This is a genomic window from Streptomyces venezuelae (assembly GCF_008642275.1).
GTDB classification, from domain to species: Bacteria; Actinomycetota; Actinomycetes; order Streptomycetales; family Streptomycetaceae; genus Streptomyces; species Streptomyces venezuelae_E.
Window position 1 is genome coordinate 4700910 of sequence record NZ_CP029189.1, and the last position, 54479, is coordinate 4755388.

Consider the following 54479-nt stretch of genomic DNA (forward strand, 5'->3'; position numbering starts at 1 on the left):
CTCCTGCGGTGCGGGGCAGAGCTGGGGGAGGGAGGCACGTGCGGGAGCTCGATGGGAGCCACGAGCAGCCGCAGCCGAAGGAGTCCGTTCAACTACGTCTGCAACGGGGCCGCCGGACGTGGCTGCGGTCGTTGTGCCATCAGCGGGCCGCTCGTGGAAGAGGCCGTCGAACGGCTCCTCTTCCCGGAGGACGGGCGGGGCCGGGTCAGGCTTCCGGAGCCCATACGGCTGCGGTGGCTGTCGGGCGGGATGGCTTTGGAAGAGAAGCGCAAGGTGATCACTTCGGTCTTCGCGGGTCTGGTGATCAGGCCCGGGCGCAAGGGCTGCGGCACTTGGGATCATTCGCGTGTGATCCCGGTGTGGAAGTGGGCCGATCGTGTCCAACCCGTGGATTCGGCGACCTGAGGGCGCCGCCACGAGTCCGCGTCGTGCGCGGTGCGGCAGGATGATCCCATGCCGAACCGCCTCGCGAACGAGACCTCTCCCTACCTCCTCCAGCACAGCGACAACCCCGTCGACTGGTGGCCGTGGTCGCCGGAGGCGTTCGCAGAGGCGCGCAGGCGGGGCGTACCCGTCTTCCTGAGCGTCGGGTACAGCTCCTGTCACTGGTGCCACCAGCTCCGGTCCGAGTCCTTCGAGGACGAACCGACCGCCGCCTACATGAACGAGCACTTCGTCAACATCAAGGTGGACCGCGAGGAGCGTCCCGACGTGGACGCCGTCTACATGGAGGCCGTGCAGGCCGCCACCGGGCAGGGCGGCTGGCCCATGTCGGTGTTCATGACCGCGGACGCCGAGCCCTTCTACTTCGGCACCTACTTCCCGCCCGAGCCCCGGCAGGGCATGCCCTCCTTCATGCAGGTGCTCGAAGGGGTGCAGGCCGCCTGGACGGGACGGCCCGAGGAGGTCGCCGAGGTCGCGCGGCGGATCGTACGGGACCTGGCCGGGCGGGAGTTGGACTACGGCAAGGCCGGAACGCCGGGCCCCGAGGAGCTCGCGCAGGCGCTGCTCGGGCTGACCCGCGACTACGACGCCGCACGCGGCGGATTCGGCGGGGCTCCGAAGTTCCCGCCGTCCATGGTGCTGGAGTTCCTGCTGCGCCACCACGCGCGCACCGGATCCGAGGGCGCGCTCCAGATGGTCACGGACACGTGCGAGGCGATGGCACGCGGCGGGATCTACGACCAGCTCGCGGGCGGGTTCGCGCGGTACTCCGTGGACCGCGAGTGGGTGGTCCCGCACTTCGAGAAGATGCTCTACGACAACGCGCTGCTCTGCCGGGTCTACGCCCACCTGTGGCGCGCCACCGGGTCCGCTCTCGCGCGCCGGATCGCCCTGGAGACCGCCGATTTCATGGTCCGGGAGCTCCGCACCGACCAGGGCGGCTTCGCCTCCGCGCTCGACGCCGACAGCGAGGACCCGCTGACCGGCGAGCACGTCGAGGGGGCCTACTACGCCTGGACGCCGGCCCAGCTGCGCGAGGTGCTGGGGGAGGACGACGGGGCGCTCGCCGCCGGGTACTTCGGGGTGACCGAGGAGGGGACCTTCGAGCACGGGTCGTCCGTGCTGCAACTGCCCCAGGACGGGCCCGCGGTGGAGGCGGGCAGGCTCGCCGGGATCAGGGAGCGGCTGCTGGCCGTGCGGGGGCGGCGGCCCGCGCCCGGGCGGGACGACAAGGTCGTCGCCGCGTGGAACGGGCTGGCGATCGCCGCGCTCGCCGAGTGCGGGGCGTACTTCGAACGGCCCGACCTGGTGGAGCGGGCGACCGAGGCCGCCGATCTGCTGGTGCGCGTGCACATGGACGGCCGGGCCCGGCTCTCGCGCACCAGCAAGGACGGGCAGGTCGGCACCAACGACGGGGTGCTGGAGGACTACGGCGACGTGGCGGAGGGCTTCCTCACGCTCGCGTCCGTGACCGGCGAGGGGGTCTGGCTGGAGTTCGCCGGGTTCCTCGTCGACCTGGTCATGGACCGGTTCACCGCCGAGGACGGGTCGCTGTACGACACGGCGCACGACGCGGAGCAGCTCATCCGCAGGCCGCAGGATCCGACGGACACGGCCGCCCCGTCGGGCTGGACGGCCGCCGCGGGCGCGTTGCTCTCGTACGCCGCGCACACCGGATCGGCGGCCCACCGTACGGCGGCGGAACGGGCGCTCGGGGTGGTGCACGCGCTCGGGCCCCGGGTGCCGCGCTTCATCGGGCACGGGCTGTCGGTGGCCGAGGCGCTCCTGGACGGTCCGCGTGAAGTGGCGGTCGTCGGGCATCCGGAAGACCCGGCGCTGGCGCTGCTGCACCGGACCGCGTTGCTGGGTACGGCTCCTGGGGCGGTGGTGGCGGCCGGTCTTCCGGTGGCGGCGGACGGCGGTGGCGGCGAGTTCCCCCTGCTGGCCGAGCGCACCCTCGTGCAGGGCCTTCCGACGGCGTACGTGTGCCGGCACTTCGTCTGCGCGCGGCCCACGACGGAACCGGGCGAGCTGGCCGAGCAGTTGGGCGGGACCCGCCCCTGAGGGTTCCCCGGCGCTCCTGCGGGCGCGGCGGCGGGCCGGGACCCCGCCGCCCTCCGGACGGTCGGGGCCCTGGTCGCGGGCCCTGGTTGCGGTCCTTCTTGATCCGCGCACACTGGGAGGGGTGTGGCTGCCGTCACCCGAGCAGGGAGGCCGAACCATGGCGAGTCCGATCAGCGCATCGCAGACCGCGCGCATCGTGCGGCTGGCGGCCCGTGTCAGGCCCGAGATGTGGGATGCGATCAATCCGCACGGGCCGGTGTTCGCGGCCGGCGTGGCCGGCGTGGCAGGGGTCCGGTCCCTCGACGGTGGCTCGGCCGTCGCGCTCAACCCCCAGCCGCTCCCGCCGCGCGAACAGCTGCGGATCGCCGTCCTGCAGACGGTGAAAGGGGTCGCCGAGACGGCGATCGGGGCGCATCAAGGGGGCCGTGACGCCCGGGAGATCCTGCAGGCGGTCGGTGACGACATGTGTCCCACGCCGCCGCATGTGAAGATCCCCTGGCCCAAGAACTGGCCGGGACCCTGGCCGCCCGGGGAGCCGTTCCCCATCGACCTCGTCGGCCCGCAGTACGTGACGCCCGCCGTCCAGGCGGTGGCGGGGCTGGCGTTCCAGGGGTACGCCGACAACATCGCCGACGGGAAGCTGAGCGCCGTGTTCGGCGAGCTGGCCGACCGGCTGTTCGGTGCGGCCCTGCACGAGTCCGGCTCCGACTCCGGCTGAGCGCGCGGGCCGCGGCCACCGGCCGCCGCCGCTCCCGGATCAGTCGGACCAGTCGGATCAGTCGGATCAGTGCTGGTACGCGGCGAGCGAGATGCCGACGTAGTGGGCGACGAAGGCCGCGAGGGTCAGCGAGTGGAAGACCTCGTGGAAGCCGAAGAAGCGGGGGGAGGGGTTCGGCCGCTTCATGCCGTAGATGACCCCGCCCACGCTGTAGAGGAGCCCGCCGACGATCACCAGGACCAGGACGGCGATCCCACCGGTGCGCATGAAGTCGGGCAGGAAGAAGACCGCCGCCCAGCCCATGGCGATGTAGCAGGGCGTGTACAGCCAGCGCGGCGCGCCGACCCAGAAGACCCGGAAGGCGATGCCGGCGGCCGCCGCGATCCACACCGCCCACAGCAGGGTCCGCCCGGTGGACGGCGGCAACAGCAGGACGGTCAGCGGGGTGTAGGTGCCCGCGATGATCAGGAAGATGTTGGCGTGGTCGAGCCGCCGCAGGATGGCCTCGCCGCGCGGCCCCCACGTGCCGCGGTGGTAGACCGCGCTGACCCCGAAGAGCAGGCAGGCCGTGAGGATGTACACCCCGCAGGCGACGCGGGCCCGGGTGGAGTCGGTGAAGGCCATCAGCACGAGGCCGGCGACGATCACGGCGGGGAACATCCCGAGGTGCAGCCAGCCGCGCAGCAGCGGCTTCTCCTCCAGGGCGGTCTCGGCCGCCTCCAGGGCCTCGACTACCGGTGTGGCCTCGGCGGCCGGGACGGCGGCGGGGTCAGAAGTCATGCGCGCCATGCTACCTACGGGTCCGTAGGTTTCCGTTAGTGGTCTTTACGGAAGATTGACGGACGTGGCAATGCTCACGTGAGAGGCCCTCTGGACATATGCGCACATCCACCGGATGATCAGATGAGTGCGGTCGGCACCGGATGAGCGGAGCGCGAAGCGTCCGGGTCGCAGCCCCCACGGGGCAAACACCAAACCACCCCTCAACAAGGAGCAATCGTGGCGCGCGACAACGCGGCTCCCACCATCCCGACGACTCACCAGGACCTGATCTCCTGGGTGGACGAGATCGCAGCCCTCACCCAGCCGGACCGCGTCGTCTGGTGCGACGGCTCCGAGGCCGAGTACGAGCGCCTGTGCGAGGAGCTCGTCACCAAGGGCACGTTCAAGAAGCTCGACGAGACGAAGCGCCCGAACTCGTACTACGCCGCCTCCGACCCGTCCGACGTCGCGCGCGTCGAGGACCGGACCTTCATCTGCTCCGAGAAGGAGGAGGACGCGGGCCCGACCAACCACTGGAAGGCCCCCGCCGAGATGAAGGAGATCTTCGCCGGCGGCGAAGGCATCTTCCGCGGCTCCATGAAGGGCCGGACGATGTACGTCGTCCCGTTCTGCATGGGCCCGCTCGGCTCCGAGCTCTCCGCGATCGGCGTCGAGATCACCGACTCCGCCTACGTCGCGGTCGCCATGCGCACCATGACCCGCATGGGCAAGGCCGTCCTCGACGAGCTCGGCACCGACGGGTTCTTCGTCAAGGCCGTCCACACCCTCGGCGCTCCGCTCGCCGAGGGCCAGGCCGACGTGCCGTGGCCCTGCAACACCACCAAGTACATCTCGCACTTCCCCGAGACCCGCGAGATCTGGTCCTACGGATCCGGCTACGGCGGCAACGCCCTCCTCGGCAAGAAGTGCTACGCCCTGCGCATCGCGTCCGTCATGGCCCGCGACGAGGGCTGGCTCGCCGAGCACATGCTCATCCTCAAGCTCACCCCGCCGGCCGGCGAGGGCGAGGCGAAGTACATCGCCGCCGCCTTCCCCTCCGCCTGCGGCAAGACGAACCTCGCCATGCTGGAGCCCACGATCCCCGGCTGGACCGTCGAGACCGTCGGTGACGACATCGCCTGGATGCGCTTCGGCGAGGACGGCCGCCTCTACGCGATCAACCCCGAGGCCGGCTTCTTCGGCGTCGCCCCCGGCACCGGCGCGCACACCAACGCCAACGCCATGAAGACCATGTACGCCAACACCGTCTTCACCAACGTCGCGCTCACCCCCGACGGCTCCGACGTGTGGTGGGAGGGCATGACCGAAGAGGCGCCCGCCCAGCTCATCGACTGGAAGGGCAACGCCTGGACCCCGGAGTCCGAGACCCCGGCCGCCCACCCCAACGCCCGCTTCGCCGTCCCCGCCGCCCAGTGCCCGACGATCGCCCCCGAGTGGGAAGACCCCAAGGGCGTCCCGGTCTCCGCGATCCTCTTCGGCGGCCGCCGCGCCTCCGCCGTCCCGCTGGTCACCGAGTCCTTCGACTGGAACCACGGCGTCTTCATCGGCTCGAACATCGCCTCCGAGAAGACCGCCGCCGCCGAGGGCAAGGTCGGCGAACTGCGCCGCGACCCCTTCGCCATGCTGCCGTTCTGCGGCTACAACATGGGCGACTACATGGGCCACTGGGTCGACGTCGCCAAGGGCAAGGACCAGTCCAAGCTCCCGAAGATCTACTACGTGAACTGGTTCCGCAAGAACGACGCGGGCAAGTTCGTGTGGCCCGGCTTCGGCGAGAACAGCCGTGTCCTCAAGTGGATCGTCGGCCGCCTCGACGGCACCGCCGAAGGCGTCGACACCCCCATCGGCATCCTGCCGACCAAGGACGCCCTCGACCTCGACGGCCTGGACCTCCCGGCCGAGGACCTCGACTTCCTCCTCACCGTCGACAAGGAGGTCTGGCGCGACGAGGCCTCCCTGGTCCCCGAGCACCTCAACACCTACGGCGACCACACCCCCAAGGAGCTGTGGGACCAGTACCACGCACTCGTGGAGCGCCTGGGCTGAGCCAGGACGCGCCCTGAAGAAGGGCCGATGAACGTGGGAGCCCCCGACCAAGCGGCGTCCCACCGCTGTGGGAGCCCCCGACCAAGCGGCGCCCACCGCAGCACCGACCCGTCCGGTCAGGAGCGTCCGCGCTCCTCCAGATAGGTCGTGTGCGTCTGCTGACGGCGGGCCTCCACCTCGTGGAGGCCCGCCGTTACGCGTTGCGCCTCCTCGCGCAGGAGCCCCAGCTGCCGCTCCAGATGCCGCTCCGGCGACTCACCGCCCGGCGTCATCCGGCTCCACCAGCGGGTCCGGTTGTACGCGTCCACGCTCTCCGGCACGTCCTGTCGCACCGCCCGCGACACGGCGTGCACCGCCTCCGGGTCGGTGACCAGCACATCCGCCACCCACCCCGGCTCCAGCAGCGCCCCGTACAGCTCCAGCAGAGCCGCGAGGGCCTCCGCGGCCCCCGTCGGCAGCTCCACCCCGGCGACGTACTCCCGCAGCCGCCCGAAGTCCTCGCGCAGGACACCGAGCTCCTCACGCGGATCGAACGGCGGCGGCGCCGTCCGCTCCGGCGGTGCGATCAGCGCGCCCGCCCCGTACAGCCCGCCGACCACCAGCGGCCAGTACGCACCCGCCACCCCGGCGAGGGTGAGGCCCAGGCCGGCCACGCCGCAGGCGGAGCCGGCCAGGTTCTTCTTCGACTCCAGGTACTCAAGGACCCGGCCCGCCCTACTGGTAGCCACGGATCTCCTCGAATGCTCCGGCCAGCGAACCGGTCCCCCCGGTGGCGTCGAAGAGCCGCCCGCCGGTCAGTTCGGTGATGTGGGTGAGCTCCTTGCGGTCCGAGTCGCCGAACAGCACCGCGAAGACCGGCGTCCGCTTCTGCGCCTCGGGCAGGGCCGCGTAGAAGGAGTCGAAGTGCTTCGCCCCGACCCCCTCGGTGTTCTCGCCGTCCGTCATCAGCACGATCGAGGTGAACGCGTCCGTGCCGCCCTTGCCCAGCTGCTGGTACGCCGCCTCCAGGCTGCCGTAGACCGCCGTCCCGCCGTCCGGCTCCAACGACCTCACGTCCCTGCGGATCGCGTCCAGGGCCGGCCCCGGATTGCCCGGCTCCACCACGTGCGTGTCCACCCCCTTCACCTTCGACCCGAAGGGCAGCAGCGTCACCTCCTCCCGGTCCCGGAACCGCTGCCCGGTCCCCGAACTCCCCGAACCCGTCAGCTCGGTGAGCGCCGACTTCAGCCGCCCGATCCGGTCCTCCTCGCTCATCGAACCCGAGGTGTCCAGCACGTACACCGTCCGCGAGGGCCTGCGCAGCTCGTTCTCGTAGCTGGCCAGCAGCCCGTCCGCGACCGACCGCGAACCGGGGAACGGCAGCTCGCGCCGCTTCTCGGCGTCCAGCCCCGCGGCCGGCACCACCCCGGCCGCGACCGGACGGCGGAAGGTCTGCTCGGTGATCGCCTTCTGCGCCTCCGGCCCCCGCAGGTACTCCGTCAGCGCACGCCCGGAATCACGGGCCCCGGCCGGGGCCGAAGTCAGCAGTGTCAGCGGATAGTGGGCGGTGACCACGCCGTCGCGCGGCCGGACCACCGTCAGCGGAGCCCCGGCGCCCTTCGCGTCCCGGTTCATGGACAGCAGCACCGACTCGTAGTTCACCAGCGCGTCCACGTCACCGCGCTTGCCGTACGCCGTGACGAGCCAGCCCGAGGAACCCGAGGTCAGCTTCTGCCCGGCGAAGAACTCCTTCAGCCGGGGGGTGGCCGCCCGCACGTCCGCGTCGCTCAGCGCCGCCTGCGCGCCCGACAGCCCCGAGGCCACCGAGACCAGCGCCGAAAAACCGGAGTTGGATCGCACCGGGTCGGTCATCCCGTACGTCAGCTTCCCGGCGACGACCGCCTCGTGCACCGCCGGCCAGGTCACCTCCGCGGGCTTCCAGCCGAGCCGGGCCAGCGCCTCCGGCTTCACGCCGAGGGCGACGGGCGAGGACATCACCGGCGTCTCGCTGGACAGCTTCCCGGCAGCCTCGGGCCGCAGCCTCAGATAGTCGTTGGAGGAGAGCCAGATCGCGTCGTACTTGCCGTCGGCCTGCCCGGAAGCGACCTGCTCGGCGGCGTCCAGCGTCCCGGACCACGTGAGCTTCACGGTGACCCCGGTCGCCTTCCGGGCCTGCTCCAGCACCGGCTCCATGTCCGCGAGCTCGCTGGAGGCCAGCACCCGCAGGGTGCCCTCCTTGTAGGCCGTCTCCTCGGGCCCGGCGGGCTCGCCGGAGGTGCAGGCCGTCGCCGCCGTGAGCACGGCGAGGACGAGCGCGAAGCCCGTCCGGGCCAGCCGGCGCCCCGGCCGCGGGGGCCGGGGCACAACCCCTGCCGCGCCCGGGACGGACCGCCCGGCCGCCCTCACAGGGCACCGCCCTCAAGGGCACCGGCGGTGCGGGTGCGGGCCAGGTACGCCGAGGCGGTCTGCAGCTCCCCGGCCAGCGACTCCACCGTCGCCGCCATGTTCTCCGTCGCCTGCACCTTGAACGTGTCGATCGCGTCCAGCGTCTTGTAGATCTGCGCGAACGCCGTCCGCAGGGTCTCCGCGCCCACCGCCGGATCGGCCGCGATCCGCTGGATCTCGCCGCTCTGCGTGGACAGCATCTGCGCGTTGCCCCGGATCAGCTCCTCGGTCGTTCCCCGCAGGGCGTCGACCTGCTCGATCACCTTGCGCTGGTTGTCGAGGGCCGAGGCCAGCATCACGGCGATCCGCAGCGCGGACACCGTGGTGGTCGCCGCCCGGTCGACACCCTTGATCAGCTCGTCGTTGCTGCGCCGGACCACGTCCATCGCCAGGTAGCCCTGCGCGCAGACGGCCAGCTGCGTCAGCAGGTCCTGGTGCTTCTGCCGGACCGGGAACAGCACGTCCGCGCGCATCGCGTCGGCCGCACCCGGATCGGCCTGCTCCACCTCGGCGACCCGCTGCTCGACGGCGCCGTCCAGGGCCTCGGTCAGGACGGCGTACTCCTGGAGCTTGCCCATCGTCTCCCACAGGCGCGAGCGCTCGGTGTGCAGGGCCGCGTTGTCACGGCGCAGTTCGTCCTGGCCGCTGCGCAGCGAGCCCACGATCTTGTTGAGGGTGGCCTGAGAGGAGGCGTACTTCGCCACGTGGTCGCGGAACCGGTTGCCGCCCGGCAGCTTCGCGAGCAGCTTGCGGGCCCCTTTGGCGGGCGTGTCCCGCGGGTCGAGGTCCTCTACCGTGCGCCGCAGCTCCACCAGCGAGCCGGCGACCCGGGCCTGGGCGTCGCCACCGCCGTCCGGCCCCAGCGAGCGCACGGCCCGCTCCAGCATCCGGTTGGATTGCTGCGCGGCGCTGCGGATGTCGGCCTGGCCGAGGCCGGCTATCTCCCCGATGCGCTGGGCGAACTCCGGGGAGCGGGAATCGATCGCGGCCAGCGAGCCGACGTACTCCCCGGCCCGGCGGGCCATCTCCTCGCGCACGCCGTCCTGCAGCGGGACCAGCCCGGCGGCCTGCTCCTTGCGCACCGGGGCGACGGGCTCCGGAGGGCTCAGGCGGAAGGACGTGTCCTCGGGTGGTGTCAGTGTCATGGCGTGTCCCCCTGGCCCTTGGCGCGCTGGGCCAGCGCCATCAGGATCTTGACGGTGGGTGTGCCGACCTGGCGGATGCCGGTCAGCCCCGTGTTGAGGTAGTCGGTGTGCGGGGCCGTCGCTGCGGCGAACTCGGCCACACCCTCCTGCGGGCGGAAGCCGCGGAGCACGGCCAGTTCGCGCAGTTTCGGATCGGTGGCGAGGAGCGTGCCCAGCTCCCGCGCCTTCTCGGTCAGCGGCACGAAGGTGTGCGCCGAGTTGACGGTGGTGTCCGGGTAGAGCACGACCATGTCGCCCGGATCCTGCTTCTGCATCAGCAGCGAAGCCACCTGGGACTCGTACACCAGGATCAGCGGTTCGCCGCTGCCGCTGATGAAGGCCCGGAAGGGGTCGTCGGTGCTGGGCTCCAGCGCGCCCTGGACGGAGATCAGCTTGCGCATCAGCGGCGCGGTCCGGTCGATGCCCGCGTCGTCCGCGACCACCGTGTTGCCGTTCGCCACGTTGGACGTGGCGGCCAGGAAGAGGGCGCCGGAGTTGGAGGAGGACGGGTCGGTGGTCTTGACGAACACCGTCCCGGTCAGCTCGGCGTGGGCCGCGGAGCCGGGCAGCTGCTGCCAGGTGCGGTCCTCGCCCGAGGCCTTGAGGAAGGGGCCCATGAGCAGGGTCCCGGAGTTCTTGCCGGTCATCCTGGCGAGGCCGTTGCCGGCCAGCACCTGGGCGGCGCCCTGGCGGGCGATGACGACGAGGGGGGAGAAGAACGGCTTGGTCTCCTGGGCCCCCTTGAGTCCGGCGGCGGCCGCGACCTCCCTGGCGGGTTCACTGCTGCTGGGGAAGGCGAAGTCGAAGTCCTTGAGGGCGAGTTGGTCCATCGCCCAGGATCCCGAGGTCTCCGTCTTCACGGTGTAGCCCTTGGCGGCAAGGGCCTTGACGACGTCGGGGTCGCGGAAGAATTCGGACTTCTCCGAGCCGATGACGCCACGCACGGTCTTCGTTGCCGTGCCTTCTGGGTGATCCTGCCCCTGGACCGCGACGACGTAGAGCACGCCGCCGATCAGGAGCAGACCCAGGACGATTCCTAGGATGCGTCTCACGGGTGCAGCGTGCTCGCGGAAACCCACATTCCACGCCAAGTTGAATGAACGTCAGGTGTCCAGGCGGTCCCACTTCGAAATGCTGTGTGAGCCCTCGGGTGCTGGTGGGAGGGGCGGCGGCCCGGGAGGATCGGAGCATGGGCGTGAGCACGTTGAAATGGCAGGGCTGGCTGGTCGGCCTGGTGACGGTGGCCGGGCTGCTGGTGTTCGCCCCGCTGGGTCTGTACGTGTGGGCGAGCGGCGGAGATCCGCCGCAGGCGCCACCGCGGGCGGCGGTGGAGGACGTACGGGTCACCGGGTGCCGAATCGATCCGGCCAGCCGCCGGGTGGTGGCCGCGGTGGAGGCGACGGGGCGGGCCGAGGGCCCCGGTGCGTACGTCGTCACCGTGGAGTTCCGCGACAGCGCCGAAGCGGACCCGCAGCGGCGGGCCGCGCAGGCGCTGGTGAAGATCCCGGGTGTGGCCCCGGGCGCGACCGAGTACGGGGAGGCGGTCGGCCCGGTGTGGCCGGTGGCGACGGTGCCCTGGTGCGGGGTGGCCGGCGCGGAGTTCACACCGACTGCCTAGGACACGTCCCGGGTCGGGACGTCGCCACCGGACCTCACCGTGTGGCGATCAGCCGTTCTTGTTCACCTTGATGACGACGGTGCTGCACACCTTGTCGGCGAAGGTCTGCTTCTTCTCGTCCCACAGCGGCCACAGGTAGCCGATGTAGCAGGCGGCGCCGTCGAGGATGTGGGCCAGCTTGCGGACGAACGCCATGCCGAAGCCGAGCGTGGCCCCGTCGAGCTCGCGGTGCACGCTGATGCCGACGATCTTCTTGCCGAACGTCTGGCCGGTGGTGCCTTCCTTGTACAGCTGGAAGAACAGCATGCCGAGGAAGTACAGCATGCCGATCAGGCTGAGGATGCCGGCGATCGTGTCGCCCGACTCGTCGCCGGAGACCGCCACGCCGATACCGGTCAGCGCGTACATCGGGCCCGCCATGATCAGACCGTCGAGCAGGGTCGCGCCCACGCGCAGACCCCAGTGCGCCAGCGGCGGCATCCCACTGCCCGGCATGCCCGGCATGCCCGGCGCGTGCATCCCCGGCGGCGGGTACGCGCCGTACGGGGGCGGCGTCTGCTGCGGGTAGCCGTACTGCGGGACGGCACCCGGCTGTTGCGGCTGCTGCGGGTAGCCGTACTGCGGGGGCACACCCTGCGGGGCCTGCTGCGGGTAGCCGGGCTGACCCTGCGGGGGCTGCTGGCCGTAGGGGTTGTTCGGATCGCCGAAGCTCATGGGCGAATCTCTCCAGAATGCTCGAACGGGGACGAAGCGGAGTGGAGGAGATCGACCCTGTGGAGCGGCCTCCCCCCGTGCTGCCGCGGTGTTGCAGCCCTCATCGTGTTCGGAGCACCGGATTCTGTCCAATTTTCGCCCCTGCCGCAGGTGTCCGGGCAAGGGCGTGGCGCCCGGTCCGGAGCCTCCGCGGCCCCGGACCGGGGCCGTCTAGAGGGCGCCGGCCAGGTCCGAGGACTTCAGGGCGGCGGCGTGTGCGTCCATGCGCTCGGCGGCGAGGATCGCGACGGTGGTGTCGGCGCGGGACGCGGCGACGAGGAGCGCGCGGGCGGCCAGGTCGTGGGCGCGCTGGTGCAGCGCGGCGGTGTCTGCGGCGTCGTGGCGCGGCGCACGGGTGGGCCGGGCGCCCCGCAGCCGTGCGACCTGGGCGGCGATCTCGGCGGCGCCCTCGTCGAGCCCGAGCTCGTCGGTGACGGCGAGCAGGGCCGAGAGGTGGCCGGCGAGCTGGATGTCCAGTGCTTCGCCGCGGCTGCTGTGCGGGTAGTCGTCCGGGGTGGCGCCCGTGGCGCGGACGACGGGCTTGGTGCGGAGCGGCTCGTACATGAGGTGGCCTCCTGCGTGGTCAGGAAACCATCTTACATTGGATCGGTTCTAAGGTTGAGCTGTGTCCTGTTGTCGGGAGGCGACCCGTTGGCTGGATTCCGACGGGTCGCACCGTGTGCCGCTACAGCTGGCTGTAGCCGTCGAGGAAGTTCCCGATCCGTGTCACCGCGTCGGCCAGATCCTTCGCGTTCGGCAGGGTCACGATCCGGAAGTGGTCGGGCTCGGGCCAGTTGAAGCCCGTGCCGTGCACCACCATGATCTTCTCGGCTCGCAGCAGGTCCAGGACCATCTGCCGGTCGTCCTTGATCTTGTAGACCGACGGGTCCAGCCGCGGGAAGGCGTACAGCGCACCCTTCGGCTTCACGCAGGTGACGCCCGGGATCTGCGTGAGCAGGTCGTACGCGACGTTGCGCTGCTCCAGGATCCGCCCGCCGGGCAGTACCAGGTCCTCGATCGACTGCCGGCCGCCGAGCGCGGTGGCCACAGCGTACTGCGACGGCATGTTCGCGCACAGACGCATATTGGCCAGGATCGTCAGGCCCTCGATGTAGCAGGTGGCGTGCTTCTTGGGGCCGCAGACCGCCATCCAGCCGGCCCGGTAGCCGGCGACGCGGTAGTTCTTCGAGAGCCCGTTGAACGTCAGCGTCAGCAGGTCGGGGGCGATGGCGGCGGTGTTGTGGTGCACGGCGCCGTCGTAGAGGATCCGGTCGTAGATCTCGTCCGAGCAGACGACCAGGTTGTGGCGGCGCGCGATGTCCGTGAGCCCGCGCAGCATCTCCTCGTCGTAGACGGCGCCGGTCGGGTTGTTCGGGTTGATGATGACGATCGCCTTGGTGCGATCGGTGACCTTGCGCTCGATGTCGGCGAGGTCGGGCATCCAGTCCGACTGCTCGTCGCAGCGGTAGTGCACGGCCGTACCGCCGGCGAGGGACACGGAGGCGGTCCACAGCGGGTAGTCCGGCGCGGGGACCAGGACCTCGTCGCCGTCGTCGAGCAGCGCCTGCATCGACATCTGGATCAGCTCGGAGACGCCGTTGCCGAGGTAGATGTCCTCGACGTCCAGGTCGATGCCCTTGGTCTGGTAGTGCTGCATGACCGCGCGGCGCGCGGAGAGCAGCCCCTTCGCGTCACCGTAACCGTGGGCGGTACCCAGGTTGCGGAGCATGTCCTCAAGGATCTCCGGAGGGCACTCGAAGCCGAAGGCCGCGGGGTTGCCCGTGTTGAGCTTGAGGATGCGATGACCTGCTGCTTCGAGCCGCATCGCCTCTTCGAGCACGGGGCCGCGGATCTCGTAACAGACATTGGCGAGTTTGGTTGACTGGATCACCTGCATGACGGGAGCTTACGGGCCCGGGTGCGGGCTTGACGTGTCTTTTCGAAGAGAGGTCCAGGGGTAATTTGTCCCACTTCGGGCAATGAGTGGGTAGGGGAGTGGTCCCCCCTTGGAATCCCGGGCCGTGTCCCCGTTCCGACCTGCGGAATGAGTGGGTCGCCGGCCTGCGCGAGCACCTGGTGTTGCGCTCGTCACCCCAGGTGGTCGGCTGGATCGGGGGTGACGGGGTAGGCCGCATGAGTACCCCACATGAGTACGCGCACTCATGTGGACGCCGGTGGCGCGGCGGAGGCTGGGCTGCATGAACCAGGGCGAGTGGAAACCGGCGGACTACCGCCGCCGCACGGAACGGGTCGGCACGGTCGTCGTCGCTGTGGCGGGCGCCCTCATGGCGGCAGGGGCGATGGGCATCGCGTCCGTCCTGCTGGTGTGCGTGTGCAGCGGCAACTGAGGAGCGCGGGACAGTGGTTTTCGTAGTCGGTGACATGGAGATCGCCACGGTCGGCACGGATGGCGACGACCGGGCGATCGAGTTCCGGGTCAGGCCGGAAGGAGCCCTGGAAGAGGCCTGCTTCGCGATCTTCCGCGAACACGACCAGGACTGGGAATCGGCCCGCCTCACCATCGACCCCCACTCGGGCAGCGTCCCCCTGGCGGCGGTGGAGTGGGCGGTGGAGTTCGCCCGCGAGTACCTCTGAGGGCGGCGCGGCGGGGGCGGCCGCCCTCCGGAACCTGGGGCGGCGGCTCCGGAGGGCGGCTGCCCCTCGGCCGGGGTGGGGTGGTGTGGCGGCTGCGGCGGGCGGGGACCGGGCGGGCGGGGACCGGGCGGGCGGAGATCGGGCGGGCGGGGTCGGAATCTCGGGCGGCGGCTTCGGGAGGGCTGATCCCCTCGGGCGGGATCGGTGACGCGGGTGGGGTTTCCCGTCAGTCTCATCGTCTCTCCGTGTCGGGCCGGTCCCTCAAGGGCGCTCCCTTCGGTCGCGTCGCTTCGCGATGTCGCTGCGCTCCACCCTTGACCGACCGACCCGCCCCGGAAATCCGAAGACTGGCGGGAAACCCCCAAAAGAACGAGCCGGACCATCAAGCCAGGGACGGGCAGGTCGGAGAACCCGGGCCGGGTCGGGCCTGGGGCCGACCGAGAGACGAGCCCACCCAGACCACAGCCCGGGTCGGGGGAGGCGCGCCAAATCGCTACGCGCTCCTCACGTCTCAGCGTCGGACGCCCGTCTTGGGCTGGGCATAGGCCGCCCACGGCTTCCTCAATCCGGTCCTCGACCTGCGTCCGACGACCGGCCGGGGCTGGGCATAGGCCGCCCACCCCCGTGGGGGTTCTTCATCTCTGGGCGTCCGGCGACTGTCTGTGGCTGGTCATGGGCCGCCCCTACCCAGGGGGCGCTCTTCTTTGACGGCGGCTGGCGGCCGGTCCGTCTGCCCGGACGCGTCGTGGGTTCGTGTCGGGTGGGTCTTGGTTGTTGGCTGGGGTGGAAGGGCGTGGGATTGCGGCTATTTCGTCGTGGATACGGGTCAGTGCACGAGGGTGGTCTGGAAGGCCGACAGCTTGCACCAATTGCCCCTGTTTGACAGTTGGTTTGTGGTGTCGTGTTGGTGCTGACCCGGTTCCACTACGGATTAGCCGAGGTATGGGCCGGCAGCCCCCTTTGGCAGCCCCATCAACCCTCAACCGGCCGCTTGTCGCGGTCTTGGAGAAGCGCGTAGTGATCTGAGGCGGCTTATGACCGGCCCAGGACGGTCGTCGGACGCGTGAGGGAGAAGGCCCACGAGGGTGGGCGGCCTATGTCCAGCCCAGGACGGTCGTCGGACGCTGAGGGATGAGGAGCGCGTAGCGATTTGCTGCGCCCACCGCCCAGGGCTCGGGTCTGGATGGGCTCGTCTCTCGGTCGTGCCCGCCCGGATCCGGTCAGGCAGCTGTGATCGCCCCGTCCCTGGAAGTGTCGTCCGGCTCGTTCTTTTGGGGGTTTCCCGCCAGTCTTCGGATGTCCGGGGCGGGCCGGTCGGTCAAGGGTGGCCGGAGGCCATCGCGTAGCGACGCGACGACGTAGGAGGAGCGCCCTTGAGGGACCGGCCCGACCCGGAGAGACGATGAGACTGACGGGAAACCCCACCCGCATCACCGATCCCGCCCGAGTGGATCGGCCCTCCCGAAGCCGCCGCGCGAGATTCCGACCCCGCCCGTCTCGTTCTCCCCTTCCCGGAGCGGCCGCCGCGGATTTCCGGCGCCGGCGCGCCGGCTCGCGTCTGCGGGGTCGCGCTCTCGGTTGAGGCGCCGTCCGGTCGGCTCCCGTCGCCATGGCCGCCGTGGTGGTTCCGGCCTCGCTTCGCCCGGTTGTTCTGCCTTGTGCGGCCGCGGCCCCCGGTGCCGACCCCGCCCGGTGGGCCGGACCGTAAATTCGTTCTGCGTAGCCTTCGGGCATGAAACCGATAAGGATCATCGCCGGGGACGCGACGAATCCCCAGGCCAAGGGGCCCAAGGTCATCGCGCACGTCTGCAATGACATCGGGGGATGGGGGAAGGGCTTCGTGCTGGCCGTTTCGAAGCGGTGGGCCGAGCCCGAGGCCGCGTTCCGGGCCTGGCATCGGGGGCGCAGCGGGAACGACTTCGGGCTGGGCGCGGTGCAACTGGTGCGGGTGAAGCCCGACGTGTGGGTGGCCAACATGATCGGTCAGCGCGGCGTACGGACGGGGAGCGGGGGGCCGCCCATTCGTTACGACGCCGTGGAGCGGTGCCTCAGCGCGCTCGCCGGCCATGCCGTCGAGCTCGGGGCGAGTGTGCACATGCCGCGCATCGGGTGTGGGCTCGCGGGGGGCAAGTGGTCGCGTGTCGAGCCGCTGATCACCGCGGCGTTGTGCGCCGGGGACGTGGAAGTGACCGTTTACGACCACGGGTGAGCCGTGAGCCGTGAGCCGCGCGTCGCGCGTCGTCAGCGACCGGCGGCCGGTGCGTGGCGGACCGGCCATGCCCGCGCCGGGGTCCCGGGCGCACGGCGCTTGTGGGCTTCGAAGGCGAACACGGCGGCTCCTGCCGCGACCGTCGCGAGGAACGGCGGCGCCGAAGCGCCCAGCTGCCAGGCGGCCCAGGATCCGAGGCTGCTCGCCAGCGTTACCGCCGGAGCGGCGGCAGCGGTCAGCAGCAGCGTGATCCTTGCCCAGAGCGGCAGTTTGCGGCTCACCGCGACGGTCCCGACGCCCATGACCGCGCTCGCCGTGAGGATCATGGCCAGGCCCACGAAGGCGAGGGCGAGGCCGAGTACGAGAGCGATGAGCAGCAAGATCAGGCCCATGTGGTGTCCACCTCCGGTCGCGTGTCAACCCGTCGCGCGAGCAGGCGGATTCGCACCCCGCTGCTCCGGCAGGTTCACCGGAAGCCATGGTGCCAGAGGTGTTGAACATGTTCAATACTGCCTCGGCGTCACCCGTAGGCCCGGTGTCGGCGGCGGGGTCCGGCCGTGGGGGCGTGGCACGATCGCGGGATGGAGTACCGGTACGCCGCCGAGGCCGATGCGCCCGCCATGGCTGAGCTGTTCGCCGCCGACCACCACGACGCGCTGACGGAACGGCGGCGGGCGGAACACGGTTCGGTGCGGGGCCGCTTCGACGCCGGCGTGCTGGGGCGGATGGCCGGCGCGCGGGAGCTGCTGGTCGCGGACGACGGGGGCCGGATCGTGGGGCTGCTCGCACTGTCGGCGCCCGCGGCTCTGGCGGACGCGTCGCCACCGGTCACGGGTCTGCTCCGGGCGCAGGAGGTCCTGGAGTGGGAGGGGCGGCCGCTGGCCGAGTCGCGGTGGCTGCTCTACGGGCCGGTCGTGGTCGGCGCCGCGTACCGGGGGCGTGGTGTGGCGCGGGCGCTGTTCACCATGGCCCTGGCGGCGGCTTCGGAACGTGCCGAAGCCGTGGTCGCCCTGATCGAAGCCGGGGACGCGCCGTCCTGGAAGGTGCACGTCGACGGCTTCGGCATGGTCCCGCTGGGCGACTTCCGCGCGGACGGGCGCACGTACGCCGTGGTCGCCGCGCCCACCTGTTAGGCCTCGCGCTCCAGGATCACCAGCGGGATCTCGCGGGGCCGGGCAGCGGCGCGGTCGTCCTCGAACGGGGGCCACAGGGCCGTCATCATCTCCCAGTACACCTCCCGTTCCTGGGGCGTGGCGGTGCGCGCCCGTGCCGTGAAGGCGGCGGCGCCGACCTGGAGGCGGACCTCCGGGTGGGTGGCGAGGTTCCGGTACCAGCGGGGGTGCTCCCGGGCGCCGTAGGCCGAGGCCAGGACGATGTGGCGGTCGGCGTCCCGGCCGTAGATCAGCGGGGTGCGGACGGTGCGGCCGGTGGCGCGGTCGAGGGTGGTCAGCAGGAGGGTGGGGACTCCGTGCCAGAGGTGCCCGTCGGCTCCCGCGGTGCTCACGTAGGCGCGTACGTGGTCCAGCCGTGGGCCGGGCCGCGGGTCGGTGGGGTGGTCCCAGTCGACATCGAGTGCGTGCATTTTCTTGTCCTTAGGGTCGTGTCCCCCTTGCGGCTAACGAGCATTAACGATTCTGGATGCGCCCGACCCGTAGCGCATGCGCGCAGGTCTGGACCAAGCTCGTCGTATGGATCTGGAGCTGAGGCACCTCAAGATCGTCAGGGCCGTCGCCGACGCCGGAAGCCTGACGCGCGCCGCGACCGCGCTCGGTCTCGCGCAGCCCGCGCTCAGTACGCAGCTCAAACGCATCGAGCGGGCGCTGGGCGGGACGCTGTTCCTGCGGGGGCGCGACGGGGTACGGGCCACCGCGCTCGGCGAGCTGGTGCTGGAGCGGGCCAGGGTGCTGCTGCCCGCCGTGTGCGAGCTGCAGGAGGACGCCCAGCGGTTCGCCCGGCAGGAGGCGCACGGCTACCGGCTCGGCGGCACGCACGGACCGCTGCTCGGCGGGCTCGTGGACCGGCTCGCCCGCGAGGAGCCCGGCGTGCCCGTGACCACGTACACCTCCTGGTCGGAGAAGGAGGTCGCGGGCGGCGTCGCCGACGGCCGACTGGACTTCGCGATGGTGGGGGTCTGCGGGGAGAGCGCGCCGCCCGAGCCGGGGCGTCTGGCCTGGATGGAGGTGGCGCGGGACCCCGTGCACGTGATGCTGGCCGAGGACCATCCCCTCGCCCTGGCGCCGCGGACCGAGATCGAGCTGGCGGAGCTGGCCGCCGAGGCGTGGACGGACGTCCCCGGCGACGGGTGCTTCGGCGACTGCTTCGCCGCGGCCTGTGTGCGGGCCGGGTTCACGCCCGCCTGCGTGTACGAGACCGACACCGCCTCCTGCGTGCACCTGGTGCAGGTGGGGCGGGCGGTCGGACTGTGCCGGGCCACGTTCCCGGTGACCCCGGGGGTGGTCACGCGGCCCCTCGCCGGGACCCCGCTCATCTGGCGGCACCTGCTGGGCTGGCACCCTGCCGCGCGGGTCGCTGCGCGGGCGGCGGATGTGCTGGCGCAGGCCAGGGCTGCGCATGCGGAGGCGATGGGACGGTCGGCCGGGGCCCTGCGGGCGGCTGCTTCGCGGGGGGCCGCGCCGGGGTCGGCGGCGTAGGGGTGCGGTGGGTGCGGCGCCGTTGCGGGGGCGCTGCCCCCGAGCCCCCGCGCCTCAAACGCCGGCGGGGCTGGATGGTGTCCCGGCGGGGCTGGGAGATCGGGGCTCCGCCCCGGGCCCCGCGCCTCAAACGCCGGCGGGGCTGGATGGTGTCCCGGCGGGGCTGGAAGATCGGGGCTCCGCCCCGGGCCCCGCGCCTCAAACGCCGGCGGGGCTGGATGGTGTCCCGGCGAGGCTGGATGGTGTCCCGGCGGGGCTGGGTGGGCGGACGGTGGGGCTGAGAGAGGGGGGTGCTGCCCCCTGACCCCCGGGCCTCAAGCGCCGGCGGGGCTGGATGGGCGGCCCGGCGGGCTGGGTGGGGCGGCGGGGGCGGGGGTGGTGGCAGCCCTGGAGCGCCTGCCCTGGCTACGGCAGGTAGCGCTCGATGACCTGCGGGCCCTCCTTCTCGATCAGCTTGCGGGCCTTCTCGACCCGCTCCGGAGTCGGGTCGTGGCCTGTCGCCATCACGAGGTCCTCGGGGTCGTACGGCCGTTCCCCGCCCGTGAAGAGCCGGTCCGACCGTGTGGGCTGCTCGTCGGGTTCACTGACCATCGCGTACCTCCTACGGTTTCCCCTGGCCCCATCCTCCGGCCGCCGCCCCATGAACGCACCTCGACCGCGCGCGGGCCGCCGGACGCCCCCGGGCATACCGCCGGGGCAGGGGCCAACTGGCAGCTCCCGCGCGGCGGTTCGGATTTCTACGGTTTCCGCAGACCCCACCGGAAACCGAGGAGATCCCCCATGCCCAAGCGACACGCCCGCGCGGCGTGTACCGCCCTCGCCGCCGTCGGGCTGCTGCTGGCCGGGACCGGCGGAGCCGCCGCCGATCCCGGAACCGCTGCACGCTCCGCCGCACCCTCCGCGGCGGCCACCCTGCGCACCACCGACGCCCCGCCCGAGCTGCTCGCCGCGATGCAGCGCGACCTCGGCCTGACCCCCACGCAGGCCAAGGCGCGCCTCGCCCACGAGGCCGAGGCGGGGGCCACCGCCGCACGGCTGGCCGACCGGCTCGGCGCCGCCTTCGCCGGGGCCTGGGTGGACGGGGCCGACGCCGGCACCCTCACCGTGGCCACCACCCGGGCCGCCGACACCGCCGCGATACGGGCCACCGGGGCCCGGGCGAAGCTCGTCACCCGTACCCTCGCCGACCTCGACGGTGCCAAGGCCGCGCTGGACCGGGCCGCGGGCCCCACGACCCCGGTCCGCTACGTCGACCCGCGCGCCAACACGCTGGTCGTCGAGGAGACGGTGGCGGGGGCCGCCACCCGCCTGCTCGCCGCCACCGGTACCGACGCGGCCCTGGTCAGGGTGGTCCGCACGGCCGATGCCCCGCGTCCGCTGTACGACCTGCGCGGTGGGGACGCGTACTACATGAACGGCAGCGGCCGCTGCTCCGTCGGCTTCCCCGTCACCAAGGGGGCCGTGAACGGTTTCGCCACCGCCGGGCACTGCGGGCGCGCCGGGACCACCACCAGCGGCTTCAACCAGGTCGCCCAGGGCTCCTTCCAGGCCTCGGTCTTCCCCGGCAACGACATGGCCTGGGTGGCCGCGAACGCCCAGTGGACCGCGACCCCGTACGTGAAGGGCAGCGGCGGCGCGAACGCGCAGGTCACCGGCTCGGTGCTGCAGCCGGTCGGAGCCTCGGTATGCCGTTCCGGATCGACCACCGGATGGCACTGCGGCACGATCCAGCAGCACAACACCAGCGTCACCTACCCCGAGGGCACCATCTCCGGCGTGACCCGTACGACGGTCTGCGCCGAGCCGGGCGACTCGGGCGGTTCCTACCTCTCCGGCAGCCAGGCCCAGGGCGTCACCTCGGGCGGCTCAGGCAACTGCTCCAGCGGCGGGACCACCTTCTTCCAGCCGCTGAACCCGATCCTGTCGGCATACGGACTCACCCTCAAGGTCGTCGGCGGCGACCCGGGCCCGGGCCCCGGCCCCGGTGAGCCCGAGCCGGGCGGCACCTGGAAGGCGGGCACCGTCTACGCGGCCGGTGCCACCGTCACCCACGGCGGTTCGGCCTACCGCTGCCTCCAGGGGCACCAGGCCCAGCCCGGCTGGGAGCCGCCGAACGTCCCGGCGCTCTGGCAGCGGGTCTGACCGTCCGGGAACCGGTGCCGTGACTGCCAAGGGGGGAGTCACGGCACCTCCGCCCGCGCGCGGGGTCAGACGAGGACCGCCGCCAGCGTGCCCAGCGCGCCGAGGACGGTGAGCAGGGCGCAGATCGACAGGTTGACGATCCGGTGCTCCCAGAACACCGCGACGAACTCGCGGATGGTGGCGCTCGGCCAGTAGTACTTCGCGGTGGGGGAGCCCAGCACCTGCCCGTTGACACCGGTCTTGCGGGCCAGCATCGCCGCCCGGAAGGCGTGGAAGTTGTTGGTGACGACCACGCACCGGTAGGCCGGGTCGTGTGCCGTCATGACGTCCCGGCTGAAGAGCATGTTCTCCTCGGTCGTGGTGGAGCGGTCCTCCAGCACCACGTGCCGCTCCGGCACGCCCTGCGCGATCAGCCAGTCCGCCATCGCCCGGGCCTCGGAGACCTTCTCGTCCGAACCCTTGCCGCCCGAGACGAGGAGGACCGGCGGGCGGCCGCTCCGGGCCAGCTGGGCCTCGTAGATCTGCTGTCCCTTGCGCAGACGGGAGGCCAGCAGAGGGGGCACGCGGTCGCCGCCGACGAGGCCCGAGCCCAGCATGACCACGTGGTCGACGTCGCCGCGCACCTTGATCCGCCCGTAGAGGAAGGCGTAGCCGAGGAAGCAGAAGAAGACGAAGGAGACGTAGCCGGCGACCACGGTCAGGGTTCCGGCGATCCCGCCGAGGAGGGGGGAGCCGACCACGCCGACGAGGACCAGCAGCGCGATCAGCGCGAAGATCACGAGGCCCGCGAGCATCGACAGCAGGTTGGCCGGCCGGAAGCCCTCTTTGCGGATCATGACCATGCCGTTGCGGACGAGGAAGACGCCCAGGGCCACGGTGGCGAACGCGGGTGAGGCGAAGGCGAGTACGACGACGGTGACGGCCGCCCAGGTGGGCAGTTTGCCGACCTGGAGGAACAGCGCGGAGAACGCGCTGAGGAAGGTCAGCCCCAGGAGCACGGCGTTCTGGAAGCGCCGCCGGTCCTGCCGGACGCTTATGCAGAACGCGAGGAAGAGCAGGGCGGCGAGGGCGAAGGCGACCATGCCGCCCATCGTAGATGTCGGATCTACCGGAGATCGTGGGCGGTTCGGCGCACCGACCGCCCGGCCAGGACGTCCGTCCGGTGCCCGTCGCGGATGACGGAACGCCCGTCGATCAGGACGTGCGGGACACCGGTCGGCAGTACGCGCGGCCGCTCGTACGTGGACCCGGCCGCGACCGTGTCCGGGTCGAAGAGCACGAGGTCGGCGCGGTACCCGACACGGACCAGGCCCCGGTCGGGCAGCCGCAGGCGCGCCGCGGGGCGGCCGGCCAGGTGGGCCACGCACTCCTCCAGGGAGAGCAGGCCGAGTTCGCGGACGTAGTGGCCCAGGTAGTGGGGGAAGGTGCCGTAGGCGCGCGGGTGCGGTTTCGCGCCCTGGAGGATGCCGTCGGAGCCGCCGGTGTGGACACGGTGGCGCATGATCGCCCGGACGTTCCCCTCGTCCCCGACGTGCTGGAGGACGGTCGGCGCGAGCCGGTCGCCGAGCAGGAGCCGCCGGGCGGTCGCCCAGCCGTCCAGGCGCCTGCCGACGTACGCGCCGAGGGCGGGGTCGGCGGTGCCCGAGATCTCGATCGTCGACCAGTCGAGCGGCACCCCGTGGCAGCCGTCGGAGCCCTCGACCTCCAGCGCGTGGCGGATCCGCTCGGCCTGGGTGTCGTCGCGCAGCCGGGCCAGGACCGCCTCCGGGCCGCCCTCGTTCGCCCAGCTGGGCAGGAGCGCGACCAGGGTGGTGCAGCCGGGGGTGTACGGGTAGCTGTCGAGGGTGATGTCGGCGCCGCCGGCCAGGGCGGCGTCGAGCAGGGCGAGCAGCTCGGGGGCCCGGCCCCGGTTCTCGCCGAAGTTCATGGTGGCGTGCGCGAGGTGCAGGGCGCAGCCGGCCTCCCGGGCGAGGGCGACCATCTCCGCGTAGGCGGCGAGCGCGTCGTGCCCGTAACTGCGGTGGTGCGGGCAGTAGTAGCCGCCGTATCGGGCCACGACCCGGCACAGTTCGGTCAGTTCGGCGCCGGTGGCGTACATGCCGGGGGTGTAGGTGAGGCCGGAGGACAGGCCGACGGCGCCCTGCGCCAGGCCGTCGGCGACGAGCCGGCGCATCCGGTCCAGCTCGGCCCCGGTGGCCGGGCGGTCGTCCCAGCCGACGGCGTACGCGCGGACCGTGCCCTGGGGGACCAGGTAGGCGGCGTTGACGGCCACGCCCCGGCCGCCGTGGGCCGAGTCCAGCCGGTCGAGGTACTCGCCGACGGTGCGCCAGGAGAAGTCGACGTCGTCGCCGGGGCCGTTCCAGCCGGCGATGGCGGCGCGCACCTCGCCGAGGGTGCGGTCGTCGACGGGCGCGTACGACAGGCCGTCCTGGCCGAGGACTTCGAGGGTCACGCCCTGCGCGGCCTTCGCGCTGTGGTCCGGGTCGCGGAGCAGGGCGAGGTCGCTGTGGGCGTGCATGTCGACGAAGCCCGGGGCGAGGACGAGCCCGTGCGCGTCGAGGGTCCGGCGCCCGCCGCCCGGAAGCCTTCCGCCCGGAAGCCCGCCGATCTCGGCGATCCGGCCCTCGTGGACGCCGACGTCCGCGGTGTACGAGGGCCCGCCCGTGCCGTCGACGACGCGGGCCCCGCGGATGACCAGGTCCACCGGTCCGCGCCTAGAAGAAGGTGCGGACGAAGTCGGTGACGGCGCCGTCGGCCTCCACGACCGGGATCAGCGGCCACTTCTCGAAGATCGTGCAGGGATGGGCCATGCCGAGGGAGACCCAGTCGCCTACGTCCAGGGCGGTGGCGTCGGCGTCCGTCTCGATCCAGGCGTGCTGGTCGGACAGCTTGGACACCCGGATGCCGGTCGCGGCGCGCTCGACGCCGTCGCGGGCGCTGCGCACGGTGAGCACCTCGGGCAGGCCCAGGTCGTAGGCGATGTCGCGCTTGCCCGCGTTGACGAAGGCCTGGCCGGGTGTGGGGCGGGAGACCACCTGGGTCCACAGCCGGAAGGCGGGGACCAGGCCGCCTTCCTCGGGGACGCGGTTGAAGGGGGTCAGGCCCGAGTACCAGCCGTGGTCGTGGGAGACGTACGCGCCGGAGCGCAGCAGCGGCAGCACGGGCAGCGACAGCTGCGGGATCTCCGCGAAGACCTCGGCGACGGCGTCGAACCACTCGCTGCCGCCCGCGCTGACGATGACCTCGTCCAGGCCGGTGCCGGTGAAGTGGCCCCGCTTGTCGAGATCGGCGGCGAGCGCGGTGAGGCGGCTCAGCCAGGCGCGCACGCTGTCGGCGTCGGCGCCGGGCATGGTGGCCTCGTAGCCGGCCACACCGGCCAGGCGCAGGACGGGGGACGCGGCGACCGCGTCGGCGACGGCCTGGCAATCCGCGTCGGTACGCAGCCCCGTACGTCCCTCGGCGCCGGCGCCGAGTTCGAGGACGACGTCGATCACGACGCCCTGGTCGTGCAGGGCGGCGTCCATGAGCTCGACCCCGCGGACGGAGTCGACGTAGCAGACGAACCGGAAGCCGGGGTCGGCGGCGAGCTCGCCGGCGACCCAGCGCAGGGCGGGCGCGTCCACGAGCTCGTTGGCCAGGAAGATCCGCCGGACACCGAACGCCCGGCAGACGCGGGCCTGGTGGGGCATGGCGACGGTGATGCCCCACGCGCCGTGCTCCAGCTGGCGCTGGAAGAGCTGGGGGGCCATGCAGGTCTTGCCGTGCGGGGCGAAGGCGAGCGAGTGGCGGGCGGCGTACGTGCCGAGGGCGGCGAGGTTGTGCTCCAAGGCGTCCGCGTCGAGCGTCAGGACGGGGGTGGTGAAGCCGCCGGTGTACAGATCCCGGCGCTCGGCGGCGAGCCGGCCGACGGTGAGGCCCTGCGTCTGGGCTTCCGGGGGGAGTCCCTTGAACCGGTGGTCGACCGGCTCGTCGGCAAGGTCCTTGACGGGGTCGCTGTCGCTGGCCATGCGGATGCCTTCCGGTTGTGTTGCGTGAGCTGCAACGGTCGTTGCGTGTGCAGCTGCATGCTGTCTAACATCCGGGTGACGACGGGTCAACGTGCGGCGCCACGGCAGGGGCTCCGGGTGCCGGCGGAGCCGGTGGTGCGGTGACCGTACGAGAGGACGAGCGATGAGCCAGTCGGTCGAGAGAGCACTCTCCATCCTGCCCCTGCTCGCGCGCGGCCCGGCCACGCTCGGCGAGGTCGCCGACGTGCTCGGCGTGCACAAGAGCACCGCGCTGCGCCTCCTGCGCACCCTGCACGAGCACGGGCTCGTCTACCGCCGCCCCGACGGCCGGTACCGCCTCGGCGCGCAGCTCTTCGCGCTCGCCGCGGAGGCCATCGAGAACCTGGACGTCCGGGAGATCGCCCACCCCTATCTGGTCGACCTGAACCGGGCCACCGGGCACACCGTTCACCTCGCGCTCCACCAGGACGACGAGGTCGTGTACGTCGACAAGGTCGACAGCCGCTACCCGGTCCGCATGTACTCCCGCATCGGCAGGCCCGTGCCGCTCACGGTCGCGGCCGTGGCCAAGCTGCTCCTGGCCGACCTGCCCGAGGCCGAGCTCCGGGCCCTCGCCGACCGGATCGAGTACCCCCGCTACACCGCCCGCTCCACTCCGGACGCGGCGGCCTTCCTGCGCGAGCTGGATCTCGTACGCGCGCAGGGCTGGGCGACCGATCTCGGTGGGCACGAGGAGTCCCTCAACTGCCTCGGGGCGCCCGTGCGCGGGCCGGACGGGCGGGTCGTCGCGGCGCTGTCGGTCTCCGCGCCCGGCGTGGTGGTCCCCGCCGAGGGGCTGCTCGAACTGCTGCCGCAGGTGCTGCGTACCGCCGAAGCCATCAGCCAGGACTACTCAGGAACCCAGGAGAGCCCGTGAACGAGAAGACCGCCGTCGTCCCCGGCACCCACACCACCCCGCCCGCGAGGTTCTCGCACGGCGTGCGGAAGGGGAACATCCTCCAGGTGGCCGGCCAGGTCGGCTTCCTTCCGCACGTCGACGGGCAGCCGCCCACCCCCGCGGGGCCGACCCTGCGCGAGCAGACCCTGCAGACGCTGGAGAACGTCCGTTCCGTCCTGGAGGCCGGCGGTGCGGGCTGGGACGACGTGATGATGATCCGCGTCTACCTGACCGACACCGGGCACTTCGCCGAGATGAACGGCATCTACGACGCCTACTTCGAGGAGCAGGGCCTGAAGGAGGCCCCGGCCGCCCGCACCACCGTGTACGTGGGCCTGCCGGCCGGCCTGCTCGTCGAGATCGACGCCCTGGCCGTCCTCGGCTGACGCGCGGGTGGGGCGCCCCCCTGGCGGTGGGGCGCCCCCTTGCACACGGTCACGTGCCGTACGGGATCACGGCGTCGCGCAGTACTGGGCTTCCTTGCCGATCGAGCGGTACATGCAGTCCGCGTTCTCCAGCAGCTGGAGCACCGCGTCCTTGTTGCGCGCGGTCTCGCGGTCGATGACCTCGTCCGGCGGGTAGAAGCCGCCGCCACCGCTCTCCGGGTACATCTCGAAGGTGTAGGAGAAGATCTTCTGGTTGCCCCACAGCCAGTCGTCGATCGTTCCGTCGGTGATGTACAGGTCGCTCGACTGCTCCGGCGTGTAGCCGTTGCTGGCCGCCATGCTGGTGCCGATCTTCTTGTAGACGGCGAGGTCGTCGGCGGTCAGGCCCGGGGCCGTGTCGTTGTACGTGTAGCCGAAGGGCCACAGGACGAGCTCGCTGTAGGTGTGGAAGTCGATGGCGGCCTTGATCTGCTGCTTGCCGCCGACGATCCGGCTGCGTACGAAGTCGGAGACCACCTTCACCTCGGGCGCCGAGGCGGCGGAGGGACCGCGGTAGGTCTCGGAGCTCTTGCTGCTGCTGGAGCCGCCGCAGCAGCCCCACTTGTAGTCCCAGTTCCTGTTGAGGTCCGTGCCGACGTAGGAGGAACCGGAGTTCGGCTGCCGGTTCTTGCGCCAGGAGCGGTAGGACCCGGTGGCGATGTCGTACTCGCCGCCGTCCGGGTTGAGGTCCGGGACGATCCAGATCTCCCGGCCGTTGACGGCGCCCGTGACCCGGGTGTCGCTGCCGTACTTGGAGGTGAACTCCTTGAGCAGGTACAGGGCCATCTCGACGGTCAGGTGCTCGCGCGCGTGCTGGTGGGCGGTGAAGAGCACCTCGGGCTCGGCCTCGTCCGTCGCGACGTTGTCGCTGATCTTGATGGCGAACATGTCGCGGCCTTGGTACGACTTCCCGATCACCTGCTTGCTCGCGATCGCGGGGTACTGCGCGACGAGCTGGTTGATCTCGGCCGTCGCCTCGGCGTAGTTGTGGTACTTCGAGTCCGCCGAGGGGAAGTCCATCGGGCTCGCCGCGATACCGGGCAGCGAGCGGTCCGGGGGGCCGGGCAGGGCGGTCAGCTTGTAGCCGAGTTCCTTGAGCTTCTTCGCCTGCATGGTGTCGGCGCTGACCACGACGGTGTGGTCGTCCACCTCGTCGATCGAGACGCCCGTACGGAGCAGGGCGGTGCGGTCGGCGGCGGTGGAGGGGCCGTGGATCCGGTACTGGACGATCGCCTCGTCCTGGGTGGCGGTCGAAGGGGCGGGCGGAGGGGCAGCCGTCGCGCTCATGCCGTAGGCGGGTGCGCCCAGCGCGAGCGCCAGCAGGGCCGCCGTGAGGGCGGCCCTCCGGCGGGTATGGAGCCGCATGCGTTCTCCTGGGTCGGGAGTGTGGGGATAGCCGTGCGGACGCGCACAGCGTGCTCTCGTGGCATGTCCCGGTCAAGGACTCGCTGTGTCGGCCGAACCGATTCCGGCCACCCCCACACCTACCGCCTACGGGAGCCCGTGGACCTTGGGACCCACCGAGTTCGACCAAGCGCTACCCGCCTTGGCGTCCCAGTTGGTCGACCAGGTCATCGCGCCGCGCAGACCCGGGTAGGTCTTCGACGGCTTGAAGGAGCCGCAGTTCGTCCCCCTGGTCAGGCAGTCCAGGGCGTTGTTCACGATCGTCGGGGACACGTAGCCGCTGCCGGCGCCGCTGGGGGAGGCCGGGACCCCGATGCCCACCTGCGAAGGGTCGAGCCCGCCCTCCAGCTGGATGCAGGCGAGCGCGGTGAGGAAGTCCACCGAACCCTGCGAGTAGACCTTGCCGTCGCAGCCGTTCATCGAGCCGCTGTTGTAGTACTGCATGTTGACGACGGTCAGGATGTCCTTGATGTTCAGTGCCGTCCTGAAGTAGCCGCCCTGCGTGGACTGCATGTCGATCGTCTGCGGGGCCATGGTGATGACGAGCGAGGGGCCGGCCTTGGATGACAGCGCGCGCAGGGCCTGCGTCATGTAGGTGGGGTTCAGGCCGTTCTCCAGGTCGATGTCGATCCCGGTGAACCCGTACTCCTGCATCAGGGCGTACGCGGAGTTCGCGAGGTTGTTCGCGGAGGCCGGGTCGTTCACCGTGATGGTCCCCTTCTCGCCGCCGACGGAGAGGATCACCGACTTGCCGGCCGCCTTCTTCGCGGCGATGTCGGCCTTGAACTGGGCGACCGTGTAGCCGCCGAGGCCGGCCGAGTCGAGGTTGAAGGTGATCGCGCCGGGTGTGGTGGTGGCGTCGGCGAAGGAGACGGCGATGATGTCGTACTGCGCGGACACGTCGGAGATCCTCTGGACCGTCGCGCCGTTGTTGAAGTTCTGCCAGTAGCCGGTCAGGGCGTGCCGGGGGACGCCCGGGCCGGGGCCCGGACCCGGGCCGGTGCCGGTGGTGGTGCCGGTCACCGGGGCGGACTTCGGGCCCTCGCCCGCCGCGTTGTACGCGCTCACCTGGAAGGAGTACGAGGTCGAGGCGGCGAGCCCGGTGATCTGGGCGGAGGCGGCGCCGCCGGTCACGGTCTTCGCGCGGACGCCGTCCTGATACACGTAATAGCCGGTGGCCGAGCCGACCGCGTTCCACGAAAGGGTGAGGGCGTCCGCGCTCTGGCCGGAAACGGCCGCCCCGGCCGGGGCTCCCGGCACCGAGGGGCCGGGGTCGGTCCCGCCTCCGCCGTCCGGGCCGAAGACGCTGAACTCGTCGACGACGTAGGCCGGCTGGCCGTACCAGCCGTGCGTGTAGACGGTGACCTGGTTGGTGGCGGGGCCGGTGGTGAAGGTGGTGGAGAGCTTCTGCCAGCCGGCACCCGAACCGGGCGTCCAGGTGGAGACGTCCTGGGCCCCGGTGCCGGTCGCGCCGAGGTAGACGTAGCTGCCCTGGACCTGCGTGCTCAGCGTGTAGGTCGAGTTCGGCTTGACCGTGACGGTCTGGCTGCAGCGGGCGTTGTCCTGGCCCGCCGGGGTGGCCTTCAGGGCGCCGGATCCGGCGTACACGGGCGAGGAGACGGAGGCGCCGGTTCCGCCGGTGCAGGACCAGTTGGCCAGACCCGCCTCGAAGCCGCTGTTGCGGGCGACGTTCACGTCGGCGGCCTGTGCGGTGCCGGCGGCGAGGGCGGACAGGGCGCCCGCGGTCAGGGTGGCGGCGAGGGGGAGGGCGAGGGAGCGTATGCGGTTCACGTGGGCTCCGGTGGGGGGAGGGAACAGGGGTGTGGGGAGAGTCGGACCGCGTGGGGTGGCTCCGACTCAAGGCGTTGGCTGCCAAGTTGGTCCAGACCAATCCTCGTGTCAAGGGTCTTCGCTATGTGGCTTGAAACAGCCCGCTGTGCGACCCCTGTTGTCCAGGTTTCCGCCCCCTGTGACAGCTGCCGGCGGCACGGGAATCCGCAAGGCCCTGCCCTGCCAGGGGTGACGCGGATATGGTGCTGGGGCAAGGGGGGAGCGGGTCGGTCGGATGCGGTCGCGCGGTGCGGGAGCGGACGCGTGAAGTCCGTACCGGATCCGCGTCGAGTCCGCGTCAGGTCCGTGCCGAGCGCGCGCGGGGCACGTCACGTGCCCGCGACGTACGGGGCGTACGGGGCGTACGTGGGGGAACGGGGGAATGCGCGTGCCGACCGCCATCGCTGTCACCAGCGCCGATCTGGTACTTCCGGCCCCCGACCGGCACACGCCCGGCGCCGCCTTGCTCCACCCGCCCGAGCAGCTCGACCTGGACTCCGCGCTCGCCGAGACGGGAGCCCTGCTGGAGCGGCACGGCCACCTCGTGGCCCTCGTACCGCCGTGGCTCCCGCGCACCACCGTCCAGCGCCTGCACACCGTGCGCGCCATCCTGGAAACCGACCGGATCGCGCTCCTCGGCATCGATCTCCCGCCGCTGGGAACGGCCCTGCTGGCACGTCAGCTGCGCCAGCTCAGCGTCTGCGACTTCAGCCCCGGAGTCATCGCCTCCGCGGCGCGGCTGCTGTCCCACTACATCTACGCGGGCGCCCTGCTGGGCTCGGTCGCCAAACTGGACCGGGTCCGCGTCCCGGTCGGACTCGGCGCGCACGCCAGGTCCTGGTCGCCGAGCGCACAGTTCGCCGTCATGGCCCACCCGAAACCACACCTGGCGAAACTGGGCGGCGGCGGATCCCAGGGCGCCCACGGCCCCCGCGGCGCGGTGCTCCCGGCCGGCCCCGAGTTCGCCACCCACCTCACGTTCGCCCGCGGCCAGCTCACCTCCGACTGGGTCGCCGCCGAACTGGCCCCCGCCTGGCAGGTCCAGGGCGTCCTGGAGAACCCGCTGCCGGCCTCGTCACCCGGCTGGTGGGGCACCCCGAAACTCGTCGAGTTCGCCGCCGGCATCCCCGACCTGTCCGTGCTCTACCAACTGGTCGCCTCGGTCCGCCGGGAGGAGTGCCGCTGGTGCGGCCTCGAACTCATCGGCGACCGCTGCGGCTTCTGCGCGGCACCGCTCACCGCACCGCCACCGCCCGCGTCCGGCTCCGCGAGCGCCAGTACCGCCCGTTCCAGACCCTGATCACTCGAACGCACGAATGAACGAAGAACGGCGAGGTAGGTAAGGCCCATGAACTCACGCCAGCGCCGCGGCGTCATCCTGCTGCTCCTGTCGGTCCTGTGCGCACTGGGGGCCTTCGCCGGAGTCCTCGTGGTGATCGGCGACGTCAACTCCAAGGTCGGCGCCGAGGTCGTCGCGTACCGGGCCAAGAGCGACATAGCCCCGTACAGCCCTTTGGCGGCCGGGCAGTTCGAAGAGGTCAGGATCCCCAGGCGGTGGCTCTCCGACACCGCCGTCACCGACCTCGGCGCACTCAAGGACAAGATCGCCCTCACCACACTGAAGAAGGGCTCGCTGCTCCAGGCGGACATGTTCGTCGACCGGCCGCAGCTGCAGCCCGGTGAGCAGGAGATCGCCATCATGATCGACGCGGCCACGGGCGTCGCCGGGAAGATCACCTCCGGTGCCAAGGTCAACATCCTCGCCACCTTCAAGGGCGCCAAGGACACCGAGCCCTCGCGATCGGTGATCATCGTCGCCAACGCCCGGGTCCTGGGCGTCGGCAAGCTCACCGCCCTGGACAAGGACAGCGACCGCAAGGGCCCCGCCGAGGCCGTGCCGATCACCTTCGCCCTGAGCACCAAGGACACCCAGCGCGTCGCCTACGCCGAGTCCTTCGCGGAGCACGTACGCCTGGCCCTGGTGGCCCCCGGCACCGATTCGGCGCCCGCTGCGGGCGACCGCACGTACACCCTCGACGGGGACAGGTGAGGCCCGGATGACCACCCGAATCCTCCCCGCGGTCGGCGACCCCGACGCCGCGCGCGCCATCGTGACCCTGCTCAGCCAGCTCCCGGCCGCCGAGCCGGCCGCGCCCGTACCCGACGCGACCACGCTCCTGGACACCCTCGCCCGCCTCGCCGCCGACTCCGTCGACGAACTCCCCGAGGTCGTCCTCGTCCACGAGCGGATCGGCCCGGTACCCGCCCTGGAGCTCATCCGGGAGGTCGCCCTGCGCTTCCCGGCGGTGGGCGTCGTCCTGGTCTCCTCGGACGCCGGCCCCGGACTCTTCTCCGCCGCCATGGACTCCGGCGCGCGCGGCCTGATCGGCCTCCCGCTCTCCTACGAGGAACTCGCCGCCCGCGTCCAGGCCGCCGCCCAGTGGTCCGTGGGCGTACGCCGCCACCTGGGCGGGGCCGCCCCCGCCGACGTCTTCACCGGCCCGGGCGGCCGGGTCGTCACCGTCACCGGAGCCAAGGGCGGCGTGGGCGCCACCTTCACCGCCGTGCAGTTCGCGCTGGCCGCGGCCGCCTCCGGGCGGCGTACCGCACTGGTCGACCTGGACCTCCAGGCGGGCGACGTCGGCTCGTACCTCGACGTGCAGTTCCGGCGTTCCGTCGCCGACCTCGCCGGGATCCAGGACATCTCCCCGCGGGTCCTCCAGGACGCCGTCTACGACGACGCCTCGGGCCTCGCGCTGCTCCTCGCCCCGGCGGACGGCGAACGCGGCGAGGAGGTCGACGACTGGGCCGCCCGGCACGTCGTCGGAGCCCTGCGCAACCGCTACGAACTCGTCGTCGTCGACTGCGGCACCCAGGTCACCGGGGCCAACGCCGCGGCCGTGGAGATGGCGGACGTGGCGGTGCTGGTCACCACCCCGGACGTGGTCGCGGTCCGGGCTGCCAAGCGGATGGTCCGGATGTGGGAACGGCTCCAGGTGCGCAAGGCGGAGGACACGGCGATGGTCGTCAACCGCTGGAGCAAGCACACGGAGATCCAGCCCGCCCTGATCGAGAAGATCACCAAGACCCGCGCCACCCGCACCCCGGTCCCGGCCGCCTGGAAGGAACTCCAGGCCGTGGTCGACGCGGGCCGCGTCCAGGACCTCGACAACCGCTCCACGGTCAAACAAGCCCTGTGGACCCTGGCCGGCGAACTCGGCCTCCTGTCACCCCCCGACACCGCGCCGGGCGCCGCCCCGGCCCCGGGCGCCTCGCTCGCGGTCCACGCGACGGGCCCGGTGGCCCGCCTGCGCCGCGGCCGGGAGGGCTGAGGCATGCCCGCCCGCAGACCGGGGCGCGGGGACCGGGGCCAGGTGGCGATCGAGTTCGTGGGCACGGTGCCGCTGATCCTGCTGCTGGTGGCGGCGGTGTGGGAGTGCGTACTGATCGGCTACGCGTTCTCCCTGGCGGGCAACGCGGCGGACGAGGCGGCGCGGGCGGGGGCGGTGCACGGGGATCGCGCCTCCTGCACGGCCGCGGCGAAGGAGCACATCGGGGAGGCGTGGAAGCCCCGGGTGGAGTGCGGGAAGTCGGGAGACGTCTACCAGGCCAGGGTCACCCTCGGGATCCCGGTCTTCTTCCCGGGCCTGAACTTCGGCGAGATCGACGGCACCGGCGGCGCGGCGCTGGAAGAGGAGGCGAAGTGACATGAGGCGACGCATCCGCTCCGACCGGGGCCAAGTGGCCCTCGAATACATCGGCTTCGTCCCCATCCTGCTGTTCGTCGCGCTCTGCGGGATCCAGCTCGGCTGGGTGGCGTACGTCCACGAACAGGCGGACACGGCCGCGCGCACGGCGGCACGGGTGGAGGCCCGGTACCCGGGCCGCGGCGTGGCGGCGGGCGTGGCGGCCGTCAGGGAAGGCCTCGGAGCCGACGTCCAGGTGAGCGCGACGGACGACGCCGTCACCGCGGTCGCCACCATAAAGGTCAACTCGATCATTCCCGGACTCGACCCGGACGACGCCGTGGCCACGGCCGTCATGCCCAACGACGACCCGAAGGTGACCGGACCATGAGCCTGCGTTCCCGGGTCAACACCCCCGACGACCGCCACAGCCCGCGCGAGGACGGCCGGCTGGTCTCCTCCTACCGCGCCAAGCTGCTGGAGGAGATCGACCTCGCCGAGATGTCCGCGCTCGCGCCCGCCGAGCGCCGGGCGCGCCTGGAACGCGTACTCGGCCACATCATCAGCCGCGAAGGGCCCGTCCTCTCCACCGCCGAGCGCGCCCAGCTGATCCGCCGCGTCGTCGACGAGGCCCTCGGACTCGGCGTGCTCGAACCGCTCCTCGAAGACGCCTCGATCTCCGAGATCATGGTCAACGGCCCCGACCACATCTACGTGGAGCGCGCCGGCCGGGTCGAACAGCTCCCCATCCGCTTCGCCTCGCACGAGCAGCTGATGCAGACCATCGAGCGCATCGTCTCCACCGTCAACCGGCGTGTGGACGAGGCCAATCCGATGGTCGACGCACGCCTCCCGAGCGGCGAGCGCGTCAACGTCATCATCCCGCCGCTCTCCCTCACCGGCGCCACCCTCACCATCCGCCGCTTCCCGCGGGCCTTCACCCTGCACGAGATGATCGCCCTCGGCTCGCTCGACGAGCAGATGCTGCTCCTGCTCTCCGGCCTGGTCGCGGCGAAGATGAACGTGATCGTCTCCGGGGCCACCGGTACCGGCAAGACCACCCTGCTGAACGCCCTCTCCGGCCTGATCCCGGAGGGCGAACGCATCATCACCATCGAGGACTCGGCCGAACTCCAGCTCCAGCAGGCCCACGTCATCCGCCTCGAATCCCGCCCGGCGAACGTGGAGGGCAAGGGCCAGATCACCATCCGCGACCTCGTACGCAACTCCCTGCGCATGCGCCCCGACCGCATCATCGTCGGCGAGGTCCGGGGCGGTGAAACCCTCGACATGCTCCAGGCGATGTCCACCGGTCACGACGGCTCCCTGGCCACCGTCCACGCCAACAGCTCCTCGGACGCGCTGATGCGTCTGCAGACCCTCGCCTCCATGTCGGAGGTCGACGTCCCCTTCGAGGCCCTCCAGGACCAGATCAACAGTGCGGTCAACGTCATCGTCCAGCTGACCCGCTTCGGCGACGGCTCGCGCCGCATCACCGAGATCTCCGTCCTGGAATCGCACGGCCGCGAGCCCTTCCGGATCACCACGGTGTGCCGCTTCGGTGCCCAGCCGATGGGGGCGGACGGCCGCGTCCACGGCTACTTCGAGTACTACCCGCTGCCGCGCCGGATCGCCGAGCGCCTCTACATGAACAACCAGCCCATCCCGCAGGCCTTCGGCGTCGCGCCGGAAGACCCCCTGACCGCCCGCATCACCCGGACCGCCCTGTGAACCCACTGATCCTCACCACCCTCGGCGTCACCCTGCTGGCCTGCGTACTCTTCGTCGCCGGCCTCCAGGCGTACCTGGCCGGCCGTGCCCAGCGCGCCGCGCTCATCGAACGCCTCTCGGCGAGCGGTGCCCCGGAGCCCGCCGGCCGCCGCCGCCGCTTCCGGACGGTCGACCGGCGGCTGCGCACGACGACGCTCGGGCGCCGGATCGAACTCAAGCTCGCGACCACCGGCCTGGACCTCACACCCGGCGAGTTCTTCGTCTACATGCTGGGTTCGATCGCGGGGGTCTGGCTCGTCGCCTCCTCCCTCCTCGCCCCGTTCTTCGGACCGGTGGCCGGAGCGATCGGCGTCTGGGCGGCGAACGCCTTCCTCAACTGGCAGCGGGCCCGCCGCACGGAACGGTTCATCAACCAGCTCCCGGACCTGGCCCGCATCCTCGCCAACGCCACCCAGGCAGGACTGGCCCTCCGTACGGCCATCGGCATCGCCGCCGAGGAGCTGGAGGCACCCGCCGGCGAGGAGCTGGCGCGCGTCGCCGACCGCCTCGCCGTCGGCCACTCGATCGACGACTCCCTCGGCGAACTCGCCGAGCGGCTGCCGTCCCGGGAACTGGTCGTCCTCGTCTCCACGCTCGTCCTGTCGGCCCGGGCGGGCGGCGCGATCGTGGACAGCCTGCGCAACCTCACGGTGACGCTGGAACAGCGCAAGGAGACCCGCCGGGAGATCCGTACCCAGCTGTCCCAGGTGACGGTCACGGCGTACCTGGTCCCCGCCATCGGACTCGGGTCCCTGCTGCTGGTCGACATGATGATGCCGGGAGCCCTGGACCGGATGACGGGCGCCTTCCTCGGCCAGACGGCCGTCCTCGTCGCCCTCGGCCTCTTCGCCCTGGGGTTCTTCCTCATCCGCCGCCTGTCGAAGATCGACGTGTGAGGGGGCGGACGGGACGATGACCGCGATCCTTCTCGCACTGGCCGTGGCCCTGTCGGTCCTCGGCGCGTTCCACGGCATCCGCCTCTACCGCGCGGACGTGAAGCTGCCCACGGACCTCGCCCTCGCCCTGGAGGTCGGAGCAACCCGCACGACGGCGGTCGGCTCCCTGGTGGACCGGATGGGCATCCGCTGGGCCCCGGCGGTGCTGCGCCTGATGGGGCCGGCGCGGGTGGCCCGCAAGCGCCGCCAGATCGACATGGCGGGCAACCCGGCCGGTCTGACGATCGACCGCTACGCGGCCCGGCGGGCGGTGTACGGGGCCCTGGGCGCCCTCGGCGCCTTCTCGATGCTGATCAACGGTCAGCTGGTCGCCGCACTGCTGATGGTGGCCTTCGGCCTGTTCTGGATCGAGGCCGGCCTCTGGTCGGCGATCCGGGTACGCCGCGACCACATCGAACGGACCCTGCCGGACTTCCTGGACGTGCTCGCGGTCGTCGTCAGCGCCGGGCTGGGCTTCCGGCAGGCGCTGGAGCGGGTGGCGGACAAGTACGAGGGCCCCTGGGCCGACGAAATCCGCATCACACTGCAGCAGATGAACATGGGCGTGAGCCGCCGTCAGGCCTTCGACGCGCTGCGCCGCCGCAACGACAGCGAGCAGGTCGCCCAGTTCGTGACGGCCCTGCAGCAGGGGGAGGAGCTCGGCTCGCCGATCGTCGAGACGCTGATCGCGATCGCCGAGGACATGCGCCGCACGGACGCCCAGAACGCCCGCAGGCGTGCGGCCCGGGCCGTCCCCAAGGCGACGTTCGCCGTGACCATGTTCATGCTGCCCGGCACCCTGATCCTGCTCGTCTGCGGTTTCGTGTACGGCGCGAACGTCGACTTCGACGCGCTGTTCGGGGGTGGGTGAACCATGGCCCGGCTGAGCGTGCTCATCGCGGACGGCAACCCGGTCATCCGGGCGGGCCTGGCGGCCATCCTGAGCACGGCCGAGGACCTCGACGTCATCGCCCAGGCGGCGGACGGCCGCGAAGCCCTGAGCCTGACCCGCCGGCACGCCCCGGACGTGATCCTGCTGGACGTCCGGATGCCGGGGGTGGACGGCATCTCGGCACTGCCGCACCTGGTGCAGCTGGCCCCCGTACTGATGCTGACGTACAGCAGGGAAGCCGAAATCGTCTGCGAGGCCCTGCTGCTGGGTGCCGGGGGCTACCTCGTGCACGGCGAGTTCACGACGGACGAGCTGCTCAGGGCGGTACGCGACGCCCCGCTGGGCCGCCCCCACTTCACCCCGACGGCGTCGAGCGCACTGCTCGCGGAACTCCGAGCCTCTTCGCATCCGCAACGAGCTGTGGCACAGTCTTCTGAGCGGATGCACAACTCTGTTGTCTTCGGGCTGAGTTCCCGGGAGGTGGAGATCATGGATCTGATCGCGTCCGGGATGAGCAACCAGCAGATCGCAGCCGCCTGCTTCATCAGCGAGAAGACGGTCAAGAACCACATCAACCGCATCTTCGCGAAGCTCCGGAGCGCCACGCGCAGCGAGGCGATAGCCCGCTGGCTGGGAACCGCCCGTCCAGGAGTGACCGGTCATGGGTAGACAGAGTGCGCAGTGGGTCCGTAATTGGGCCCCGGGACCCTTGGTGACGACTGGTGACTCGCCGTACCGTCCGCAGATCGACACCGGTACCGGCCCGGGAGGGAACCCCCATGTCACAGAACCCGCTGCTGAAGGCCGCCGTGGAGGCACGGATCAGGGTGAACGGCTGGACGGACACGGCCGTGACGAGGCTCCGCAAGCGCCACGCGAACCCCGACCGCGGCCAGACCGCATTCGAATACCTGGGCATCATCCTGGTGGTCGTGGTGATCATCGGCGCGATCGTCGGTACGGGTATCGGTACGGCGATCACGGACCGGATCGCGGCAGCGGTCCAAGCTGTCACGGCTGGGGGCGGAGGGAAGTGACCTCAGGTCGCCGCAGCGACCGAGGGCAGGCTTTTCCCATTTACATGGTGGCGATCGCGGGTCTGCTGTTTGCGGCGCTCGCGTTTTTCGTCGTCGGTCGAGCCGCCATTACCCGAAGTGACGCTCAGGGTGCTGCGGATGCTGCGGCCCTGGCGGCTGGCCGGGAATCCAGAGATGCCGTGCTGGACAATCTCGACCTTGCCGCACTGACGCCTGCGGACTGGGAGAAGATCGTCGATGGGGGACTCTTGCGACGCGACAAAGCCTGTGTGGCTGCAGAGGCGTTCGCGGCGAAGAACGAGGGGAGGGTAACGCTGTGCGATCCCGCATCTCCACGGTTCACCATCTCCGTGGAGACGAATGCGACTGTCGGTGACTCCGTAGTTCCCGATACGGGCAGTCGGCATGGAACGGCCACGGCTACCGCTTTGGTGCAGCCGAAGTGCTCCCTGGCCGCGGCCCCGTCCCCGGCCCCCACTCCGAGCCCCAGTCCCACAGCGCCGGCTGAGAGTGCCTCGCCGGCTCCTCTGCCTTCGCCATCGATGGTGGCTTTCTCTTGCGGCGGAGAGCTGGTCAAGCTCGACCCGCTGAAGCCGGGATCGCTGGATGCACTGACCCGAAGGCTGTTCAGCGTGCGACTCGTCGGCTGACAGGAACGAGAGACAAGGAAGATTTGATAGATGAGCATTCGGCGCATGGCGAGGGTCCGTGGGGGAATGGCTGTTGCAGGGGCGGCGGCGGTCATGGCCCTCACGCTGGCCGGGTGCGGTGGAGACGGCGCCAAGGACCCGAAGGCCGACGGCAAGGCATCAGCTGCACAGTCGCAGGGCGGCAGCTCGAACAAGTCGGCCGCCGGGGAGAGCCCAAGCCCTAAGCCGACCGAGGTACTCGCTACGGCGAACGGCGATCCCGGCATTGTGCTCACGATCAACTCTGCCGTGCGTGATCCCGGTGGCTTCGTCACCGTCAGCGGAGAGATCAAGAACGGGGGAAGCGGGGTCTTCACGAAGATCACGGCCTGGCGCGGTGACGAGAAGAGTGCCAGCGGTGCGTCTGTTGCGGGCGCGACCCTGATCGACAAGATCGGCAAGAAGCGATACTACGTGCTTCGGGACAGTGAGAATTGCCTCTGCACGACAGGCATCACCCGAATCGATCCCGGCACGGCAATCCCGTTCTTCGTGCAGTTCCCCGCACCACCTGCCAGTTCCACCGAGGTCGACTTCACGCTTCCCACCTTCGCCACGGCAACTATCAGGATTTCTGGGTGAAGCCATGATTGCAGTGACCCATCGTCATCGTGTAGCCGCTGCGACTGCTGTCGTCGGCCTCGTCATGGCCAGCGCCAACCTCATCGCCGCGAGCACTGCGCAAGCCGATGACGTCAAGCCGTCGGTACCCCCCGGCACGGAGCCCTCCGCCTCCGCCCCCGTCCCCATCGACTCCAACGCCCCCGGCCTGAAGATTCCTCAGGGCGGCACTCTCGCACCGATCAAGGTGCTGGACATCGCCGAGGTCGTCGAAGACCTCGGTGGGGAGCAGAGGCGGCAGGAGACCAATCAGACCGTCATGATGGCGCTGCAGTCCGAGGTGTTGTTCCCGGAGAACAGTGCCGTGTTCAACGCGCAGGCCGCTGCCCGGATCCAAGCCATCGCACAGGAGATCAACCAGCAGAAGGCCACCCGTATCCGCGTCTTCGGGTTCACTGACGACCAGGGCAGCTACGAGCACGGCAAGGAGCTGTCCAAGCAGCGCGCCGACGCCGTGCAGGCCGAGCTGTCCAAGACCGTCACCAATCCGAGTGTCGTCTTCGACGTCCGCGGCTACAGCGAGGACTATCCGATCGCCGACAACAGCACCGAGGAGGGCCGCAAGAAGAACCGCCGCGTCGAGATCACCTTCCCCCGTGGGGCAGGCAACGACTAGACGGCTGGCGGCTCGCCCGGGGGACTGTCTCTTCGAACGGACTTCAAGGACGCCACTCCTCGCGGTAATCCGGGTGCTCCGCATGGGACTGCGCGAGTACGCGGAGCGCGTAGGTGAGGCCGGCGAAGCGCGGGTCTGCGGAGTCCATGGCCTCGCAGTCCTGCGCAAGCAGATCGATCAGGTCGAGCATCGGCAGGTGACTGTCGAGGAGGGCCTCACCACCGAAGCGACAGGACACCTCGGCGTAGGCGTGGTTGTCCGCCTCGTACCGGGCGTGAATGAACTTCAGAAGGTCGTCCATAGGGTGATCCTCACGCACTGATGCCGCAGTCGGAAGCCGCAGCGGGCAGAGTGTCGAGCGGGCCTTCGCCCGCATGAAGAGCTACCTCGCCCTCGCGCGGTGAGCCGGCAGGTCAAGTGACCGGGCTGGTCTGCCCGAGGGCTGCGGCGAAGGCCGCCGCGGCGCCGACGAGGCCCAGGCAGATCAGCGAAGCCGGGTTCGCGGAGATCGGGCGGGCGAGCGGGCCGCGGTGTTCAGGGGGTCCGGGGGCTTGTCGTGAGGGGCCCTGCCTGGAACCGCACGGGGCCGGCCCCTCCCCTGTGGGGGCCGGGCCCGTGGCTGCGTCTGGTCAGCCGAACTGGCCCGGCTGGTAGTCACCCGCCGGCTGCTGGACGATCACGTTCATCCGGTTGTACGCGTTGATCAGCGCGATCAGGGTCACCAGCGCGGCCAGCTGGTCCTCGTCGTAGTACTTGGCGGCGTCGGCCCACGCCTCGTCCGTGACGCCCCCGGCGGCGTCGGCGATGCGCGTGCCCTGCTCGGTCAGTTCCAGGGCCGCCCGCTCGGCGTCGGTGAACACCTTCGCCTCGCGCCAGGCCGCGACCAGGTTGAGCCGTACCGGGTCCTCCCCGGCGTGCGAGGCGTCCTTGAAGTGCATGTCGGTGCAGAACCCGCAGCCGTTGATCTGGCTGGCCCGGAGTTTCACCAGCTCCTGCGTGGCGTGCGGCAGGGTCGAGTCCGAGATGACCTTGCCGGCGGAGTTGATGTACCGGGCGAACTTGGTCGCGACCGCGTTGCCGTAGAAGTTGAGACGCGCTTCCATCGTGATCTCCTTGCCGTGCCGACGGTTACACAGCTCTGACGGAATGCGCGGCCCGGATGTGACAGCTCGACGGGGGTGGGCGGGAGTGACCTGCGTCACTGTCGCGGCAGGAGGAGTTCCGCGATGTCCCGGGCCCGGTGGGCCGGCTCCGGGCCGGGGGTGAGGGTCGCCACCGCCGTCGCCCCCTCGGTCAGGATCAGGAGCCGGTCGGCGAGGGCGGCGTCGCCGGTCAGGCCGGCCAGCAGGGCGTGGAGTTCCGCCTTGTGGACGCGGACGATCTCCGGGGCCGCGGCGCCCAGTTCCCCGTACGCGTTCAGGAACGCGCAGCCGCGGAAGTCGGGCTCGGTGAACCAGTCCGCCAGCCAGTCGAAGACCGCGAGCACCCGCGCCCGCGGCTCCGCCGGGGCGTGCGCCGCCACCCGCAGGGAGTCGAGCCATCGCCGGTCGCGGCGCTCCAGGTAGGCCGTGACCAGGGACTCCTTCGCCGGGAAGAGGCGGTAGAGGCGCTTGAGCGGGACCCCGGAGGCGGTGCGGACGCGGTCCATGCCGACGGCCTGGATGCCGTGCCGGTAGTACAGCTCCTCCGCCGCGTCCAGCAGGCGGGTCCGTGCCTCTTCATCGTCCATGAGGGCAGGGTAGCCCGTTTCCCCTTGCGGTGAGAACGCTCGTTCTCGTAGCGTGGGCGATGGGGAGAACGACCGTTCTCCCTCCATTTCCCTTTGGAGGATGCCGTGACACGTCCGCCCCTGCCGCCCTTCACCGAAGAGTCCGCGCGCGCCAAGGTCCAGGCCGCCGAGGACGCCTGGAACAGTTGCGATCCCGAGCGCGTCGCCCTCGCGTACACGGAGGACTCGGTCTGGCGCAACCGCGACCGCTTCCTCACCGGCCGCGCCGAGATCCGGGCGTTCCTCGCCGACAAGTGGGAGCGCGAGCTCGACTACCGGCTCCGCAAGGAGCTGTGGGCGTTCACCGGCAACCGCATCTCCGTCCGCTTCGAGTGCGAGTGGCACGACGTCGCCGGCCAGTGGTGGCGCAGCCACGGGAACGAGCAGTGGGAGTTCGACGGTGACGGCCTGATGCGCCGTCGGGAGGCCAGCATCAACGACGTCCCGATCGCCGCCGAGGACCGCCGCATCGTCTGACCCCGGCCCCGCACCGTCCGGCCCTGCATCGTCCGGCCCCGGCGGAGGCCCCGGCCCCGCCCCGGCTCCCGGTCCGCCCCGACCCCCAGGTGTGGCCCCGGGCTACACCTGGGGGTGGTGGGCCTGGGTGATGAGGTCCGTGGCCACCTTCAGGGCGGCCAGGCGGGTCTCCTCCGGGTCGCCCTCCACGTGCTGGAGGAACATCATCCCGGCGTGCAGCGTGAACAGCGCGCTGACGCAGCGGACCTGGTCCTCCAGCGGGCCGTCCTGCGTGCGGAGCAGTTCCACCAGGGTGAAGAGCCGCTTCTTCACCGTCTGCCCGATGGGGAGTTCGCGCGTCGTCGCCTGGTTCTCCTGCATGAAGCGGTACAGCACGGCGCCTCCCGCCATCGCCTCGCTGTAGCGGCGCAGCACCTCGCGCTTGGTCTCCAGCGTGCGCGGCTGGCCCTCCGCCCACGTGATCAGCTCGTCGATGGGCCGGGTCAGGTCCTCGAAGATGCTGATGATGATGTCTTCCTTGGTCTTGAAGTGGTAGTACAGCGCCGCCTTCGTGACCTCCAGCCGCTCCGCGATCTCGCGCAGCGACGTCTTCTCGTACCCCTGCTCGGCGAAGAGCTCCAGTGCGACGTCCTGGATGCGCTGGCGCGTGTCGCCACGGCGCCGCTGCGGACTGCTGCTGGACATGGCTCTCCCCAATTACTTACTTGACGCCCGGCTAGTTGCGGGTCTAACGTCCCCAGTGTAGTGAACTAGCCGGGCGGCAAGTAAGTGCCGGTGCGGGACGTAGTGCGAGCGGTAGGGCCAGGGGAGTGGACATGGTGGACAAAGTCAAGCCTGCGGGGACTCCGGAGGAGGTGAAGCCGCGCAGCGTACGGGTCGTCCTCATGGCGCTCATGATCGCGATGCTGCTGGCCATGCTCGACAACATGATCATCGGTACCGCGATGCCGACGATCGTGGGCGAGCTCGGCGGCCTGGAGCACCTGTCCTGGGTGGTCACCGCGTACACGCTGGCCACGGCGGCCTCCACCCCCATCTGGGGCAAGATCGGCGACATGTACGGGCGGAAGGGCTCCTTCCTCACCTCGATCGTCATCTTCCTCATCGGCTCCGCGCTCAGCGGCATGGCCCAGGACATGGGCCAGCTGATCGGCTTCCGTGCCATCCAGGGCCTCGGTGCCGGCGGTCTGATGGTCGGCGTCATGGCGATCATCGGCGACCTGATCCCGCCCCGTGAGCGCGGCAAGTACCAGGGCATGATGGCCGGCGTGATGGCCCTCGCCATGATCGGCGGCCCGCTGGTCGGCGGCACCATCACCGACCACATGGGCTGGCGCTGGTCCTTCTACATCAACCTGCCGCTCGGCGCCGTCGCGCTGGCCATGGTCACGGCCGTGCTGCACCTGCCGAAGAAGCGGGCGCAGGGCAAGATCGACTACCTCGGCGCCGCGCTGCTGACCCTCGCCATCACCTCCACCGTCCTCGTGACGACCTGGGGTGGCAACACGTACGCGTGGAGCTCCGCCGAGATCCTCGGCCTCATCGCCGTCGGCGTCCTGTCGACCGCCGCGTTCCTCTACGCGGAGACCAAGGCCGCCGAGCCGGTCATGCCGCTGCACATCTTCCGCAGCCGCAACTTCACCCTGATGTCGGTGATCGGCTTCCTCGTCGGCTTCGCGATGTTCGGCGGCGTGCTCTACCTCCCGCTGTTCCAGCAGTCGGTGCAGGGCGCCTCCGCCACCAACTCGGGTCTGCTGCTCCTGCCCATGCTGCTCTCGATGATGGTCGTCTCGCTGATCGCGGGCCGTGTCACCACCAGCAGCGGCAAGTACAAGATGTTCCCGATCGCCGGCGGCGCGCTCATGGTCGTCGGGATGTTCCTGCTCGCGACCATGGACACCGGCACCACCCGCCTCGTGTCGGGCCTCTACATGGCCGTCCTCGGCGCCGGTCTCGGCTTCCTGATGCAGATCACCATGCTCGTCGCGCAGAACAGCGTCGACATGAAGGACATGGGCGTCGCCTCCTCGTCGGCGACCCTCTTCCGCACGCTCGGCGGCTCCTTCGGCGTGGCCCTGATGGGCTCCCTCTTCACCGCCAGGGTCACGGACACCATGACCGAGCGCCTGGGCCCGGAGGCCGCCAAGGCCTCGGGCTCCGCCCAGCTGGACGCCGCGAGCCTGGCCAAGCTGCCCGAGGCCGTACGCGACGCCTACCAGCACGCGGTGGCCGCCGGTACGCACTCCGCGTTCCTGCTCGGCGCGGCCATCGCCGTACTGGGCTTCGCAGCGGCCTGGTTCGTCAAGGAGGTCCCCCTCCGCGGCGCGGGCCCGGCCGCCCCGGCCGGCACCGCGGACAGCGGCAAGGCGGCCCCGGCCGCGCAGGAGTCGCTCGCGCACTGACCGGGTCCGCCCCGGCACCGGCACCGGAACGAGCGCCGGCACCGGCATCAGCGCCGCCAGGGAGGCGGCACCCCCGGGATCACCGGGGGTGCCGCCTCCCTGCATGTCCGCGTACCGCTACCTGGGGTCGTCCGTCTCCCAGGGGTGTACGAAGGCGCCGGGGCGCAGGCCCCAGGCGGCGACCGCGGTGAGCAGGTCGGCCTCGTCCGCCGCGTCCGCGGACGCGACCAGGACCGCCCCGACGTCGTAGTCGAAGCCGTCGAGGCGATGGCCGTCGTACTCCCGGTGCTCCAGACGGAAACACCGGCCCGCGTCGCCGCGTACCCAGCCCTCGTCCCGGGCGATGTGGTCGGCCCGGCTCAGGGCGGGGCGGACGTCCACGAACGCGCGCCGGTCCGGGCGGGACGCCGGGACTTCCGTCACCAGTCTGCGGCCCAGGCGGAGTGCGGTCAGCTTGTCCACCGGCCAGTCGGGTTCGTCCTGCATGCAGCCCATTCTGCTCCGGCCCGTCGCCCGCAGAACACCGAACCACCCTGTTCAGCACGGGACTTGGGGCGGTATCGGGTCGCGCCCGGAGGGTGGCCCGTTTCGGACGTGTGCGCGTGGGCAGGTACTCAACTCCATGAAGGACTAAAGTCCCATCGGTCCCAACAGTCCCATAACAGTGAATTTATGGGGTATTTGGCTGGAACTCCTCACCCACGGCGAACGTCCTGATCCACAGAACGCTCACACAGCGGATGGGGAGGACAGGGCATGAGTTTCCTGGCGCGCGCGAACAACAAGGGCGTCCGAGCCGGTGCCGCCGTCGTGGCCTCGGCCGTCGCCGTGGCGGCGACCGTGTGGGGCGTGGCGGCCCTGGTCGGACCGGACGGGACCGCCTCCTCACAGACCGCCCGGCCGGGCGCCGGCGGCGGCTCCGGCCGGGGGGACGACGGCCAGCCCGGAGAGCAGCGGCAGGGGATACCCGAGGACATAGCCCACGCGTCGGAGAACGGCGCCGACGCCGTCAACATCACCATCGATGACGGCCCCGACCCCCGCTGGACCCCGAGGGTGCTGGAAGTGCTCCGGCGGCACGACGTCAGGGCGACCTTCTGCATGGTCGGGCCGCAGGCCAAGGCACACCCCGACCTGGTGAAGAAGGTGGTCGCAGACGGGCACCGGCTCTGCGACCACACCATGAACCACGACACGGCCATGGACAAGAAGCCCGTCGCCTACCAGGAAGCGCAGATCCTGGAGGCGAAGAAGCTGATCGAGGAAGCCGCGGGCGGCGGCGCGAAGGTCGAGTACTACCGTGCCCCCGGTGGCGCGTTCACCCCCGACAGCCGGCGCATCGCCGCGGCGCACGGCATGCGGCCGCTCGGCTGGAACGTCGACACCAAGGACTTCGACAAGCCGGGCGCGGCCGCCATCGTGAGCGCCGTCAAGCGCGAGATCGGCAACGGACCGACGGTGCTCTTCCACGACGGCGGCGGCAACCGCGCCCAGACGGTCGACGCCCTCGACCAGGTGCTGGCCTGGCTGCGGGAGCAGGGCCGCCCCACCGGCTTCCCCGTCCGCACCGCCCCCGATGCCGCGCCCGCCCCGGACGCGCCCTGAGGGGCCCCGCCGCGCCCTGACACGCCGTCCGCCGGGCGAACGGGTGACGGTCGACGACGCGGGCCCGCCCGCGTTGTTCCCTGGTCGGGCACGGACGAACGTACGCCCGACCAGGAGGCTCCTGTGGCCATCGCCCCCGCCAGACTGTCCGACCCGGTGGTCGGCGCCCTCGTCGCCGCCGTCAACGCGCACGACAAGGACGCCTTCCTCGCGGTCCTGACCGCCGACGCGACCATGTCCGACGACGGCTCCGACCGCGATCTGCACGACTGGATCGACCGGGAGATCTTCGACTCCGGCGGCCACATGGACGTCCAGTCCGAGTCCGACGGCGGCCACACCCTGCTCGTCAACTACCGCAACGACACCTGGGGCGAGATGCGCACCACCTGGCGCTTCGTCATCGCCCCCGGCGGCGGCCGGATCAGCCGCTTCGAGACCGGTCAGGCCTGAGTGGACACCCCGCCGGACCGGCCGCGCGGGTCTCCCGTACGGGTGAAAGCGCGACCGGCGTCGTTCCGGCCCGCCGCGGGGTCCCGTTGGTCCGGTCATGAAGCGCACCCGGATCGCCGCTCTCGCCCTCGCCACCGCCTCCGCGGCCCTCGCGCCCCTCCTGGGCCAGGCCGCCACCGCCGCGGAGGGAACGGCGTACCTCCAGGACCCCGCAGGCGGCGAGAAGACCATGAAGTCGATGTGGACCAAGGACGAGATGCACAAGCTGGAGGCACAGTTCCGCTTCCACCCCGGGGTCCAGTACAGGACGGTCACCCGCCCCGGCCCCTCGGGCGCGCCGGACTACGAGCGCCGGGTCCCCGACCCCAAGACCCTGGCGTGGCTGCCCGGGTACGAGTTCGCCTGGTCGGTGTCGGACTCGACGCTGGTGAAGAAGGCGGTGACGGTGAAGGAGGGGGAACACCCGATCGTCGTGCACGCCGTGCTGCGCGATGCGGACCGGGCCAAGCTCGCGGAAGTGCGCAAGGAGCTGACCGGGAAGCCACCGACCGGGCGGGAGAAGGTCGCGGGTGACCGGCGGATCGCGTGCGACACCGGGGAGTACACGGTGGAGTGGTCGGTCACGCGCTCGGGCTACGGAACGCTGGGCGGGACGCTGCGCTGGAACTCCAGCTGCGAGCAGTACCGGACGGCGTTCGCCGCGGACCACGGGCAGCAGCGCTGAGGGTCCGGGTGGAGGCCGGCCGCCCCGTGCACCTTGTGGGTGCCCGTCGGGCGACTGGGCCGAGGCCTTGGATCAAGTGCCGTAGTGGCCATGGTGCCGCACGGGGTGGTCTGCGGCATGGGTGGAAGGTCCCGTGTCGGGGAACTTCTCAGTGCTTCTTGGCGGCCTGGGCGGCCTGACCGGCGATGTCCTCCAGCACGGCCTTCGGGCTGCCGGCCGGATCCACGGCACGCCCGATGTTGCGCTTGATGGTGTCGCTGACGGTCAGCCAGGACGGGTCGTCGACCGGGTAGAGCTGGGCGCCGCGCAGGGCGTTCAGGAACTGCGTGTCGTTCTTGTCCAGGCCGCCCCCGGCCGGGGTGCGCGAGGCGGTGACGGTGGACGGCAGCAGGTGGTAGCGGCCGGCGAAGTCCGACAGGTTCTTGTCCTGGTAGATGAACTCCAGGAACTTGCCGATCTCCGTGCGCTTCCCGTTCTGCTTGAAGGCCATCATCCAGTCGGCGACACCGACGGTGGGCGGCTGCACCCCGGTGCCGAGGTTGTCCGAGACGGGCATGGACGTGGTCGAGACGCCGATGCCCTTGGTGCGCGCCTCGTGGGCGAGCGAGGGATAGCCGTTGACCATGCCGACCTCCCCGCGCAGGAAGGCGGCGAAGGCGTCGGCGCGGTTCAGCTGGGACGGCGGGGTCGGGCCGGTGAGTCCGGGACCGACCATCTCCCGCTTGACCCAGTCCCAGGTCGCGATGTTCTGCTCCGAGGCCAGGCTGTAGTTGCCGGCGCTGTCGGCATAGCCGCCGCCGTTGCTCAGCTCCCAGATCAGCGCCTCGGCGTGCGCCTCCTCCGGGCCGAGGGGCAGGGCGTACGGGTACTTCACGCCCTTGTCCTTGAGCGCCTTGGCATCGTTCCTGAGATCGGCCCAGGTCTTCGGGGGCTCCTTGATGCCGGCCTTGGCGAAGAGCGCCTCGTTGTAGAAGAGGAGACGGCTGCTCGCCACGAAGGGCAGGCCGTAGAGACTGTTGTCGACGGAGCCCGCGTCGGCGAGCGGCTGGAGGAAATTCGCCTCCGCGGTGACCGAGAGGAGTTCGTCCGCGGGATACAGCTTCCCCTGGGCCGCGAAGTCGGAGTAGGAACCCATCAGGGCCACGTCCGGCGCCTGGCCGGCCTTGACCATACGGGAGACCTCGCGGTCGATGTCGGCCCACGGCAGGAGTTTGACGTCCAGCTTGATTCCGGGGTTCGCCTCGTTGAAATCGGTCGCCATCTTCTCCCAGTAGGGCTTGGAACTGGTGGCCGGACTGTCGCCGTATTCCGCGGCGACCAGGTGCAGCGTGACGTCGTCACCTGCACCGTCTCCGGACCCACCACATCCGGCCAGCGGTATCAGCAGCCCGAGCGCGGCCGTGGTGGCGGTCGCGCCGGAAATTCTACGTCGCACGGGTGTATTCCCCTGATTTTCTTTTGGATCCCGTTATTACTTATGAGTTGCTCCAGGCGGAGGTGTCCCTCGATGGCCCGTTGGCCGGAATTCTCTCCTGAGGGAGGGGTGGTTGATTCCATGGGGGGTCCACTTGTGGTCAATGCTCCAAGCGGCGCTTTTCTTTATCGTGTTTTCCGATATGTGATCCGAATAGTGGACGCGCGTAGACATGCCGAAAAGCCCGTTCCGGTCCCGGAACGGGCTCTGCGGGCTCTGCGGGCCCTGGGGGTGCTACGTGCGCCGCGGGTGCGGGCTAGTCGGCGAACTCGCCCGCGTACGGGTCGGGCTCGCCCGTCTCCGGGTTGCGGCCTTCCTGCCAGCGCCGCTGGGCCTTGCGCCAGTGCACGAAGCTGAGGTGTCCGCCGTCCCAGAAGGTGATGCTGACGGGGCTCACGTCGAACTCGTCGGAGCACAGCCGGTAGAGGAACTCCGCCATGCCGTAGGGGTGGACCGCGAAGGCGTCGGCGGTGTGCCGCCCGCAGACCAGGACGGGCCACCGGTCCGGGTCGGGGTCGGTGGTGAGCCAGCACAGGATGTCCGACCCGCCGGTGACGCCCCAGGCGATGATCGACTCGGGGTCCACGTCGAAGGCGGAACGGCCGCCCTCGGCCTCCCAGGCCTGGCGGGCGTTGTCGGTCTCCTCGGCCATCCCGGCGGGGTCCCACTGGAGTCCGGGCTTGGGCAGCGGCAGCAGGATGCTGGCCTCGCCGTTGATGGAGCCCGCGCCGAAGCGGCCCATGAAGGCGACGAAATCGGCCGGGAAGCGGGTCCCCCAGACGGCCTCCACCGCCGGCCAGTCGATGTCCTCGTCGGCGCCGTGCGTCGCCGGCATGATCTGCTCCAGCGCCTTGATCCGCGCGTTCTCCGTCATGCCGCTCCCCTGCTGCCCCAGCTCAACCGCCCCAACCTACTGCCAGAGGGGGATCTCGCCTAGCCGTGGCCGAGACGCCCGGGTGCGTCCACCGTGACGAGGGTTCCGGCCCGCAGGCCCCAGCCCGCCATGGCACCGGCCGCCGACTCCAGGACGTGCCGGGAGCGCAGCCGCGGCAGCCCGAGCCGGCCCGGTGCCATGGTGACCACGGCGAGCACGCGCAGGCCGCGGTCGAGGTACGCCACGTCGATCGCGAACCGCATCCGGAAGGTGTGCACGCTCGCGGCGGGGGTCAGCAGCATCGCGCCGTCGATCCCGTCCCGCCCGAGCAGCCCGCGGGTCCGCGCCCCGTACGAGGCGGCGACCTCCAGCGGGATGCGGTGCGTGCCGGTGTGCAGTGTGCCGGGGCCGTCCTGCCAGTTCGCCATGCCGGCGAGCCTAAGCCGTCCCTTCCGGATCCTGCCGGGCCCGCGACGCCCGGCGCCGCACCCGGCCGCGTTGCCGGCCGCCCGGGTACGTCCAGGACGCGGGCGCCCCTCCGCCTTGCCGGGCACGGCACCGGACCGCAAACGCCGGGCGGGCGGGAGAGACTGCCCGAAGCCCCGCGCGGCGGGGCGCGTCGGCGCTACCGTCGCCGCATGGGTGCCGCCTTGATCGTTCTCGCCGCCGGCTACGGCGCCACCGCGGGCTGGCTGCTGCCGCGTGCCGCGTACCGGTTCTCCGTCGAGCCGGGGGATCCCTGGCGCACCCGGTGCCCCCGGGGGCACCGGGTGCGGGGCTGGCTCGGACCGGCCCGCTGCCCCGCTCCCGCGGCCGCGGGAACGGCCCCGCACCCCTACGGGCGCCGCGCCGCCCCCCTCGCCGCCCTCGTCGGGGCGTTCTGCGCCCTGCTCGCGGCCGCCGTCGGGGCGCGGCCCGAGGCGGTGGCCTACGTCGGGCTCGCCCCGGTGGTCGTGCTGCTCGCCCTCGTCGACCGGGCCGTGCACCGGCTGCCCGACGTACTGACCCTGCCTCTCGCGGCGGGGGCGGCGGCCCTGCTCGGGGTGGCCGCCCCGCTGCCCCGCGCCGGAGGCGACTGGCGGCTCGCGCTGCTGGGCGGCGGGGCGCTGGGAGCGGCGTACCTGCTGCTCCATCTGATCAACCCCGCCGGCATGGGCTTCGGCGACGTCAAGCTGGCGCTCTCGCTGGGGGTCGCTCTTGGGTGGTACGGGTGGGGGGTATGGTCCGCGGGCGCCTTCCTGGGCCTGGTCTACGGGGCCCTGTACGGGGCGATCCTGCTGCTGCGGGGCCCCGACGAGCGGAATCGGCACTTCGCGTTCGGCCCCTTCATGGCGGCCGGAGCGCTCACCGGAGTGCTGCTGGGTGGTTTCGGAGCGTAATCATCGTGCGCCGATGCACGCAGGATGCTTTACGAAGGGTTATGGTGGAACCCCCCCCTCGGGCCGGTCCGTATCCCCCCCACGGACCGGCCCGTTTTTTGTTTTCCGGCTCCTCGACCGTGCTGCGCGGTAAAAGCGCAGGTCAGCCGCGCTGGGCCCAGATGTTGGTGCCGGGGGTGGAGACGGCGAGGGAGTCGATCTCCTTCAACTCCTCCTCTCCCAGCGGCGCGGACGCCAGCGCGGCCACGTTCTCCTCCAGCTGCGGCACGCTCGAAGCGCCGATCAGAGCCGACGTCATCCGGTCGTCGCGGAGCACCCACTTGAGCGCCAGCTGGGCGAGGGACTGCCCGCGGCGGGCCGCGATCTCCTTCAGGCCCGTCAGCCGGCGCAGCACCTCGTCCGAGAGCAGGTCCGGGTTCAGGGACTTGCCCTGCGCGGCGCGCGAGTCCGCCGGGATGCCCTTGAGGTACTTGCCGGTGAGCATGCCCTGCGCGAGCGGCGCGAAGGAGATGCAGCCCATGCCGGCGTCCTCCAGGGTGTCCAGCAGCCCGTCCTCCTCCGTCCAGCGGTTGATCATGGAGTAGGAGGGCTGGTGGATGAGGGGGCGCACGCCCATCTCGCGCAGGATCCGCACGGCCTCGGCCGTCTGCTCGGCCGTGTAGGAGGAGACGCCGACGTAGAGCGCCTTGCCCTGCCGGACCGCGGACGCGAGGGCGCCCATGGTCTCCTCCAGCGGGGTCTCCGGGTCGAAGCGGTGCGAGTAGAAGATGTCGACGTAGTCCACGCCCATCCGCTTCAGGGAGGCGTCGAGCGAGCTGAGCAGGTACTTGCGGCTGCCCCACTCGCCGTACGGCCCGGGGTGCATCAGGTAGCCGGCCTTGGTCGACAGGATCAGCTCGTCGCGGTAGGACGCGAAGTCCTGCGAAAAGATCTTGCCGAAGTTGAGCTCGGCCGAGCCGGGCGGCGGGCCGTAGTTGTTCGCCAGGTCGAAGTGGGTGATGCCGAGGTCGAAGGCACGGCGCAGGATCGCCCGCTGGGACTCCAGGGACCTGTCGTCGCCGAAGTTGTGCCAGAGGCCGAGGGAGATGGCGGGGAGCTTGAGGCCGCTGTGGCCGGTGCGCCGGTACTCCATGGAGTCGTAGCGCGAGGGCTCTGCCCGATAGGGATTGGTATCAGTCACGTTGTCCTCCCTATCACGGAGTTGTGACAGACCGAGTTGGGTACCCGATCCCAGCGCGCAGTAATGTGGCGGACTCGGGGGAGGGACCGCATTTCGCACGGGGGCAAGGCACGGAGGGGCTGGAAGATCGTGAAGCTGCGCGACCTGGTGTACAGGCTTTATGCACGCCGGGTGGAAGGCCGCCTCGACCATGATGCGGCGCCCAAGCACATCGGCGTCATCCTGGACGGAAACCGCCGCTGGGCGAAGGCGTCCGGAGGGACGACGGAGCAGGGCCACCAGGCCGGCGCCGACAAGATCTCCGAGATGCTGGGCTGGTGCACCGAGACGGACGTCGAGGTCGTCACCCTGTGGATGCTCTCCACGGACAACCTGGACCGGCCCGAGGTCGAGCTCCGCCCGCTGCTCAACATCATCGAGAACACCGTGCGGGGCCTCGCGGCGGACGGCCGCTGGCGCGTCCACCACGTCGGCAACCTCGACATCCTGCCCACCCGGACGCAGACCGTGCTCAAGGAGGCCGAGCAGGCCACCCACGACGTCGACGGGATACTCGTCAACGTCGCCGTCGGCTACGGCGGCCGCCAGGAGATCGCCGACGCGGTCCGCTCGCTGCTGCTGGAACACGCGCGCAAGGGCACTTCCTTCGAGGAGCTCGCCGAGATCCTCGACATCGACCACATCGCCGAGCACCTCTACACGCGCGGCCAGCCGGACCCGGACCTCGTCATCCGCACCAGCGGCGAGCAGCGGCTGTCCGGATTCATGCTGTGGCAGAGCGCGCACAGCGAGTACTACTTCTGCGAGGTCTTCTGGCCCGCCTTCCGCAAGGTCGACTTCCTGCGGGCCCTGCGCGACTACGCGGCACGTCACCGGCGCTACGGCACCTGACGCCCCCTGAGCCCCGTCACCCCCTCCCCTCGAAGCCTTCACCAGGGATTCACCGAGCGTCCGTCATATGCCATGGCATGGCCTGGCTTGTTCGGGGAATATCCCTTTCAGGTCGATGCCCGATCCACGGGTGTCGAATCTCAGCGGACGGCATGGGGTCGTCCGCCCGGGAGGCCCTTTGCACCAGGACGCACGTGCGGTTCGCACGGACGGAGTGGAGGGCCGGAAATCGGCCCTGGCATGGGTGCCGATGACCGGTCCGGTCTTCATGGCCCGACCTCTTCCGAGGGGGTACGTCCTTCCGTGGTGACCAGCACAAAGAGCCGCCTGCAAGACAGGCGGACCTACGTCCTCGACACCAGCGTCCTGCTGGCAGACCCCAACGCGATCTCCCGCTTCGACGAGCACGAGGTCGTGCTCCCGATCGTGGTGATCACCGAGCTGGAGGCAAAGAGGCACCATCCCGAACTCGGCTACTTCGCGCGCCAGGCCCTGCGCCTGCTCGACGACTTCCGGGTTCGCAACGGTCGCCTGGACGCCCCCATCCCGCTGGGCGATCTGGGCGGCACCCTGCGCGTCGAGCTCAACCACTCCGACACGAGCGTCCTGCCCGCCGGCTTCAGGTTGGGGGACAACGACTCGCGGATCCTCGCGGTCGCCCGCAACCTCCAGGCCGAGGGCTACGACGTCACGGTGGTCTCGAAGGATCTCCCGCTGCGCATCAAGGCCTCCTCCGTGGGGCTGATCGCCGAGGAGTACCGCGCCGAGCTCG

Annotated in this window: 59 protein-coding genes (2 of these 59 cut by a window edge); 34 read left to right on the forward strand and 25 right to left on the reverse strand. The window is 71.2% G+C overall.

Annotated features, from left to right (window positions below; translation table 11 throughout):
- The 3 genes from DEJ51_RS21005 to DEJ51_RS21015 form a co-directional block, all read left to right on the forward strand.
- On the forward strand, positions 1–405 hold the end of the coding sequence (locus DEJ51_RS21005) for a recombinase family protein (protein ID WP_150258951.1). Its footprint begins 936 nt before the window's first position; only the last 405 of its 1341 coding nucleotides appear in the window; its start codon lies beyond the left edge, outside the window; its stop codon occupies positions 403–405.
- A 48-nt stretch (positions 406–453) separates the two neighbouring features.
- The gene (locus tag DEJ51_RS21010) at positions 454–2508 is read left to right on the forward strand and encodes a thioredoxin domain-containing protein (protein ID WP_190620518.1); all 2055 of its coding nucleotides are present in this window, start codon (positions 454–456) and stop codon (positions 2506–2508) included.
- A 157-nt stretch (positions 2509–2665) separates the two neighbouring features.
- Positions 2666–3226, forward strand: a complete 561-nt coding sequence (locus tag DEJ51_RS21015) for a hypothetical protein (protein WP_150258953.1) — start codon at positions 2666–2668, stop codon at positions 3224–3226.
- A 66-nt stretch (positions 3227–3292) separates the two neighbouring features.
- Here the strand turns inward: DEJ51_RS21015 and trhA are convergent, their stop codons facing one another.
- Entirely contained in the window at positions 3293–4006 is a 714-nt protein-coding gene (trhA, locus tag DEJ51_RS21020; RefSeq protein WP_190620520.1) for a PAQR family membrane homeostasis protein TrhA, read from the reverse strand.
- Positions 4007–4225: 219 nt separating this feature from the next.
- On the opposite strand from trhA, the gene DEJ51_RS21025 reads away from it, so the two are divergent.
- Positions 4226–6055 carry a phosphoenolpyruvate carboxykinase (GTP) gene (locus tag DEJ51_RS21025; RefSeq protein WP_150258954.1) on the forward strand — a complete coding sequence of 610 codons (1830 nt, stop codon included), beginning with the start codon at positions 4226–4228 and terminating at the stop codon, positions 6053–6055.
- A 116-nt stretch (positions 6056–6171) separates the two neighbouring features.
- On the opposite strand, the gene DEJ51_RS21030 is transcribed toward DEJ51_RS21025, so the two are convergent.
- Genes DEJ51_RS21030 through DEJ51_RS21045 form a run of 4 tightly spaced genes read right to left on the reverse strand, consistent with a single transcriptional unit; the run spans position 6172 to position 10715 of the window.
- The gene (locus tag DEJ51_RS21030; protein WP_150258955.1) at positions 6172–6783 is read right to left on the reverse strand and encodes a hypothetical protein; all 612 of its coding nucleotides are present in this window, start codon (positions 6781–6783) and stop codon (positions 6172–6174) included.
- Positions 6770–8398: a substrate-binding and vWA domain-containing protein gene (locus DEJ51_RS21035; RefSeq protein WP_190620523.1), complete on the reverse strand. Its 1629-nt coding sequence runs from the start codon at positions 8396–8398 to the stop codon at positions 6770–6772. Before DEJ51_RS21035 ends, DEJ51_RS21030 begins: the two co-directional genes overlap by 14 nt.
- 38 nt (positions 8399–8436) lie before the next feature.
- Positions 8437–9624, reverse strand: a complete 1188-nt coding sequence (locus DEJ51_RS21040) for a toxic anion resistance protein (protein ID WP_150258956.1) — start codon at positions 9622–9624, stop codon at positions 8437–8439.
- Positions 9621–10715, reverse strand: coding sequence for a substrate-binding domain-containing protein (locus DEJ51_RS21045; protein WP_223835908.1), 1095 nt, complete (start codon positions 10713–10715; stop codon positions 9621–9623). The genes DEJ51_RS21040 and DEJ51_RS21045 overlap by 4 nt, the downstream gene beginning before the upstream one ends.
- Positions 10716–10858: 143 nt before the next feature.
- Here DEJ51_RS21045 and DEJ51_RS21050 point away from each other — a divergent pair, with 143 nt between their 5' ends.
- Positions 10859–11281, forward strand: a complete 423-nt coding sequence (locus DEJ51_RS21050) for a hypothetical protein (RefSeq protein ID WP_150258957.1) — start codon at positions 10859–10861, stop codon at positions 11279–11281.
- Between the two features lie 48 nt (positions 11282–11329).
- On the opposite strand, the gene DEJ51_RS21055 is transcribed toward DEJ51_RS21050, so the two are convergent.
- From DEJ51_RS21055 to DEJ51_RS21065, 3 genes are all read right to left on the reverse strand, one after another.
- Positions 11330–11995 carry an RDD family protein gene (locus DEJ51_RS21055; protein WP_150258958.1) on the reverse strand — a complete coding sequence of 222 codons (666 nt, stop codon included), beginning with the start codon at positions 11993–11995 and terminating at the stop codon, positions 11330–11332.
- A gap of 210 nt (positions 11996–12205) precedes the next feature.
- Positions 12206–12598: a hypothetical protein gene (locus tag DEJ51_RS21060; RefSeq protein ID WP_150258959.1), complete on the reverse strand. Its 393-nt coding sequence runs from the start codon at positions 12596–12598 to the stop codon at positions 12206–12208.
- A 121-nt stretch (positions 12599–12719) separates the two neighbouring features.
- Positions 12720–13931 carry a pyridoxal phosphate-dependent aminotransferase gene (locus DEJ51_RS21065; RefSeq protein ID WP_150258960.1) on the reverse strand — a complete coding sequence of 404 codons (1212 nt, stop codon included), beginning with the start codon at positions 13929–13931 and terminating at the stop codon, positions 12720–12722.
- A 301-nt stretch (positions 13932–14232) separates the two neighbouring features.
- Here DEJ51_RS21065 and DEJ51_RS34605 point away from each other — a divergent pair, with 301 nt between their 5' ends.
- The 3 genes from DEJ51_RS34605 (at position 14233) to DEJ51_RS21075 (ending at position 16838) form a co-directional block, all read left to right on the forward strand.
- Positions 14233–14382 (forward strand): hypothetical protein, encoded by a 150-nt coding sequence (locus tag DEJ51_RS34605; RefSeq protein WP_190620525.1) that lies wholly within the window; start codon positions 14233–14235, stop codon positions 14380–14382.
- A gap of 13 nt (positions 14383–14395) precedes the next feature.
- Positions 14396–14629 (forward strand): hypothetical protein, encoded by a 234-nt coding sequence (locus DEJ51_RS21070; RefSeq protein WP_150258961.1) that lies wholly within the window; start codon positions 14396–14398, stop codon positions 14627–14629.
- Positions 14630–16361: 1732 nt separating this feature from the next.
- Complete coding sequence (locus DEJ51_RS21075; RefSeq protein WP_150258962.1) at positions 16362–16838, forward strand: macro domain-containing protein; 477 nt, start codon at positions 16362–16364, stop codon at positions 16836–16838.
- 32 nt (positions 16839–16870) lie between these two features.
- Here DEJ51_RS21075 and DEJ51_RS21080 read toward each other — a convergent pair whose 3' ends face one another.
- A complete protein-coding gene (locus DEJ51_RS21080) occupies positions 16871–17230 on the reverse strand; it encodes a hypothetical protein (RefSeq protein WP_150258963.1) in 360 nt (119 codons plus the stop codon).
- A gap of 189 nt (positions 17231–17419) precedes the next feature.
- On the opposite strand from DEJ51_RS21080, the gene DEJ51_RS21085 reads away from it, so the two are divergent.
- Positions 17420–17971, forward strand: a complete 552-nt coding sequence (locus DEJ51_RS21085) for a GNAT family N-acetyltransferase (protein WP_150258964.1) — start codon at positions 17420–17422, stop codon at positions 17969–17971.
- Here the strand turns inward: DEJ51_RS21085 and DEJ51_RS21090 are convergent.
- Positions 17968–18420 carry a nitroreductase/quinone reductase family protein gene (locus tag DEJ51_RS21090; RefSeq protein WP_150258965.1) on the reverse strand — a complete coding sequence of 151 codons (453 nt, stop codon included), beginning with the start codon at positions 18418–18420 and terminating at the stop codon, positions 17968–17970. The two genes, DEJ51_RS21085 and DEJ51_RS21090, sit on opposite strands and share 4 nt — an antisense overlap.
- A gap of 106 nt (positions 18421–18526) precedes the next feature.
- On the opposite strand from DEJ51_RS21090, the gene DEJ51_RS21095 reads away from it, so the two are divergent.
- Complete coding sequence (locus tag DEJ51_RS21095; protein ID WP_150258966.1) at positions 18527–19489, forward strand: LysR family transcriptional regulator; 963 nt, start codon at positions 18527–18529, stop codon at positions 19487–19489.
- Positions 19490–19894: 405 nt separating this feature from the next.
- On the opposite strand, the gene DEJ51_RS21100 is transcribed toward DEJ51_RS21095, so the two are convergent.
- Positions 19895–20080, reverse strand: coding sequence for a hypothetical protein (locus DEJ51_RS21100; protein WP_030034983.1), 186 nt, complete (start codon positions 20078–20080; stop codon positions 19895–19897).
- 189 nt (positions 20081–20269) lie between these two features.
- Between DEJ51_RS21100 and DEJ51_RS21105 the strand changes: the two genes are divergently transcribed.
- The gene (locus DEJ51_RS21105; protein WP_150258967.1) at positions 20270–21631 is read left to right on the forward strand and encodes a carbohydrate-binding protein; all 1362 of its coding nucleotides are present in this window, start codon (positions 20270–20272) and stop codon (positions 21629–21631) included.
- 65 nt (positions 21632–21696) lie between these two features.
- Here DEJ51_RS21105 and DEJ51_RS21110 read toward each other — a convergent pair whose 3' ends face one another.
- The 3 genes from DEJ51_RS21110 to DEJ51_RS21120 are packed head-to-tail and all read right to left on the reverse strand — an operon-like array spanning position 21697 to position 25638.
- Positions 21697–22713 carry a YdcF family protein gene (locus tag DEJ51_RS21110; RefSeq protein ID WP_150258968.1) on the reverse strand — a complete coding sequence of 339 codons (1017 nt, stop codon included), beginning with the start codon at positions 22711–22713 and terminating at the stop codon, positions 21697–21699.
- A 23-nt stretch (positions 22714–22736) separates the two neighbouring features.
- On the reverse strand, positions 22737–24335 hold the full coding sequence (locus DEJ51_RS21115) for an N-acyl-D-amino-acid deacylase family protein (RefSeq protein WP_150258969.1): 1599 nt from the start codon (positions 24333–24335) through the stop codon (positions 22737–22739).
- Positions 24336–24345: 10 nt separating this feature from the next.
- A complete protein-coding gene (locus tag DEJ51_RS21120; RefSeq protein WP_150258970.1) occupies positions 24346–25638 on the reverse strand; it encodes an amino acid deaminase in 1293 nt (430 codons plus the stop codon).
- A 163-nt stretch (positions 25639–25801) separates the two neighbouring features.
- Between DEJ51_RS21120 and DEJ51_RS21125 the strand changes: the two genes are divergently transcribed.
- Together DEJ51_RS21125 and DEJ51_RS21130 are read left to right on the forward strand one after the other, a co-directional pair.
- Positions 25802–26554, forward strand: coding sequence for an IclR family transcriptional regulator (locus DEJ51_RS21125; RefSeq protein WP_150258971.1), 753 nt, complete (start codon positions 25802–25804; stop codon positions 26552–26554).
- Positions 26551–26961, forward strand: coding sequence for a RidA family protein (locus DEJ51_RS21130; protein ID WP_150258972.1), 411 nt, complete (start codon positions 26551–26553; stop codon positions 26959–26961). The genes DEJ51_RS21125 and DEJ51_RS21130 overlap by 4 nt, the downstream gene beginning before the upstream one ends.
- A 66-nt stretch (positions 26962–27027) precedes the next feature.
- On the opposite strand, the gene DEJ51_RS21135 is transcribed toward DEJ51_RS21130, so the two are convergent.
- A complete protein-coding gene (locus DEJ51_RS21135; protein ID WP_150258973.1) occupies positions 27028–28365 on the reverse strand; it encodes a M14 family metallopeptidase in 1338 nt (445 codons plus the stop codon).
- Between the two features lie 126 nt (positions 28366–28491).
- A complete protein-coding gene (locus DEJ51_RS21140; RefSeq protein WP_150258974.1) occupies positions 28492–30195 on the reverse strand; it encodes a chitinase in 1704 nt (567 codons plus the stop codon).
- 421 nt (positions 30196–30616) lie between these two features.
- Here DEJ51_RS21140 and DEJ51_RS21145 point away from each other — a divergent pair, with 421 nt between their 5' ends.
- The 13 genes from DEJ51_RS21145 (at position 30617) to DEJ51_RS21200 (ending at position 40480) form a co-directional block, all read left to right on the forward strand.
- On the forward strand, positions 30617–31534 hold the full coding sequence (locus tag DEJ51_RS21145; protein WP_150258975.1) for a hypothetical protein: 918 nt from the start codon (positions 30617–30619) through the stop codon (positions 31532–31534).
- A gap of 48 nt (positions 31535–31582) precedes the next feature.
- On the forward strand, positions 31583–32284 hold the full coding sequence (gene cpaB / locus DEJ51_RS21150; RefSeq protein WP_150258976.1) for a Flp pilus assembly protein CpaB: 702 nt from the start codon (positions 31583–31585) through the stop codon (positions 32282–32284).
- 7 nt (positions 32285–32291) lie between these two features.
- Positions 32292–33566 (forward strand): CpaE family protein, encoded by a 1275-nt coding sequence (locus tag DEJ51_RS21155; protein ID WP_190620527.1) that lies wholly within the window; start codon positions 32292–32294, stop codon positions 33564–33566.
- 3 nt (positions 33567–33569) lie between these two features.
- Positions 33570–33941 (forward strand): TadE/TadG family type IV pilus assembly protein, encoded by a 372-nt coding sequence (locus tag DEJ51_RS34610; RefSeq protein WP_190620529.1) that lies wholly within the window; start codon positions 33570–33572, stop codon positions 33939–33941.
- A 1-nt stretch (position 33942) separates the two neighbouring features.
- Positions 33943–34311 carry a TadE/TadG family type IV pilus assembly protein gene (locus DEJ51_RS21160; protein WP_150258977.1) on the forward strand — a complete coding sequence of 123 codons (369 nt, stop codon included), beginning with the start codon at positions 33943–33945 and terminating at the stop codon, positions 34309–34311.
- Positions 34308–35651 (forward strand): CpaF family protein, encoded by a 1344-nt coding sequence (locus DEJ51_RS21165; protein WP_150258978.1) that lies wholly within the window; start codon positions 34308–34310, stop codon positions 35649–35651. Before DEJ51_RS21160 ends, DEJ51_RS21165 begins: the two co-directional genes overlap by 4 nt.
- Entirely contained in the window at positions 35648–36586 is a 939-nt protein-coding gene (locus DEJ51_RS21170; RefSeq protein WP_150258979.1) for a type II secretion system F family protein, read from the forward strand. Before DEJ51_RS21165 ends, DEJ51_RS21170 begins: the two co-directional genes overlap by 4 nt.
- Positions 36587–36602: 16 nt before the next feature.
- Positions 36603–37496, forward strand: coding sequence for a DUF5936 domain-containing protein (locus DEJ51_RS21175; RefSeq protein ID WP_150258980.1), 894 nt, complete (start codon positions 36603–36605; stop codon positions 37494–37496).
- Between the two features lie 3 nt (positions 37497–37499).
- Positions 37500–38186, forward strand: a complete 687-nt coding sequence (locus DEJ51_RS21180) for a response regulator (RefSeq protein WP_150258981.1) — start codon at positions 37500–37502, stop codon at positions 38184–38186.
- Between the two features lie 110 nt (positions 38187–38296).
- On the forward strand, positions 38297–38554 hold the full coding sequence (locus tag DEJ51_RS21185) for a hypothetical protein (protein WP_150258982.1): 258 nt from the start codon (positions 38297–38299) through the stop codon (positions 38552–38554).
- Positions 38551–39204, forward strand: coding sequence for a pilus assembly protein TadG-related protein (locus DEJ51_RS21190; RefSeq protein WP_223835909.1), 654 nt, complete (start codon positions 38551–38553; stop codon positions 39202–39204). The genes DEJ51_RS21185 and DEJ51_RS21190 overlap by 4 nt, the downstream gene beginning before the upstream one ends.
- Before the next feature lie 30 nt (positions 39205–39234).
- On the forward strand, positions 39235–39825 hold the full coding sequence (locus DEJ51_RS21195; protein ID WP_150258984.1) for a hypothetical protein: 591 nt from the start codon (positions 39235–39237) through the stop codon (positions 39823–39825).
- Between the two features lie 64 nt (positions 39826–39889).
- Positions 39890–40480, forward strand: a complete 591-nt coding sequence (locus DEJ51_RS21200) for an OmpA family protein (protein ID WP_223835910.1) — start codon at positions 39890–39892, stop codon at positions 40478–40480.
- Positions 40481–40523: 43 nt separating this feature from the next.
- Here the strand turns inward: DEJ51_RS21200 and DEJ51_RS21205 are convergent, their stop codons facing one another.
- The 3 genes from DEJ51_RS21205 to DEJ51_RS21215 all read right to left on the reverse strand — a co-directional run bounded on the left by DEJ51_RS21205 (position 40524) and on the right by DEJ51_RS21215 (position 42209).
- The gene (locus tag DEJ51_RS21205) at positions 40524–40781 is read right to left on the reverse strand and encodes a DUF6221 family protein (RefSeq protein WP_150258986.1); all 258 of its coding nucleotides are present in this window, start codon (positions 40779–40781) and stop codon (positions 40524–40526) included.
- Between the two features lie 328 nt (positions 40782–41109).
- Complete coding sequence (locus DEJ51_RS21210; protein ID WP_150258987.1) at positions 41110–41583, reverse strand: carboxymuconolactone decarboxylase family protein; 474 nt, start codon at positions 41581–41583, stop codon at positions 41110–41112.
- 95 nt (positions 41584–41678) lie between these two features.
- A complete protein-coding gene (locus DEJ51_RS21215; RefSeq protein WP_150258988.1) occupies positions 41679–42209 on the reverse strand; it encodes a TetR/AcrR family transcriptional regulator in 531 nt (176 codons plus the stop codon).
- A gap of 105 nt (positions 42210–42314) precedes the next feature.
- On the opposite strand from DEJ51_RS21215, the gene DEJ51_RS21220 reads away from it, so the two are divergent.
- Entirely contained in the window at positions 42315–42725 is a 411-nt protein-coding gene (locus tag DEJ51_RS21220) for a nuclear transport factor 2 family protein (RefSeq protein WP_150258990.1), read from the forward strand.
- A gap of 102 nt (positions 42726–42827) precedes the next feature.
- Here the strand turns inward: DEJ51_RS21220 and DEJ51_RS21225 are convergent, their stop codons facing one another.
- Positions 42828–43409, reverse strand: a complete 582-nt coding sequence (locus DEJ51_RS21225) for a TetR/AcrR family transcriptional regulator (protein ID WP_150258991.1) — start codon at positions 43407–43409, stop codon at positions 42828–42830.
- Positions 43410–43540: 131 nt separating this feature from the next.
- On the opposite strand from DEJ51_RS21225, the gene DEJ51_RS21230 reads away from it, so the two are divergent.
- Positions 43541–45127, forward strand: a complete 1587-nt coding sequence (locus DEJ51_RS21230) for an MDR family MFS transporter (RefSeq protein WP_150258992.1) — start codon at positions 43541–43543, stop codon at positions 45125–45127.
- Positions 45128–45244: 117 nt separating this feature from the next.
- On the opposite strand, the gene DEJ51_RS21235 is transcribed toward DEJ51_RS21230, so the two are convergent.
- Entirely contained in the window at positions 45245–45613 is a 369-nt protein-coding gene (locus DEJ51_RS21235; RefSeq protein WP_223835911.1) for a hypothetical protein, read from the reverse strand.
- A 279-nt stretch (positions 45614–45892) separates the two neighbouring features.
- On the opposite strand from DEJ51_RS21235, the gene DEJ51_RS21240 reads away from it, so the two are divergent.
- The 3 genes from DEJ51_RS21240 to DEJ51_RS21250 all read left to right on the forward strand — a co-directional run bounded on the left by DEJ51_RS21240 (position 45893) and on the right by DEJ51_RS21250 (position 47909).
- On the forward strand, positions 45893–46732 hold the full coding sequence (locus DEJ51_RS21240) for a polysaccharide deacetylase family protein (RefSeq protein WP_411757394.1): 840 nt from the start codon (positions 45893–45895) through the stop codon (positions 46730–46732).
- 123 nt (positions 46733–46855) lie between these two features.
- Entirely contained in the window at positions 46856–47185 is a 330-nt protein-coding gene (locus DEJ51_RS21245; RefSeq protein ID WP_150258993.1) for a nuclear transport factor 2 family protein, read from the forward strand.
- A gap of 97 nt (positions 47186–47282) precedes the next feature.
- Positions 47283–47909 (forward strand): hypothetical protein, encoded by a 627-nt coding sequence (locus DEJ51_RS21250; RefSeq protein WP_150258994.1) that lies wholly within the window; start codon positions 47283–47285, stop codon positions 47907–47909.
- 148 nt (positions 47910–48057) lie between these two features.
- Here DEJ51_RS21250 and DEJ51_RS21255 read toward each other — a convergent pair whose 3' ends face one another.
- From DEJ51_RS21255 to DEJ51_RS21265, 3 genes are all read right to left on the reverse strand, one after another.
- Positions 48058–49344: an extracellular solute-binding protein gene (locus DEJ51_RS21255; RefSeq protein ID WP_223835912.1), complete on the reverse strand. Its 1287-nt coding sequence runs from the start codon at positions 49342–49344 to the stop codon at positions 48058–48060.
- 295 nt (positions 49345–49639) lie between these two features.
- Positions 49640–50257 (reverse strand): SMI1/KNR4 family protein, encoded by a 618-nt coding sequence (locus DEJ51_RS21260; protein WP_150258995.1) that lies wholly within the window; start codon positions 50255–50257, stop codon positions 49640–49642.
- Positions 50258–50316: 59 nt separating this feature from the next.
- Positions 50317–50685, reverse strand: coding sequence for a DUF192 domain-containing protein (locus DEJ51_RS21265; RefSeq protein ID WP_150258997.1), 369 nt, complete (start codon positions 50683–50685; stop codon positions 50317–50319).
- A gap of 210 nt (positions 50686–50895) precedes the next feature.
- Between DEJ51_RS21265 and DEJ51_RS21270 the strand changes: the two genes are divergently transcribed.
- Positions 50896–51636, forward strand: a complete 741-nt coding sequence (locus DEJ51_RS21270; protein ID WP_150258998.1) for a prepilin peptidase — start codon at positions 50896–50898, stop codon at positions 51634–51636.
- 142 nt (positions 51637–51778) lie between these two features.
- On the opposite strand, the gene mgrA is transcribed toward DEJ51_RS21270, so the two are convergent.
- On the reverse strand, positions 51779–52816 hold the full coding sequence (gene mgrA, locus DEJ51_RS21275; RefSeq protein ID WP_150258999.1) for an L-glyceraldehyde 3-phosphate reductase: 1038 nt from the start codon (positions 52814–52816) through the stop codon (positions 51779–51781).
- 129 nt (positions 52817–52945) lie between these two features.
- On the opposite strand from mgrA, the gene DEJ51_RS21280 reads away from it, so the two are divergent.
- Complete coding sequence (locus tag DEJ51_RS21280) at positions 52946–53707, forward strand: isoprenyl transferase (RefSeq protein ID WP_150259000.1); 762 nt, start codon at positions 52946–52948, stop codon at positions 53705–53707.
- A 303-nt stretch (positions 53708–54010) separates the two neighbouring features.
- On the forward strand, positions 54011–54479 hold the start of the coding sequence (locus DEJ51_RS21285; RefSeq protein ID WP_150259002.1) for a PhoH family protein. Its footprint extends 848 nt past the window's final position; only the first 469 of its 1317 coding nucleotides appear in the window; it begins with the start codon at positions 54011–54013; its stop codon lies off the right edge, out of view.

Bases quoted from the DNA above. Each gene is read 5' to 3' on its own strand.
- DEJ51_RS21210 (WP_150258987.1), bottom strand. From the start codon at position 41,583: ATGGAAGCGCGTCTCAACTTCTACGGCAACGCGGTCGCGACCAAGTTC.
- trhA (WP_190620520.1), bottom strand. From the start codon at position 4,006: ATGACTTCTGACCCCGCCGCCGTCCCGGCCGCCGAGGCCACACCGGTA.
- DEJ51_RS21200 (WP_223835910.1), top strand. From the start codon at position 39,890: ATGGCCAGCGCCAACCTCATCGCCGCGAGCACTGCGCAAGCCGATGAC.
- DEJ51_RS21230 (WP_150258992.1), top strand. From the start codon at position 43,541: ATGGTGGACAAAGTCAAGCCTGCGGGGACTCCGGAGGAGGTGAAGCCG.
- DEJ51_RS21120 (WP_150258970.1), bottom strand. From the start codon at position 25,638: ATGGCCAGCGACAGCGACCCCGTCAAGGACCTTGCCGACGAGCCGGTC.
- DEJ51_RS21185 (WP_150258982.1), top strand. From the start codon at position 38,297: ATGTCACAGAACCCGCTGCTGAAGGCCGCCGTGGAGGCACGGATCAGG.
- DEJ51_RS34605 (WP_190620525.1), top strand. From the start codon at position 14,233: ATGAACCAGGGCGAGTGGAAACCGGCGGACTACCGCCGCCGCACGGAA.
- DEJ51_RS21155 (WP_190620527.1), top strand. From the start codon at position 32,292: ATGACCACCCGAATCCTCCCCGCGGTCGGCGACCCCGACGCCGCGCGC.
- DEJ51_RS21095 (WP_150258966.1), top strand. From the start codon at position 18,527: ATGGATCTGGAGCTGAGGCACCTCAAGATCGTCAGGGCCGTCGCCGAC.
- DEJ51_RS21080 (WP_150258963.1), bottom strand. From the start codon at position 17,230: ATGGGCCTGATCTTGCTGCTCATCGCTCTCGTACTCGGCCTCGCCCTC.
- DEJ51_RS21090 (WP_150258965.1), bottom strand. From the start codon at position 18,420: ATGCACGCACTCGATGTCGACTGGGACCACCCCACCGACCCGCGGCCC.
- DEJ51_RS21160 (WP_150258977.1), top strand. From the start codon at position 33,943: ATGAGGCGACGCATCCGCTCCGACCGGGGCCAAGTGGCCCTCGAATAC.
- DEJ51_RS34610 (WP_190620529.1), top strand. From the start codon at position 33,570: ATGCCCGCCCGCAGACCGGGGCGCGGGGACCGGGGCCAGGTGGCGATC.
- DEJ51_RS21060 (WP_150258959.1), bottom strand. From the start codon at position 12,598: ATGTACGAGCCGCTCCGCACCAAGCCCGTCGTCCGCGCCACGGGCGCC.
- DEJ51_RS21040 (WP_150258956.1), bottom strand. From the start codon at position 9,624: ATGACACTGACACCACCCGAGGACACGTCCTTCCGCCTGAGCCCTCCG.
- DEJ51_RS21085 (WP_150258964.1), top strand. From the start codon at position 17,420: ATGGAGTACCGGTACGCCGCCGAGGCCGATGCGCCCGCCATGGCTGAG.
- DEJ51_RS21205 (WP_150258986.1), bottom strand. From the start codon at position 40,781: ATGGACGACCTTCTGAAGTTCATTCACGCCCGGTACGAGGCGGACAAC.
- DEJ51_RS21175 (WP_150258980.1), top strand. From the start codon at position 36,603: ATGACCGCGATCCTTCTCGCACTGGCCGTGGCCCTGTCGGTCCTCGGC.
- DEJ51_RS21125 (WP_150258971.1), top strand. From the start codon at position 25,802: ATGAGCCAGTCGGTCGAGAGAGCACTCTCCATCCTGCCCCTGCTCGCG.
- DEJ51_RS21235 (WP_223835911.1), bottom strand. From the start codon at position 45,613: ATGCAGGACGAACCCGACTGGCCGGTGGACAAGCTGACCGCACTCCGC.
- DEJ51_RS21225 (WP_150258991.1), bottom strand. From the start codon at position 43,409: ATGTCCAGCAGCAGTCCGCAGCGGCGCCGTGGCGACACGCGCCAGCGC.
- DEJ51_RS21105 (WP_150258967.1), top strand. From the start codon at position 20,270: ATGCCCAAGCGACACGCCCGCGCGGCGTGTACCGCCCTCGCCGCCGTC.
- DEJ51_RS21215 (WP_150258988.1), bottom strand. From the start codon at position 42,209: ATGGACGATGAAGAGGCACGGACCCGCCTGCTGGACGCGGCGGAGGAG.
- DEJ51_RS21065 (WP_150258960.1), bottom strand. From the start codon at position 13,931: ATGCAGGTGATCCAGTCAACCAAACTCGCCAATGTCTGTTACGAGATC.
- DEJ51_RS21260 (WP_150258995.1), bottom strand. From the start codon at position 50,257: ATGACGGAGAACGCGCGGATCAAGGCGCTGGAGCAGATCATGCCGGCG.
- DEJ51_RS21270 (WP_150258998.1), top strand. From the start codon at position 50,896: ATGGGTGCCGCCTTGATCGTTCTCGCCGCCGGCTACGGCGCCACCGCG.
- DEJ51_RS21110 (WP_150258968.1), bottom strand. From the start codon at position 22,713: ATGGTCGCCTTCGCCCTCGCCGCCCTGCTCTTCCTCGCGTTCTGCATA.
- DEJ51_RS21100 (WP_030034983.1), bottom strand. From the start codon at position 20,080: ATGGTCAGTGAACCCGACGAGCAGCCCACACGGTCGGACCGGCTCTTC.
- DEJ51_RS21165 (WP_150258978.1), top strand. From the start codon at position 34,308: ATGAGCCTGCGTTCCCGGGTCAACACCCCCGACGACCGCCACAGCCCG.
- DEJ51_RS21195 (WP_150258984.1), top strand. From the start codon at position 39,235: ATGAGCATTCGGCGCATGGCGAGGGTCCGTGGGGGAATGGCTGTTGCA.
- DEJ51_RS21145 (WP_150258975.1), top strand. From the start codon at position 30,617: ATGCGCGTGCCGACCGCCATCGCTGTCACCAGCGCCGATCTGGTACTT.
- DEJ51_RS21250 (WP_150258994.1), top strand. From the start codon at position 47,283: ATGAAGCGCACCCGGATCGCCGCTCTCGCCCTCGCCACCGCCTCCGCG.
- DEJ51_RS21075 (WP_150258962.1), top strand. From the start codon at position 16,362: ATGAAACCGATAAGGATCATCGCCGGGGACGCGACGAATCCCCAGGCC.
- cpaB (WP_150258976.1), top strand. From the start codon at position 31,583: ATGAACTCACGCCAGCGCCGCGGCGTCATCCTGCTGCTCCTGTCGGTC.
- DEJ51_RS21180 (WP_150258981.1), top strand. From the start codon at position 37,500: ATGGCCCGGCTGAGCGTGCTCATCGCGGACGGCAACCCGGTCATCCGG.
- DEJ51_RS21055 (WP_150258958.1), bottom strand. From the start codon at position 11,995: ATGAGCTTCGGCGATCCGAACAACCCCTACGGCCAGCAGCCCCCGCAG.
- DEJ51_RS21265 (WP_150258997.1), bottom strand. From the start codon at position 50,685: ATGGCGAACTGGCAGGACGGCCCCGGCACACTGCACACCGGCACGCAC.
- DEJ51_RS21010 (WP_190620518.1), top strand. From the start codon at position 454: ATGCCGAACCGCCTCGCGAACGAGACCTCTCCCTACCTCCTCCAGCAC.
- DEJ51_RS21135 (WP_150258973.1), bottom strand. From the start codon at position 28,365: ATGCGGCTCCATACCCGCCGGAGGGCCGCCCTCACGGCGGCCCTGCTG.
- DEJ51_RS21015 (WP_150258953.1), top strand. From the start codon at position 2,666: ATGGCGAGTCCGATCAGCGCATCGCAGACCGCGCGCATCGTGCGGCTG.